53 protein-coding genes, 1 tRNA gene and 1 pseudogene (2 of these 55 only partly in view) are annotated in these 55,917 nt (G+C 69.5%); 19 read left to right on the forward strand and 36 right to left on the reverse strand.

From position 1 onward, the window contains the following. Positions 1-394 carry the 5' portion of a FadR/GntR family transcriptional regulator gene (locus ACGFNU_RS14565; protein ID WP_392593662.1) on the reverse strand. It extends 299 nt beyond the left edge of the window, so only the first 394 of its 693 coding nucleotides appear in the window; its start codon is at positions 392-394; its stop codon lies off the left edge, out of view. A 200-nt stretch (positions 395-594) separates the two neighbouring features. Between ACGFNU_RS14565 and ACGFNU_RS14570 the strand changes: the two genes are divergently transcribed. The 4 genes from ACGFNU_RS14570 to ACGFNU_RS14585 are packed head-to-tail and all read left to right on the forward strand — an operon-like array spanning position 595 to position 4,731. Continuing rightward, positions 595-1,899: an enolase C-terminal domain-like protein gene (locus ACGFNU_RS14570; RefSeq protein ID WP_392593664.1), complete on the forward strand. Its 1,305-nt coding sequence runs from the start codon at positions 595-597 to the stop codon at positions 1,897-1,899. Positions 1,900-1,955: 56 nt separating this feature from the next. Then, the gene (locus ACGFNU_RS14575) at positions 1,956-2,990 is read left to right on the forward strand and encodes an ABC transporter permease (RefSeq protein ID WP_392593666.1); all 1,035 of its coding nucleotides are present in this window, start codon (positions 1,956-1,958) and stop codon (positions 2,988-2,990) included. Next, positions 2,987-3,742 (forward strand): ATP-binding cassette domain-containing protein, encoded by a 756-nt coding sequence (locus tag ACGFNU_RS14580; protein ID WP_392593668.1) that lies wholly within the window; start codon positions 2,987-2,989, stop codon positions 3,740-3,742. Before ACGFNU_RS14575 ends, ACGFNU_RS14580 begins: the two co-directional genes overlap by 4 nt. A gap of 44 nt (positions 3,743-3,786) precedes the next feature. Next, on the forward strand, positions 3,787-4,731 hold the full coding sequence (locus ACGFNU_RS14585; protein ID WP_392593670.1) for a sugar ABC transporter substrate-binding protein: 945 nt from the start codon (positions 3,787-3,789) through the stop codon (positions 4,729-4,731). Positions 4,732-4,802: 71 nt separating this feature from the next. Here the strand turns inward: ACGFNU_RS14585 and ACGFNU_RS14590 are convergent, their stop codons facing one another. The 4 genes from ACGFNU_RS14590 to ACGFNU_RS14605 all read right to left on the reverse strand — a co-directional run bounded on the left by ACGFNU_RS14590 (position 4,803) and on the right by ACGFNU_RS14605 (position 9,058). Beyond that, entirely contained in the window at positions 4,803-5,993 is a 1,191-nt protein-coding gene (locus ACGFNU_RS14590; RefSeq protein ID WP_392593672.1) for a mandelate racemase/muconate lactonizing enzyme family protein, read from the reverse strand. A gap of 2 nt (positions 5,994-5,995) precedes the next feature. Next, positions 5,996-6,826 (reverse strand): carbohydrate ABC transporter permease, encoded by an 831-nt coding sequence (locus ACGFNU_RS14595; RefSeq protein WP_392593674.1) that lies wholly within the window; start codon positions 6,824-6,826, stop codon positions 5,996-5,998. Next, positions 6,823-7,695 (reverse strand): carbohydrate ABC transporter permease, encoded by an 873-nt coding sequence (locus ACGFNU_RS14600; protein WP_392593676.1) that lies wholly within the window; start codon positions 7,693-7,695, stop codon positions 6,823-6,825. The genes ACGFNU_RS14595 and ACGFNU_RS14600 overlap by 4 nt, the downstream gene beginning before the upstream one ends. An 85-nt stretch (positions 7,696-7,780) precedes the next feature. After that, positions 7,781-9,058, reverse strand: a complete 1,278-nt coding sequence (locus ACGFNU_RS14605; protein ID WP_392593678.1) for an ABC transporter substrate-binding protein — start codon at positions 9,056-9,058, stop codon at positions 7,781-7,783. A gap of 120 nt (positions 9,059-9,178) precedes the next feature. Here ACGFNU_RS14605 and ACGFNU_RS14610 point away from each other — a divergent pair, with 120 nt between their 5' ends. The 3 genes from ACGFNU_RS14610 to ACGFNU_RS14620 all read left to right on the forward strand — a co-directional run bounded on the left by ACGFNU_RS14610 (position 9,179) and on the right by ACGFNU_RS14620 (position 13,540). After that, entirely contained in the window at positions 9,179-9,940 is a 762-nt protein-coding gene (locus ACGFNU_RS14610) for a FadR/GntR family transcriptional regulator (RefSeq protein ID WP_392593680.1), read from the forward strand. Between the two features lie 649 nt (positions 9,941-10,589). Next, positions 10,590-12,182: an AMP-binding protein gene (locus tag ACGFNU_RS14615; protein WP_392593682.1), complete on the forward strand. Its 1,593-nt coding sequence runs from the start codon at positions 10,590-10,592 to the stop codon at positions 12,180-12,182. Further along, positions 12,179-13,540 carry an MFS transporter gene (locus tag ACGFNU_RS14620; RefSeq protein ID WP_392593684.1) on the forward strand — a complete coding sequence of 454 codons (1,362 nt, stop codon included), beginning with the start codon at positions 12,179-12,181 and terminating at the stop codon, positions 13,538-13,540. The genes ACGFNU_RS14615 and ACGFNU_RS14620 overlap by 4 nt, the downstream gene beginning before the upstream one ends. Before the next feature lie 89 nt (positions 13,541-13,629). On the opposite strand, the gene ACGFNU_RS14625 is transcribed toward ACGFNU_RS14620, so the two are convergent. From ACGFNU_RS14625 to ACGFNU_RS14655, 7 genes and pseudogenes are all read right to left on the reverse strand, one after another. Next, positions 13,630-13,947 (reverse strand): hypothetical protein, encoded by a 318-nt coding sequence (locus tag ACGFNU_RS14625; protein WP_392593685.1) that lies wholly within the window; start codon positions 13,945-13,947, stop codon positions 13,630-13,632. Next, a complete protein-coding gene (locus ACGFNU_RS14630; RefSeq protein ID WP_392593687.1) occupies positions 13,944-14,711 on the reverse strand; it encodes an SDR family NAD(P)-dependent oxidoreductase in 768 nt (255 codons plus the stop codon). Before ACGFNU_RS14630 ends, ACGFNU_RS14625 begins: the two co-directional genes overlap by 4 nt. 2 nt (positions 14,712-14,713) lie before the next feature. Next, entirely contained in the window at positions 14,714-15,643 is a 930-nt protein-coding gene (locus tag ACGFNU_RS14635; RefSeq protein ID WP_392593688.1) for a sulfotransferase, read from the reverse strand. After that, positions 15,640-16,533, reverse strand: a complete 894-nt coding sequence (locus tag ACGFNU_RS14640; protein WP_392593690.1) for a family 3 encapsulin nanocompartment shell protein — start codon at positions 16,531-16,533, stop codon at positions 15,640-15,642. Before ACGFNU_RS14640 ends, ACGFNU_RS14635 begins: the two co-directional genes overlap by 4 nt. A 90-nt stretch (positions 16,534-16,623) precedes the next feature. Next, a complete protein-coding gene (locus ACGFNU_RS14645) occupies positions 16,624-17,874 on the reverse strand; it encodes a DegT/DnrJ/EryC1/StrS family aminotransferase (protein WP_392593692.1) in 1,251 nt (416 codons plus the stop codon). Positions 17,875-18,060: 186 nt separating this feature from the next. Further along, positions 18,061-19,269, reverse strand: a complete 1,209-nt coding sequence (locus ACGFNU_RS14650; protein WP_392593694.1) for a PucR family transcriptional regulator — start codon at positions 19,267-19,269, stop codon at positions 18,061-18,063. Between the two features lie 120 nt (positions 19,270-19,389). Continuing rightward, positions 19,390-19,650: pseudogene (locus ACGFNU_RS14655) on the reverse strand (pyruvate kinase alpha/beta domain-containing protein); the annotation flags it as partial. A gap of 8 nt (positions 19,651-19,658) precedes the next feature. Here ACGFNU_RS14655 and ACGFNU_RS14660 point away from each other — a divergent pair. Beyond that, positions 19,659-19,925, forward strand: a complete 267-nt coding sequence (locus tag ACGFNU_RS14660) for a hypothetical protein (protein WP_392593696.1) — start codon at positions 19,659-19,661, stop codon at positions 19,923-19,925. A 119-nt stretch (positions 19,926-20,044) separates the two neighbouring features. Here the strand turns inward: ACGFNU_RS14660 and ACGFNU_RS14665 are convergent, their stop codons facing one another. Further along, positions 20,045-20,434 (reverse strand): hypothetical protein, encoded by a 390-nt coding sequence (locus ACGFNU_RS14665; protein ID WP_392593698.1) that lies wholly within the window; start codon positions 20,432-20,434, stop codon positions 20,045-20,047. A 414-nt stretch (positions 20,435-20,848) separates the two neighbouring features. Here ACGFNU_RS14665 and ACGFNU_RS14670 point away from each other — a divergent pair, with 414 nt between their 5' ends. Continuing rightward, positions 20,849-21,028 carry a hypothetical protein gene (locus ACGFNU_RS14670; RefSeq protein ID WP_392593699.1) on the forward strand — a complete coding sequence of 60 codons (180 nt, stop codon included), beginning with the start codon at positions 20,849-20,851 and terminating at the stop codon, positions 21,026-21,028. 800 nt (positions 21,029-21,828) lie between these two features. Here the strand turns inward: ACGFNU_RS14670 and ACGFNU_RS14675 are convergent. Together ACGFNU_RS14675 and ACGFNU_RS14680 are read right to left on the reverse strand one after the other, a co-directional pair. Then, positions 21,829-22,164 (reverse strand): hypothetical protein, encoded by a 336-nt coding sequence (locus ACGFNU_RS14675; RefSeq protein WP_392593701.1) that lies wholly within the window; start codon positions 22,162-22,164, stop codon positions 21,829-21,831. A gap of 526 nt (positions 22,165-22,690) precedes the next feature. Next, positions 22,691-23,704, reverse strand: coding sequence for a sigma-70 family RNA polymerase sigma factor (locus tag ACGFNU_RS14680; protein WP_392593703.1), 1,014 nt, complete (start codon positions 23,702-23,704; stop codon positions 22,691-22,693). Between the two features lie 154 nt (positions 23,705-23,858). On the opposite strand from ACGFNU_RS14680, the gene ACGFNU_RS14685 reads away from it, so the two are divergent. After that, the gene (locus ACGFNU_RS14685) at positions 23,859-24,581 is read left to right on the forward strand and encodes an SDR family NAD(P)-dependent oxidoreductase (protein ID WP_392593705.1); all 723 of its coding nucleotides are present in this window, start codon (positions 23,859-23,861) and stop codon (positions 24,579-24,581) included. Between the two features lie 15 nt (positions 24,582-24,596). Continuing rightward, on the forward strand, positions 24,597-25,184 hold the full coding sequence (locus tag ACGFNU_RS14690; protein WP_392593707.1) for an SDR family NAD(P)-dependent oxidoreductase: 588 nt from the start codon (positions 24,597-24,599) through the stop codon (positions 25,182-25,184). A 290-nt stretch (positions 25,185-25,474) separates the two neighbouring features. On the opposite strand, the gene ACGFNU_RS14695 is transcribed toward ACGFNU_RS14690, so the two are convergent. From ACGFNU_RS14695 to ACGFNU_RS14715, 5 genes are all read right to left on the reverse strand, one after another. Continuing rightward, a complete protein-coding gene (locus ACGFNU_RS14695) occupies positions 25,475-26,815 on the reverse strand; it encodes a hypothetical protein (RefSeq protein WP_392593709.1) in 1,341 nt (446 codons plus the stop codon). A gap of 217 nt (positions 26,816-27,032) precedes the next feature. Beyond that, entirely contained in the window at positions 27,033-27,380 is a 348-nt protein-coding gene (locus ACGFNU_RS14700) for a hypothetical protein (protein ID WP_392593710.1), read from the reverse strand. 45 nt (positions 27,381-27,425) lie between these two features. After that, positions 27,426-27,671, reverse strand: coding sequence for a nuclear transport factor 2 family protein (locus ACGFNU_RS14705; RefSeq protein WP_392593712.1), 246 nt, complete (start codon positions 27,669-27,671; stop codon positions 27,426-27,428). Positions 27,672-27,962: 291 nt separating this feature from the next. Beyond that, positions 27,963-28,187 (reverse strand): hypothetical protein, encoded by a 225-nt coding sequence (locus tag ACGFNU_RS14710; protein WP_392593714.1) that lies wholly within the window; start codon positions 28,185-28,187, stop codon positions 27,963-27,965. A 12-nt stretch (positions 28,188-28,199) separates the two neighbouring features. Then, positions 28,200-28,769: a hypothetical protein gene (locus ACGFNU_RS14715; RefSeq protein ID WP_392593716.1), complete on the reverse strand. Its 570-nt coding sequence runs from the start codon at positions 28,767-28,769 to the stop codon at positions 28,200-28,202. Positions 28,770-29,344: 575 nt separating this feature from the next. On the opposite strand from ACGFNU_RS14715, the gene ACGFNU_RS14720 reads away from it, so the two are divergent. From ACGFNU_RS14720 to ACGFNU_RS14730, 3 genes are all read left to right on the forward strand, one after another. Next, complete coding sequence (locus tag ACGFNU_RS14720) at positions 29,345-30,373, forward strand: 3-oxoacyl-ACP synthase III family protein (protein ID WP_392593718.1); 1,029 nt, start codon at positions 29,345-29,347, stop codon at positions 30,371-30,373. 191 nt (positions 30,374-30,564) lie between these two features. Further along, positions 30,565-31,344, forward strand: a complete 780-nt coding sequence (locus ACGFNU_RS14725; RefSeq protein WP_392593719.1) for an enoyl-CoA hydratase/isomerase family protein — start codon at positions 30,565-30,567, stop codon at positions 31,342-31,344. Between the two features lie 176 nt (positions 31,345-31,520). After that, entirely contained in the window at positions 31,521-31,892 is a 372-nt protein-coding gene (locus ACGFNU_RS14730) for a transposase domain-containing protein (RefSeq protein ID WP_392593721.1), read from the forward strand. On the opposite strand, the gene ACGFNU_RS14735 is transcribed toward ACGFNU_RS14730, so the two are convergent. From ACGFNU_RS14735 to ACGFNU_RS14745, 3 genes are all read right to left on the reverse strand, one after another. After that, positions 31,882-32,937, reverse strand: a complete 1,056-nt coding sequence (locus ACGFNU_RS14735) for a hypothetical protein (protein ID WP_392593723.1) — start codon at positions 32,935-32,937, stop codon at positions 31,882-31,884. The genes ACGFNU_RS14730 and ACGFNU_RS14735 overlap by 11 nt on opposite strands. Before the next feature lie 94 nt (positions 32,938-33,031). After that, complete coding sequence (locus tag ACGFNU_RS14740; RefSeq protein ID WP_392593725.1) at positions 33,032-34,633, reverse strand: hypothetical protein; 1,602 nt, start codon at positions 34,631-34,633, stop codon at positions 33,032-33,034. 478 nt (positions 34,634-35,111) lie between these two features. Beyond that, positions 35,112-36,674, reverse strand: coding sequence for a flavin monoamine oxidase family protein (locus ACGFNU_RS14745; protein ID WP_392593727.1), 1,563 nt, complete (start codon positions 36,672-36,674; stop codon positions 35,112-35,114). Here ACGFNU_RS14745 and ACGFNU_RS14750 point away from each other — a divergent pair. Further along, positions 36,625-37,227, forward strand: a complete 603-nt coding sequence (locus ACGFNU_RS14750) for a TetR/AcrR family transcriptional regulator (protein ID WP_392593729.1) — start codon at positions 36,625-36,627, stop codon at positions 37,225-37,227. The genes ACGFNU_RS14745 and ACGFNU_RS14750 overlap by 50 nt on opposite strands. Before the next feature lie 586 nt (positions 37,228-37,813). Here the strand turns inward: ACGFNU_RS14750 and ACGFNU_RS14755 are convergent. The 3 genes from ACGFNU_RS14755 to ACGFNU_RS14765 all read right to left on the reverse strand — a co-directional run bounded on the left by ACGFNU_RS14755 (position 37,814) and on the right by ACGFNU_RS14765 (position 40,330). Next, positions 37,814-38,947, reverse strand: a complete 1,134-nt coding sequence (locus tag ACGFNU_RS14755) for an epoxide hydrolase family protein (protein ID WP_392593730.1) — start codon at positions 38,945-38,947, stop codon at positions 37,814-37,816. Between the two features lie 850 nt (positions 38,948-39,797). Beyond that, positions 39,798-39,869 (reverse strand) — tRNA-Val (locus ACGFNU_RS14760). A gap of 47 nt (positions 39,870-39,916) precedes the next feature. Then, positions 39,917-40,330: a PGPGW domain-containing protein gene (locus ACGFNU_RS14765; protein WP_392593732.1), complete on the reverse strand. Its 414-nt coding sequence runs from the start codon at positions 40,328-40,330 to the stop codon at positions 39,917-39,919. Positions 40,331-40,602: 272 nt separating this feature from the next. Here ACGFNU_RS14765 and ACGFNU_RS14770 point away from each other — a divergent pair, with 272 nt between their 5' ends. Next, the gene (locus tag ACGFNU_RS14770) at positions 40,603-41,016 is read left to right on the forward strand and encodes an SsgA family sporulation/cell division regulator (protein WP_392593734.1); all 414 of its coding nucleotides are present in this window, start codon (positions 40,603-40,605) and stop codon (positions 41,014-41,016) included. On the opposite strand, the gene sthA is transcribed toward ACGFNU_RS14770, so the two are convergent. Continuing rightward, entirely contained in the window at positions 41,017-42,420 is a 1,404-nt protein-coding gene (gene sthA / locus ACGFNU_RS14775) for a Si-specific NAD(P)(+) transhydrogenase (RefSeq protein WP_392593736.1), read from the reverse strand. It lies immediately after the preceding gene. A gap of 373 nt (positions 42,421-42,793) precedes the next feature. Further along, on the reverse strand, positions 42,794-43,411 hold the full coding sequence (locus ACGFNU_RS14780; protein WP_392593738.1) for a TetR/AcrR family transcriptional regulator: 618 nt from the start codon (positions 43,409-43,411) through the stop codon (positions 42,794-42,796). A 113-nt stretch (positions 43,412-43,524) separates the two neighbouring features. Here ACGFNU_RS14780 and ACGFNU_RS14785 point away from each other — a divergent pair, with 113 nt between their 5' ends. From ACGFNU_RS14785 to ppgK, 3 genes are all read left to right on the forward strand, one after another. Beyond that, complete coding sequence (locus ACGFNU_RS14785; protein WP_392593740.1) at positions 43,525-44,265, forward strand: SDR family NAD(P)-dependent oxidoreductase; 741 nt, start codon at positions 43,525-43,527, stop codon at positions 44,263-44,265. Next, the gene (locus ACGFNU_RS14790; protein ID WP_392593742.1) at positions 44,262-44,585 is read left to right on the forward strand and encodes a DMT family transporter; all 324 of its coding nucleotides are present in this window, start codon (positions 44,262-44,264) and stop codon (positions 44,583-44,585) included. The genes ACGFNU_RS14785 and ACGFNU_RS14790 overlap by 4 nt, the downstream gene beginning before the upstream one ends. Positions 44,586-44,653: 68 nt before the next feature. Beyond that, on the forward strand, positions 44,654-45,430 hold the full coding sequence (gene ppgK / locus ACGFNU_RS14795; protein WP_392594903.1) for a polyphosphate--glucose phosphotransferase: 777 nt from the start codon (positions 44,654-44,656) through the stop codon (positions 45,428-45,430). A gap of 195 nt (positions 45,431-45,625) precedes the next feature. Here the strand turns inward: ppgK and ACGFNU_RS14800 are convergent, their stop codons facing one another. The 8 genes from ACGFNU_RS14800 to ACGFNU_RS14835 all read right to left on the reverse strand — a co-directional run. Next, on the reverse strand, positions 45,626-48,424 hold the full coding sequence (locus ACGFNU_RS14800) for an alpha-mannosidase (protein WP_392593744.1): 2,799 nt from the start codon (positions 48,422-48,424) through the stop codon (positions 45,626-45,628). Beyond that, positions 48,415-49,650, reverse strand: coding sequence for a CehA/McbA family metallohydrolase (locus ACGFNU_RS14805; RefSeq protein WP_392593745.1), 1,236 nt, complete (start codon positions 49,648-49,650; stop codon positions 48,415-48,417). Before ACGFNU_RS14805 ends, ACGFNU_RS14800 begins: the two co-directional genes overlap by 10 nt. Before the next feature lie 229 nt (positions 49,651-49,879). Beyond that, a complete protein-coding gene (locus ACGFNU_RS14810) occupies positions 49,880-50,974 on the reverse strand; it encodes an ABC transporter ATP-binding protein (RefSeq protein ID WP_392593747.1) in 1,095 nt (364 codons plus the stop codon). Next, positions 50,974-51,798, reverse strand: coding sequence for a carbohydrate ABC transporter permease (locus ACGFNU_RS14815; RefSeq protein WP_392593749.1), 825 nt, complete (start codon positions 51,796-51,798; stop codon positions 50,974-50,976). The genes ACGFNU_RS14810 and ACGFNU_RS14815 overlap by 1 nt, the downstream gene beginning before the upstream one ends. 14 nt (positions 51,799-51,812) lie before the next feature. Next, positions 51,813-52,796, reverse strand: a complete 984-nt coding sequence (locus ACGFNU_RS14820; RefSeq protein ID WP_392593751.1) for a carbohydrate ABC transporter permease — start codon at positions 52,794-52,796, stop codon at positions 51,813-51,815. Beyond that, positions 52,768-54,291, reverse strand: a complete 1,524-nt coding sequence (locus tag ACGFNU_RS14825) for an extracellular solute-binding protein (RefSeq protein WP_392593753.1) — start codon at positions 54,289-54,291, stop codon at positions 52,768-52,770. The genes ACGFNU_RS14820 and ACGFNU_RS14825 overlap by 29 nt, the downstream gene beginning before the upstream one ends. An 84-nt stretch (positions 54,292-54,375) precedes the next feature. Beyond that, positions 54,376-55,215, reverse strand: a complete 840-nt coding sequence (locus ACGFNU_RS14830) for an aminotransferase class IV (protein WP_392593755.1) — start codon at positions 55,213-55,215, stop codon at positions 54,376-54,378. Then, positions 55,178-55,917: the 3' portion of a chorismate-binding protein gene (locus ACGFNU_RS14835; protein WP_392593756.1), read on the reverse strand. Its footprint extends 274 nt past the window's final position; the window shows 740 of its 1,014 coding nt (coding positions 275-1,014); its start codon lies off the right edge, out of view — the gene reads right to left on this strand; the stop codon is at positions 55,178-55,180. Before ACGFNU_RS14835 ends, ACGFNU_RS14830 begins: the two co-directional genes overlap by 38 nt.

Consider the following 55,917-nt stretch of genomic DNA (forward strand, 5'->3'; position numbering starts at 1 on the left):
CGCGGGCCTCCCGCATCGCCTCCAGGTGCAGCGCCACCTCGGCGAGCTCGGCGGGCGAGATCCGGGTGGCCGCCAGCCCGGTGGCGACCGGCTCGAACAGCCTGCGCACCTCGGTCAGCTCCAGCAACGTGTGCCCGTGCAGCAGTTCGACCGCTGACGCGAGGCCCTCCAGCAGCAGCCCCGGCTCCAGGCTCGTGACATAGGTGCCGTCACCCCGGCGGATCTCCAGGACCCGGGCGACGACCAGCACCCGGACCGCCTCGCGCATGAGATTGCGCGACAGCCCCAGCTCCATGGCCAGTTGCTGCTCGGGCGGAAGCTTCGACCCGGGCATCAGCTCGCCGGTGGCGATCATCTCTCGGATGCGGGCGATCGCCTTGTCCGTCAGCGACATCATTCCCCCTTCCGGCCTGGAAGCCTAGCAAGCATCCCATGTCCAGAAAGGGAATCCCACCAAAAGGACCGGGGATCATCCAACGGGACTCCCGTTACCTGCGGCTTTATGATTTCTCTTCGCCACCCTCTGGACAGGAGGGTAAACGAATCGCAAAATCAATCCCATGTCGCTGTGACGTACACCACGGGAGCGATGGCATGGTTGAACTCATCAGCGCGGTGGAGGCGACCGATGTCCGGTTCCCGACCTCGCGCGAGCTCGACGGCTCGGACGCGATGAACCCCGAGCCCGACTACTCGGCGGCGTACGTGACGATCCGGACCAGCGCCGAGGAGACCGGCCATGGGCTGGCGTTCACCGTCGGCCGGGGCAACGACGTCGAGGTGGCCGCCGTACGCGCCATCGCCCCGCTCGTCGTGGGGCTGCCCGTCGAGAAGGTGCTGGCCGATCCAGGCGGCTTCTCCAGGCGGCTGACCGGGGACAGCCAGCTGCGCTGGCTCGGGCCGGACAAGGGCGCCATCCACATGGCCGCCGCAGCCATCATCAACGCCGCCTGGGACCTCCACGGCCGCCGCACCGGCAAACCGGTGTGGCGACTGCTCGCTGAGCTCTCTCCCGACGACCTCGCCGACCTCGTCGACTTCCGCTACCTCCAGGACGTCCTGACCCGCGACGAGGCAGTGGACATTCTGCGTTCCGCCCAGCCGGGCCGGGCCGAACGCACCGCGCACCTGCTCGAGCACGGCTACCCGGCGTACACCAGCACTCCGGGCTGGCTGGGCTACTCCGACGACAAGCTCGTACGGCTCGCCCAGCGCGCGGTGGCCGACGGATTCACCCAGATCAAACTCAAGGTCGGTGCCGATCGGTCCGCCGACGTCCACCGGATGAGGCTGGCCCGCGAGGCGGTCGGCCCGGACATCCGCATCGCGGCCGACGCCAATCAGGCCTGGGGCGTGCCGCAGGCGATCGAGTGGATGGAACGGCTCGCGCCGTACGACCCGTACTGGATCGAGGAACCGACCTCACCCGACGACATCCTCGGCCATGCCGCGATCCGGCGGGCGGTGGCCCCGATCAAGGTGGCCACCGGTGAGCACGCCAGCAACCAGGTGATGTTCAAGCAGTTCCTGCAGGCCGGCGCCATCGACATCCTGCAACTCGACGCCACCCGGACGGCCGGGGTCACCGAGAACGTCGCGATCCTCCTGCTCGCCGCCAAGTTCGGCGTCCCGGTCTGCCCGCACGCGGGCGGTGTGGGGCTCTGCGAGATGGTCCAGCACCTGGCCCTGTTCGACTATGTCGCGGTCAGCGGTTCGCAGGAGAACCGGGCGATCGAGTACATCGACCATCTGCACGAGGAGTTCACCGCCCCCGTGCTGATCCGCGACGGCCGCTACCGCGCACCGGCCGCTCCCGGTATCGGCGCGGAACTCCGCCCGGAGTCCGTCCTCGAGCATCGCTTCCCGGACGGCTCGGCCTGGCAGGCGGCGATCGCATGACGCCCACCCCGCGGCGCCGGCCGATGACGGCCGGACATGAGCAAGGAGCGAAGCCGATGACGCCGATCGACAAGACGCTGAGACGGGCGCTCCAGGCAAGGCCGCTCGGGCGCTTCGACGGGCCCCAGCTGGCCCTGACCGCCATCCGGGTCGGCCCTGGCCTCATGCTCCTGGCCGTGGTGATCGTGGCCGCCTCGTTGTCCCCGGTCTTCCTGACCCCTCGCAACATCGGCAACGTACTGAGCCAGTCGGCCGTGATCGCCGTGTTGGCGCTGGCGCAGCTCCTCGTCATCATCACCCGCGGCATCGACCTCTCGGTCGGCTCGACGCTCGCGCTGTCGGCCGTCGTGGGCGCCCTGGTCTTCTCATCGACCGGCTCGGGACCGCTGGTGGTGGCGGTCATGCTGGCGACCGGCGCGCTCGTCGGCGCCGTCAACGGGACGGTCTACGTCTGGGGCAGACTGCCGCACCCGTTCATCGTCACACTGGCGATGCTGAGCGTCGCGCGCGGCCTGGCTCTCTGGCTCTCCGGTGGCCAGCCGCTCCAGGGAATGCCCGGCGTCGTGCAGAAGGTCGGCGGCGGCTCCATCGGCTGGTTCCCCTACTCCGGGTTCCTCGTGGCAGGGCTGGCCTTGCTGGTGCTGCTGCTCACGACCCGCCTGGTCTGGGGTCGCTGGATCTACGCGGTCGGCGGCGATCCGGAGGGCGCACGCCGCGCGGCCGTCCCGGTCAAGGGCGTGCTGATCTCGGTCTACGTCTTCAGTGGGCTGGCCGCCGGGATCGGCGCGGTGATCACCTCGGGACGCCTCAACGGAGGCTCGCCCACGTTCGGCGAACTGGCCGAACTCGACACGATCGCCGCCGTGGTCATCGGAGGCGCCAGTTTCCTCGGCGGGCGGGGCGGCGTCGCCAACGCCCTCGTCGGAGCGCTGATGATCGGCGTGATCAGGAACGGCATGAACCTGCTGAACGTGGACGCCTTCCTGCAGCCCATCGTCATCGGCGTGGTCATCGTGCTCGCGGTCGAGCTGGACGTCGTACGCGGCCGGTTCGAGCAGCGGCTGCGAGTGATGAAGGCGGCACAGGCATGACGGCCACCCCGGCCCTCGCCGTCACCGGGGCCACCAAGCGCTTCGGAGCCGTACTCGCCCTCGACGACGTCGATCTGGCCGTCCACCGCGGCGAGGTGCTCGCGCTCCTCGGCGACAACGGCGCAGGCAAGTCGACGCTCATCTCCTGCCTGAGCGGCGCCCATCGCCTCGACGCCGGCACCATCCGGATGGACGGCGAGCGAGTCGAGATCGGCTCGCCGGCCACGGCCCGCGCCCACGGCATCGAGACCGTTTACCAGGACCTGGCCCTCTTCGACAATCTCGACCCGGTCGCCAATTTCTACGCCGGCCGCGAGATCGCCGGCCCACGGTGGCTGCCCCGCGGGCTGCGGTTCATGCGACGCGGCGCGATGGCCGGTGTGACCGACGACCTGCTGAGCCGGCTCCAGGTCGGCATCCCCGACGCCCGGGCGTCCGTCGGGCTGATGTCCGGTGGTCAGCGCCAGGCGATCGCCGTCGCCCGGGCCGCGGCGTTCGCCTCCCGCGTGGTCATCCTCGACGAGCCCACCGCGGCGCTCGGCGTGCGCGAGTCCCGCAGTGTGCTCGATCTCATCAAGCGGCTCCGCGACGAGGGCCGCGCCATCATCGTCATCTCCCACGCGATGGATCACGTCATCGAGATCGCCGATCGCGCCGCCGTGATGCGCCGGGGCCGCAAGGTCGGCGAGGTGGTGCCGCACGCGGACAGCCGCCAGCGGATCGTCTCGCTCATCGTCGGAGGTGATGCCTGAGATTTCCGGCCACCCGTCCCACCATGATCAAAGGACCACCAGCCATGCGACGTCCCTCAAAACTAGCGATTCCGGCGCTGGCCCTTGCGCTGGCGTCCTCTCTCACCGCGTGCTCCGACGACTCCGGGTCCGGTGGCGGCGGCTCCGTGCTCAAGGTCGGCCTGATCACCAAGTTCCCGGTGGACTTCTACGACACCATGGTCGACGCCGTGAAGAAGTACGACGCCGCCCACTCCGACGTCGAGGTCGTGTACGGCCAGGGCAAGAACGGCACCGACGACGAGGGCGAGATCGCCCTCATCGAGAACATGATCACCCAGGGTGTGAAGGCCATCGCCATCACGCCGACCAGTCCCAACGTCAAGAACGCGCTGGACAAGGCCGTGGCGGCCGGCATCAAGGTCGTGCTGGTCGACAACGACATTCCCGGCTGGAACGGCAAGTCCTCGCTCGTCGCCACCGACAACCTGGCGGGCGGCAAGCTCGCGGGCACCTGGCTCGCGGGCAGGCTCCCGGCCGGCTCGAAGATCGGCATCCTCCAGGGCCGTCTCGGGAACCCCTCGCTCGACGACCGGGTCAAGGGCCTCAAGGAGACGCTCGGATCCAAGGCCACCGTGGTCGCGGAGCCGGCCACCGACTGCGACCAGACCAAGGGGCTCAACGCCGCCCAGGACATCCTCGCCGCGCACCCCGACGTGGCGGCGATCTACGGCGCCTGCGGGCCGCCGATCATCGGCGCGCTGCAGGCCGTCAAGGCGGCCGGCAAGAGGCCGGGCCAGATCGTCGTGGTCGGGTTCGACGCCGCACCCGACGAACTCACCGCCATCAAGGCAGGCGACGAGGCCGGCTCGGTGGCCCAGTTCCCCGCCAAGATGGGCTCGCTCGGTATCGAGACGGCCGTCGCCGCCGCCCGCGGGCAGACCGTCAAACCCAGCGTGGACACCGGCACCACCATGGTCACCAAGAGCAACGCCGCCCAGTTCTCCTGACCACGCTCGTCCCGGGCACGCGTGCCGCGTGCCCGGGAAGTCACGTCGAGTCCGGCGCCACCAGGCACGCGTCAGTTGCGGCTTTCCATGATGGGCGGCACGATGCCGTTGGCCTGCGGCAGCAGACGGTGCCCCGCGCGTTCGGGCCGGACGTTGGGCCCGTGGAACACGCGCGTCTGCGGCCGGCGCGCGCCCGCGCCCGCCCCCGCGATCGCGTCCTCGTCGATCTGGATGCCCAGACCCGGCGAGTCGCCGAGTACGAAGGCGCCGTCCTCGACGTGCTGGTCGACGGTCATGCCGACCGGGGGGTGCAGGTCCTGCAGCTCACTGGCGATGTGGTTCGGCACTGACGTCGCGGCGTGCAGCAGCGGGACGGGAACGTTGCCGACAGGGCTCACGGGCAGCTCATGGGCGTGGGCCAGCGCGGCGACCCGCAGAAAGTGGGTCACGCCCCAGACCGCCGCCGTCTGGACGATGTCCAGGGCGCCGGCGGCCAGCAGCGGGCGGTACTGCTCCAGCCCCGTGAGGTTCTCGCCGCTGGCGATCGAGGCCTTGATCCCCCGTCCGACGATGGCCAGCCCCTCGGCGTCCCAGCGCCGCACCGGCTCCTCGATCCACGTGAGATCGATGGCGCGCTCCAGCTCGCGCACGTGCCGGACGGCCTGTTTCCGGGTCCAGGACTCGTTGGCGTCGAGCATCAGCGCCGGGCGCGCCCCCTTGCCGGCCCGGGTCAGCACGTCGCGGACCAGCGTCAACCGGCGCAAGTCCCGTTCCACGTCCAGGCCGCCCTTGAGCTTGGCCGCGCGCAGGCCGTGGTCGGCATAGCCCTGGTAGACCGCGACCAGCTCCTCGTCGGCCAGATCGATGTCGAGTCCCGACGCGTACGCGGGTACCCTCCGGTCGCCTCCGCCGAGGAGCCGCCAGAGGGGCTCCCCCGCCGCCTTCGCCTTGATGTCCCAGAGGGCGGTGTCGAGCGCGCCGATCGTCCCGAAGACGATGCCCGCGTGCCCGGCCTTGAAGGTCTGCCGCAACATGCGGTCGTAGAGGGCCGTCACGCAGCGGGGGTCCTCGCCGGCGATCGCGGCGAAGATGGACTCCAGCTCGACGTGCGGGCCCAGCCCGACTCCCGTGATCCCCTCGTCGGTGTCCACCAGGACGATCGGCACCGCGGTGACCCCGTCGGCGAAGACACCGTTGGCGTCGCCGACCGACCGGGACCATTCCTGGACGGTCGCCAGCGTACGAAATCCGGTGATCCGCATGGTCAGCCTTTCGTGGAACCGGCGGTGATCGCGTCGGCGATCTGGCGTTGGAAGATGAGGTAGATCGCCAGCACGGGCACCGCGGCGATCAGCACCCCGGCGGAGAAGATCGGGATGTCGCTGGAGTACTGCCCGCGCAGCGCGGTGACGCCGACCATGAGGGTGCGGTGCTCCGGGGACGGCATCACCAGCAGGGCGATGAGCACGTCGTTCCAGCAGAAGAGGGCGTCCAGGATGCCGACGGACAGCAGGGCCGGCCGGCCCAGCGGCAGCATGATCCGGCGGTAGACGCCGTAGAAGGTGGTGCCGTCGATCCGCGCGGCGTCCACGATCTCGCGGGGGATGCCGGTGTAGAAGCTCGCCATCAGGTAGATCGTGAAGGGCAGGAACTGCGCGACGTAGGCGAGGATCAGCCCGGGATAGGTGTCGATCAGTCCGGTGTCCGCCAGGACGCGGGCCATCGGCACCATGATCACCTGGAACGGTATGAACAGCGCCGCGAGGCAGCCCAGGAACATCGCCCGCGAGCCGCGGAACCGCAGATGGCTCAGCGCGAAACCGGCCATCGAGCCGACCAGCAGGAGCAGCGCCACGGTGGTCCCCACGATGACGAGCGAGTTGACGAAGTAGCGCGCCATGCCCGCGCTCTCCCACGCGCCGGCCACGTTGTCCCAGCGCAGGGAGGTGGCCAGGGAGAACCGGTCGAGGATGTAGTCGCGCCGGGTCTTCATGGCGACGTTGGCGGTGAACACCAGCGGATAGATCGTCGCCACCGCGAGGACCGCCATCGGCGCGGCGATCAGCCACCGCGTCGCCCGGATCCGGCGTGTCATGTCCGCCTGCCCAGCCTGCGCAGCAGCCCGATCTGCGCCAGGCCCATGACCATCATGATCATGAAGAGCACCGTCGAGGCGGCCGCGGCCAGCGCGGGCCGGCTCATCTGCCCCTGCTGGATCCAGATGTAGTACTCCGGCAGGTAGGTCGACGCGCCCGGGCCGCCGTTGGTCATGACGTAGAGCAGGCCGAACATCGAGGTCAGCATTCCGATCATGGTGGTGACGAACACGAACTGGATGGTCCGGGTCAGGCTGGGAATGATCACATGCCAGATCACCTGCACCAGGGAGGCTCCGTCCACCTTGGCCGCGTCCAGAAGCTCGGAGTCCAGGGTCGCGAACCCGGCCAGGAAGACCACCAGCGCCATCCCGAACGTCGCCCAGACATGGATTCCGACGACGGTGAACATGGCGACCTTCGGATCACCGAGCCAGTCCACCGGGCCGAGCCCGAACCGGCCGAGGAGGCCGTTGAACGGTCCGTCGGAGGCCAGCACCAGATTGAAGATCGAACCCACGATCACCGGGGAGAGCACCGCGGGAAAGAAGTACACGCTCCGGTAGAAGCGATGGCCGGGCACCCGCAGGAAGATGAACATCGCCAGCAGACCGGGAATCGCCACCGCGATCGGAAGCGACAGTGCCAGCAGCCCGACGTTGCGCAGAGCTTTCTGGAAGACGGGGTCGTCCAGCAGGGTGGTGTAGTTGTCCAAGCCGACCGGGGTGCCGTCGCGGTCCCCGTCGCCCGTCAGCGAGAAGTTGACGCCGAGCAGCAACGGCCACAGCCGGAAGACCAGGAGGATCAGAACGGCCGGAAGCACCAGCAGATACGGGGCGAGCCGCTCCCCCCGCAGCCCGCCCCGCACCCGGCGGATCCGAGTCGCCCGGGAGGGGCCGGCCCGCCCGGCCTGAACCGGGCGGACCGACTGCGGGCTTTCCACCGGCACGGGATCAACCCGCCTTGTCGGAGGCCGCGATCTTCGCCACCGCGGCGTCCACACTGATCGATCCCGACAGCAGCTGCTGGGACATCCGGCCCATGACGTCCTGGGTCTTGGCGGACAGCGCCACGTGCAGAGCCGGCTTGCCGGCCGGGATCTGAGCGCTGATCGCGGCCGCGGCGGGACCGCCGCCGACGATCTTTATTGACGTGTCAGCGGGGATCGATCCCGCGTCGGCGGAATACGCTCGCAACGCGTCGGCGCTGGTCAGAGAGTTGACCATGGCGGCTGCGAGGGCGGGGTTCTTCGTCCACTTCGCGACTCCGTACCCCACCCCGCCGTCGTAGGCGAGGCTCGGGACGGCGCCGGGGGTGACGACCGGCGCCAGCATCTCGCCCAGGTTGTCGGCGCCCAGCAGCGGGTTCATCTCGTGCCAGCCGCCGACATCCGACATCAGGCCGATCATGTTCGCGGACTTCCCGCCCTCGAACTTGATGAAGGCGTCCATGAAGAGGCCGGTGGAGTTGGGGCCCGAGGTGTTCAGGCCCTGGTCGTTGACCTGCTTCCAGAGCGAGAAGATCTTCTTCACGTTCGGGCTGTTCCAGTCCCGCTCGCCCGCGATCCACTTGTCGTACTCGCCGGGCGTGAGGATGCCGGAGCCCATGCCCGACATCCAGAACTGGATGCCGTAGCCCTCCTTGTTCCCCTGGGAGAAGCAGGGCACGCCGGCCGACTTCTTGATCGCGGCGCAGGCACCGAGCATCGCGTCCCAGGTGGTGGCCGGCTTGGCCGGATCGAGCCCCGCCTTCTGGTAGATCTTCTTGTTGTAGTAGATCGGGTGGCCCTGGAGCGTGATCGGCGCCGCGTAGATCTTGCCGCCCTTGGTGAACGCGTCCCAGCCCGCCAGCCGCGTCTTGTCCTGGGCGACGTACTGGTCCAACGGGAGCAGCGCGCCGACCCGGTCGCGCAGCTGGCCGCCGCCGTTGAAGAGCATCACGTCGGGGCCCTTGCCCGCCTGGATGGCCGCGCCGAGCAGCGTGTAGTACTGCTCGAACGGCTGGGCGACGAACTGTACGGTCGCGCCCGGGTTCTTCTTGACGAAGTCGGCCTTCGCCTTCGCGACGAACGCCGCCGCGTTCTTGTCGCTGGACTTCCAGTCCCAGACCACCAGCGTGCTGCCCCCCGAGGCTTTGGCACTGGACGAGGCCTTCGTTCCTCCGGCACTTCCACATCCCGCCAGGACCAGCACCGCCACCAGGGCGGCTGGCCAGAGTGCTCCCTGTTTCATCCATCGCTCGCTTCTCGAGGGGGTGGGATGGGCGCCCGTCAGATCCCGGTAAACGTAAGTCGTATGATGTCTGATGTCAACGTTTCCCCCATATACTTACGCGCGAGTCACGGAGGGGAAATGACCACATCGGAGCGACCGGCCGCACCGCCTCCGGCGTGGGCCCGGCGACCGGCCAACCTCGCCAGCGCGCTCGCGGTGGAGCTGGTGCAGCGCATCGTTCGCGGAGAACACCCCCCGGGCACGGCGCTACCCGCCGAGCCCGCCCTCTGCGAGACGTACTCCGTGAGCCGGACGACCGTCCGCGAAGCGGTGAAAATGCTGCAGGAGAAGGGGCTGGTGCAGGTCCGCCAGGGCGCCGGCACCATGGTGACGCCGGCGACGATGTGGAACATGCTGGACGAACTCGTCCTCGCCGCGAGCGTCGCCGAGGACGAGAGCGTCGCCATCCTCGACGACCTCGTCATCACCCGGCGCCTGCTGGAGGCCGACATGGCCAACGTCGCCGCCCGCATGGCCGAACCGGACGTCATCGATCGGCTGCGCGCACTCGTCGATCGGATGGACGAGCTGGTGGACGATCACATCTCCTACGCCGAGCACGACCGGGCCTTCCACGATGTGATCATGCAGACCTCCGGCAACCGTCTCGCGCGTGCCGTGGTCCGCGCGCTGGAGAGCCAGGTCGTCAACACGGCCCGGTACATGGGCGACCCCGACCCCGCGCAATGCGTCGCGTCCAACCGCGGCCATCGCCGCATCTACGAGCGCATCGCCGCCCACGACCCCGACGGCGCGGCCGACGCCGTCTTCACCCACATCACCGAAGCCTGGCTGGTCCGCCGCCCCGGCCCCGGAGATCCCGTGCGCCTTCAGCGTTAGGCGATCTCGGGCCCGCGCCCGTTCAGGTCCAGGTGGTGCTCCGTTCGGCGCGTACGCCACCGAGCAGCACCGGCACCACGCTGATCTTGACCAAGTAACTCCAGTTCTTGTCTGAGACACAGGCAGAGCCGAGATGTACTGCCCAGACAGGTTGGGCGGCGGTGATGGTCGTTAATACCAGCAGCGCGACGGGGGCTGGGCCCGCCGCGCGGCCGCGGCCTCACCCAGCATGACGTGGGAGAGGTTGCGCTGATGTCGAGGCTGCCGGTGGGCGCCCACTCCACATTCCCCCAGCTCGGGCGTCGCATCTCCCGATCAGCCCTGGCGGTGAAGCAGCCACCACCCAGCGCTCCGGAGGGGTCGCCCCGGGACGTCGAGCAGCATCGCGCCCACGCGCCCACGACGTTCCTGCATGCGACCAGCCGAGCTGGCTGAACTTCAGGCATGACCTGTGACAAGGGCCGACTTGACCAGCCATTTTGCCGCAACACTTCGTCCAGGGCCCGCCCCACTCGGGGTTGTGCGGCACGACCACTGTCCGCTGCGCGCCTGAGCCACCAGCAAGCATTCGGACGGCGCGTTAGTGTCGTGGGTCATAGGTGAGAAACAGCCCCATCGCTCACAAAGCGCCTGGCTGGAGGGAAGCCTTATGGCCGACTGGTCCCACGAGTACCGGCGGCACGGCTGGTGGCGGGAGGAGACCTTCCTCGACGACCTGCGCCGGCATGCCCGCGAACGACCCGCGGCGACGGCGCTCATCGGCCATCGGGCCGACGGCGCCCTCGACCTTGTCAGCTATGCCGACCTGCTCGCCGACACCGACCGCTACGCCGCGAGGCTGCTCGACATCGGGGTCGAACCCGGTGACGTCATCGCCGTCCAGCTCCCCGACTGGTATGAGCTCGTCCCGCTCGCTCTGGCCTGCGCCCGGGTGGGAGCGAGGTTCTGCCCGCTCATGCCGATCTACCGGCAGTACGAGCTGGCGCACATCCTCGCGCTGACCGAGGCGAAGGTCTGCGTCACCATGGCGGAGTGGGACGGCGACAGGCTGGCCGAGATCGTGGCCGGGCTGGACCTGCCGCATCTGGAGCACGTCCTCGTCGCCGGAGAGCCTCGCCCGGCCGAGACCGCCTCGCTCGACGACTTCCTCGAAGAGCACAGCGACACGACCCCCACGTCCGAGGTCGAACTCGCGCCGGACGACCCGTATCTCATCCTTTTCACCTCGGGAACGACGGGCGAGCCGAAGGGAGTGCTGCACAGCCAGAACACCCTGTACGCCGCCGCACGCGGATTCACCGACGCGATGGGCCTCGACGACGGGCTGGTCATGGAGGTCGCCCACGTCAACACGCACATGTCCGGGTTCGCGATGGGCCTGATGGTCCCGTTGCTGCTCGGGGGCACCGCGGTCTTCCAGGAGAGGTGGGACGGAGGGGTCGCTCTCGACCTCGCCCAGGAGCATGGCCTCACGCTCTTCTACGGCGCCGCGCCCTTCCTGACGGACGTGCTGGACGGCCAGCGCGAACGCCCCCGCGACCTGCGGAGCCTGCGCTGGGTGGTGACCGGATCGGCCCAGGTCCCGCCGCACATCGTGGACGAGGTCCAGGACGTCTTCGGCCTGCCGACCTACTCGTTGTGGGGCATGACGGAGAACGGCCCGGTCACGGTCACCCGGCCCGACGACCCGCCCGACTGGGGCGCGCACAGCGACGGGCGGCCGATCGAAGGCATGGAGCTGCGGGTCGATTCCCTGAAGGGTCGCGACGACGGCGCGGGCCGGCTCTGGGTGCGGGGAGCCGCCCAATGCCTGGGCTACTTCCGGCGGGACGAACTGTACGAGGCGGAGCTGGACGCCGACGGCTGGTTCGACACCGGGGACCTCGCCCGCGACGACGGCCGCGGCGGCATCCGCATCGCGGGCCGCGCCAAGGACATCATCATGTACAAGAGCCTCAACGTGCCCGTCACCGAGGTGGAGGCCGTCCTGGGACGGCATCCGAAGGTGCGTGAGGTCGCGGTCGTCGGCATCACTCACCCCGAAGTGCTCGAAGAGGTGTGCGCCGTGGTGCTTACGACCGGCGAGCCGCTCACGCTCGAGGAGCTGCACGAGCACATGCGGGCCTCCGGCATGAACGACTGGTTCTGGCCCCGGCGCCTGGAGATCGTCGAACGCATGCCGAAGACCGTCACCGGCAAGATCCGCAAGGTGGAACTGCGGCAGCGGTACGGCGGCGGATGAGCTCGCGGCGATCGCCGGCGATCGCGGCGGTCTGCGCCGGGGTGTTCCTCGGGGCGATCGACGTCCATCTGGTGAACGTGGCGTTCCCGCAGATGCTGAGGGATTTCCCCGGCACGGACCTCGCCGGGCTCTCCTGGGTCTTCACCGGCTACACGATCGCCTTCACCGCCGCGCTCCTCCCGGCGGGCGGCCTGGCCGACCGCTTCGGCCGCCGCCGCGTGTACCTGGCCGGGCTCACCGTCTTCGTGGCCGCGTCGGCCGGTTGCGCGATCGCCCCCTCTCCCGGAGTGCTGATCGCCGCGCGCCTCGTGCAGGGCGCGGGCGGCGGAGTGATCACCCCGCTGGCGCTCGCCTTGATCCTGCACTGGTTCACCGAGGAACGTCGCGGCACCGGCATCGGCCTCTGGAGCGCGACCCAGTCCGTCGCCATCGCCGCGGGTCCCACCCTCGGCGGCATCCTCGTCACGACCTGGGACTGGCGCACCATCTTCTGGCTGCACCTGCCCGTCGGCACGGCGGCCATCGCGTTCGGCCTCGCCACGCTCCCACCCGACCCCCAGAACAGCGATCCGGCGCTCCCCGACCTCCCCGGCCTGGGGCTCCTGGCAGCCGCGATCGGCCTCCCTTCCCTGGCGATCGCGCAAGGCCGGGCCTGGGGCCTCACGGACATCCGCACCGCGCTGGCCATGGCCGCCGGACTGGCCGCGGGCTGCCTCTTCTTCCGCCGCTCGATCCGGCATCCGGCCCCGCTGGTCGACCTCGACGTCCTGCGCGTGACCCGGCGGCCCAACGCGGCGATGTTCGTGCTGGGCCTGGTGATCTTCGCATTCCCGGTGGCTGCCGTGCTCTTCCTGACCGGCGTCTGGGGCTACAGCGAAGCACGCGCCGGTCTCGCCATCACCCCCGCGCCCGCCGTCCAGGTACTGGTGGCTCCGCTGGCAGGCCGCCTGATGCATCGAGTCGGCCACCGCGCGATGGCCCTCGGCGGCGCGGCCCTCCTCGGCGCGAGCGTCGTCCTCCCCGCCCTCGCCGCAGACCAAGCCCCCGCCTATCCCCAAGTCCTCCTGCCGGCATTGCTCGTCGCCGGAGCAGGCACCGCCGTACTCATGACCGCGTTGAGTGGTGCCGCGCTAGCGGACGTACCGCCCTCGCGCCTGGCCACCGGGACGGCCCTCTCGGTCACCTCACGAGCCTGCGGCGCGGTACTCGGCCTCTCCGCCCTGGCCGCCTTCCTAGCCGGAGCCCCGCGCGATTCCCTGAACGCCTACCAAACCGTCTGGTGGGCCATGGCCGTCCTTTGCCTCACCCTCCTGACCTCCTCCCTCCGTCTCCCCTTCCGCGCAAGTACCAGGGCTTGAGCGACAACCACTCGGCAAGTGGCGTCAGGGAGCCGTCAAGGGCGGAGTCACCGCCATCCATCGCGGCGATGCGGGCGGGCTCGTCGGGGTCAGTGGCGCGGGGCCCGCACGGGTCCGGTGTGCGGGCGGGCGGCGGGACGGTCGGCGAGGTGGCCGGCGAAGGCGGCGGCGATGACGAGGCGGACGTCGCCGCGCTGGGCCAGCCGTCCGGCGTAGGGGCGGCTGAGCAGCGCGGCGACGGCCGAGATCCCGAACGCGGTGCCGACGGCGAGGGCGGATCCGCCGAGTTCGGTGGTGATGAGCCGCGGCAGGACCGGGACGGCGGCGCCGAACGCGGTGAACGTGAGCAGCACGGCCGCGCACAGTCCGGCGAAGGCGCCCGTCCAAGGGTGGACGGTTCCGGTCACGGGATCCCTTCGTTGGCACCGCCGTCCACCAGTTGCACGGTGCCGGTGATGAAGCGCGCGTGCTCGGAGGCGAGGAAGGCGGCCACGGCGGCGAAGTCGTCCGCGTCGCCCACCCGGCCGAGAGGGATCCCCTTGGCGATCTCGGCGACGGCGGCGCCGGGGTCGGTGAACTGCCGTTCCAGCGCGGGCGTGCGGTGGTACCCGGGCGCCAGCACGTTCACGGTGATGTCGCCGGGGCCGAGCTCGTGCACCAGCGACTTGGCGAAGCCGACGAGTCCGGGCCGCGTCGCGTTCGACAGGCCGTACTTCGGGATGGGCCGCCGCACGGTCTCCGAGGCGACCATGAGGATCCGCCCCCACCCGGCGGCGCGCAGGTGTGGCAGCGCGGCCAGCACGAGCGCGACGTGCGGGATGAACGCGGTGTCGAGCGCGGTCCGGTAGTCGGCGGGCGCGAACGCGTCGACCGGGCCGGGGCGAGGCCCGGCGCCGTTGGTGACGACGACGTGCAACGCGCCCGCGTCCTGGACGGTCTCGGCGATCCAGGCCTCCGGTGCGCCGTCGTCGGTCAGATCGAGGGCACGGCTCCACACCCGGCCCGGCCCGGCCGCGCCGACCTCGCGCGCGGCGTCGGCGAGCCGGCCGGGGTCGCGGCCGCAGATCGCCACGTCGGCGCCCTCGGCGGCGAGCCGGCGGGCGACGGCGCGGCCGAGCCCGCTGCCGCCGCCGGCCACCAGGGCGACCTTTCCGGTGAGTCCGAGGTCCATGGTCACCTTCCCGTGGGGGCCGGGAGCAGCGGGTAGCGGTACCGGCCCAGCAGCGGCGCGGCGAGCACCGTGCCGGTGAGTGCCTCCCCGCGCGGCAGGCCCCGGATCCACTTGTCGTCCGGCCGGATCGCGACCTCGCCGCGCTGGAGACGGTCGGGGTTGCCGGTGACGGTGTGGTTCTCGCCGAGCGTCGCCACGCCGCCGGCGGTCACCGGAGGCGTGCCGGGCAGGCCCGCCCAGCGGCCGAGCGCGGCGAGGGCGCGGGCGGGCTCGGCGACGAAGTCCTCGTAGCGGAGCCTGCGGTACCGGCCGGGGAAGGCCGCGCCGATCCATTCGGACGCGATGTTGAAGCCGGTCCAGTAGGCGGTGCTGCGGCGGACGTCCATGGCCGGGATGTAGGCCTTGGCGCGCCGCCACGAGTACGCCGTGGCACGCGGGTCGCGGACGAGGTGCAGCGCGTACGCGTCGATCCCGTCCAGCCCGAACAGCGCGGCGGCCTCGGCGGGGAACTTGGAGCTGTCCACCAGGACGTCGGCGCCGAGCACGTCGGCGGCCGTCTCGTACAACGAGGTCATCGCGGCGAGGGTTTCCCGCACGTCGGCGTCCTGGACCGGCCGCCCCCGCGCCTCGGCGAGCCGGCGCCGCGTATGCCGGGTGCGCAGGTGGGCCTGATGACGTCGCTGGCGGTCGGCGGCGACCTCGCGCAGCTCGGTCTCGTCGGCGGCCGTGAGAGAGAGGACCTTGCCCCACATCTGGCAGGCGCGCAGGTCCTCACCGCAGCCGCAGGTGGGGTTGGTGCCGGTGCCGAGCACGCCGTTGGACCACAGGTAGGACAATTCCCCGACGTGGGCCACGCGCGGCAGCTCGCCGAGGATGTTGCCGAGCAGCGTGCTGCCCGACCGGCACCAGCCGGTGATGTAGAGCACCTTCACCGGAGGGCCTCCCCCAGGTCGGCGAGCACCAGGTGCTGGGGCAGGTGGACGGCCAGCCCGACCCGGCAGTACGCCTCGACGGTGTCGGGTCCGCCGTCGCCGCGCCGCAGCACCAGCCGGGACCGGGCCGGGTCGAGCAGCGTGGCGACGGCGCGGAAGTCGCCGAACAGCGCCTGGTGCCGATCGATCATGCGGGTGCGGGACACCCGGACGCCGACGGCGTTGAGGTGGGCGAGGCGGCCGTCCAGCGCGAGCCGCCAGTAGACGTCCGGGTGCACGACGACGCCGTCGCAGGACCCGCCGGTCTCCTCGACCAGCGCGGCGGCCCACGCCACGTCGTCGGCCAGGCGCCCGCGTCCCCGTGCGGTCCGGCGGCCGCGCACGTTGAGCAGCCCGGGAACGGCCCCGTCGGCGCTGCCGTGCAGCAGCACCTCGTTCTCCGCGGTGCAGAGCCGCACGACCACGCGGCGGTCGACGTGGGCGGCGAAGAGGTCGGGATGCCCGGTCAGCCCCTCGGGGAGCGCCACGGCGACGCGCACCTCGGTCACCCCGGCGTGCTCCAGCCGCGGTTCGAACGCCGACTCGGGGCTGGAGGCGTACGAGACGCCGGACCGCGACGGAGTGTCGGACCGGACGGGCTCGGTGACGTGCCAGGCCTGGTCCTCCCCGGCGAGGTCGCGGCTGCCCAGCAGATGCCGGACCGTGTAGCGGGGACGAGCGGTGAAGAAGGGGAAGGTCGTCGTCAGGGTGAGGGGCAGGTCGAGTTCGACCACGGGAGCGTCCGGCCGCGCGGCGGCGAGGGCGGCTGCCAGTTCACGGCCGGGAGAGGGGGCGGCCGGGTCCGCGGTCATCGGCGGGGCGACGGTCTGGGCGACGGTCGGCACGGGCATGCGGTCTCCTTCGGGCGGCTTCAGGCGGCGCGGGCTTCAAGGCGCGCGGACTTCAAGCGAGCGCGCGGGCTTCAAGCGAGCGCGCGGGCTTCAAGCGAGCGCGGACAGCACCTTGCGGACGGCGGTCACGAGGTCGTCGCAGTCGTCCAGGCCGAGGTTGGCCGACAGCGGGATGTCGATGGCCTCCCCCACGTATCTGGTGGTCTGCGGCAGCGCCGCACGGGCGGCGTCCGCGTCCGGGCCGAGCAGGAAGCGCCAGTTCCAGAAGGAGCGCACGTTCTTGTCACCGCGGTCGCCGAGCGCCCGCGCGTCCACGCCCTCGGCGCACAACGCCCGCGCGAACCACGCGCACTGCTCGGGCGTCGCGCCCTCCAGGCGGAAGACCAGGGCCTCACCGAGATAGGCGCCGGACGCCACCGGCCGGCGCAGCGCGATGCCGTCCACGCCGTCCAGGCGTTCGGCGACGTGTCCGTAGTTGCGCTGGTGCAGCGCGAGCCGCCGCGGGAGCCTGTCGAGGAGCGCGCCGGCGAGCGCGGCCCGGATCTCGTCCATCCGGAACGAGAAAATCGGGTAGGCGAGGTCGTCGACGGCGGGCGGTTCGCCCTCGAAGTGGCGGTTCATACGGTTCTCGTACGCGCCGCTGTAGACGACGGCGCGGGCGTGCGCCTCCTCGTCGTCGGTGAGCAGGAAGCCGCCCTCGCCGGTGTTCAGTGATTTGTCGGACTGCGTGCTGAAGGCCCCGAAGCGGCCGAACGTGCCAAGGTGCCGGTCGCCGATGCGCGCGCCCAGCGCCGGCACGGCGTCCTCGATGACGGGCACTCCCCACTCGCCGGCCAGGTCGCAGATCGCGGGCATGTCGCTGGCGAATCCGCGCATGTGCACGACGACGACGGCCTTGGCGCCCTCGCTGAGCACCCGCTTGAGGTCGTCGAGATCCAGGTGCAGGTCGGCGTCGCACTCCACCAGCACCGGCCGGTGCCCGGCCAGCAGGATCGCGCTCGGTGTGGCGGCGAAGGTGAACGCGGGACAGGCGACCGGGGAGCCCGGCTCCAGCCCGCAGGCCAGCAGGCCCAGCGCGATGGCCGTCGTGCCGCTGCTGCACGCCAGCGCGTGGGCGGTTCCGAAGTAACGGGAGAGACGGCGTTCGAACCGGCCGGTACAGGTGTCGGGATAGGGCCGGTGGTCGTATCGGAAGTACAGGCGGGAACGGACGGCCTCGGTCACGGCCGCCTCGTCCTCCGCGCTGATGAAGACGTCGCCCTTGTCGTAGGTGGGCCACGGTCCGGTCCGGACCGGAGACCCTCCCTCGACGGCGAGTCGTGCCTCCTGACTGGTGAACACGGTAGGTCCTCCACTCGTCGGCGCACGCCGGGCGGCCACTGATCGGCGGCCCGTCACCCGGGTGGCAGCGCCGAGCGTATGTAGAGGATGTCCACCCCAAGACGACTGGAACGTTCGCAGATTGACGGAATTATCAGGATTTGTTTCGACACTTGACTGATCCGCACTCGTTCCGTCGCGGCGCGTTCACAGACCGGGGTCGTCGTCGCCCAATTCGGCCGAATAGAGGCCGGCCGAATAGAGCAGGATGCCCCGGACGCTCGTCGGCGAGATACCGGCGAGCGCCTCGACCCGGCTCAGCCGGTAGTCGAGAGTCGAGCGGTGGATGCCCAGTGAACGGGCCGTGCGCCCACGATCGAGGTCGCTGCGGTAGAGCGTGCGCAGCGTCTCCCACAACTGCTCGTGGGAACGCACCACGGCGAGCCGCGACTCCAGCCGGTGACGCAGGTCGCCGCGTCCCGCCAAGGCGACGCCGACGGCCGCGTCGGTCAGGAACGCGACCTGGTCATGCTCCCCGAGACTCGTCAGCAGTCCGCCGATCCCGATGGCCTCCTCGATCGCGGCCTTGGCGTCGCCCGAGGTCACTGCCGCCAGTCCGGCCACGAACCCGCGGCCGTAGGCGGCGTGACAGGCCGCGACCAGCCGGATGGCGGCGTTGCGGACCGCGGGACGGCTCTCGGGGTCCTCGTCGTGCGGCGCGGGCAGCAGCGCGATCAGCCACTCCCGGTCCGGGGACGCGGCGCACATCCCGCCCGCCGGAAGCTGGCCGAGCACCCCCGGAGGCACCGCCCCGAACCGCACGGGCTCGGCGTCCGTTTCATCCGGCGGCACGACCGGCGAGAGCGCGGCGAGCACGCACGAACCGGGCATGTCGGTGCCCGCCACCCGCGCCACGCTGGCAACGTCGCCGCCGTTCCACAGCGTGGTCACGACCAGGTCGGCCACGGTACGGCCGCCGGCCCTGCCCATCTCGTCGATGTAGGCGCGGCGGAGCATGGTGGTGACGTGCGGCAGGATCTGCGCGGCCCCCGCGCAGACGCCGAGCAGGTCCTGCGCCGCACGCGGTCTTGCCACGTTCCAAAGATGGCGGAACAGGACTGTGAGCACGATCTGGCAGCAGTGTTCGAGTTCCTGCAGCGGGACCCAGTCGCGGGCGCACCGGCGGGCGACGTCCACGACCCGCCTGCGGTCGTGGCCGGAGGGTTCACCGGCGACCGCCACCTCCAGGAGGCGGCGCACCAGTTCGGGGACGATCTCCTCCCACTCGTAGCGGGAGCCGGCGGAATGCAGGGAGGAGGCCAGCACGGGCGCGGCGTCGGCGGCGACAGCCCGGACGAGGTGATCGAGGTCGAGATCGGGATCGAGGGCAACGGGCGGTACGGGAGACTTCGGCACGGGAACTCCACGAATGGCACGCGTCCTGGTGCGTGAAGGGCCACCTTGCGATTCCCGCGCCCGTCCCGTCCATGCACGCAGCGCGACAGCCGTACCGCACGCAGCGAACACGCCAGGTGATCAGATCAACGCGCCGGGTGGCCGGAACCGGTCATCCCCAGGTGGCCGCCAGTCGCGGATGGCGATGGCGTCGCCGATGCGGTGGACGCGGAGCACGTTGGTCGAGCCGGCGGTGCCGGGGGGCGAGCCGGCCACGATCACCACGCGATCGCCCTTCTGGACCTGCCCCAGCAGACCCTGCTCGACCTGGCGGACCATGTCGTCGGTGTGGTGGGCGTGCGGGACGATGAACGTCTCGGTGCCCCACACGTGGGCGAGCTGCCGAGGTCTTGGGCGCCGTCACCACCGCGGCGGCGGCGCATCTGCTCGCGGCACGGCCGGTGGAGGACGTCGACGAGGGCCTGGCGCGGACCGAGGACGGGCGGGCCTGGTGCGCTGAACAGCCGTACACCGTCCCGCCCGCCACCGAAGACGCGCTTGGCCGCGTCCTGTACGCGGTGCTGGGCGTGATCGGCCGCTATCTGAACCGTCCCGAGGTCAGCCTGAGCCTGGGCGAGTGGTTCGTCGCGGCGGCAAACGCCGAGCGCATCCCTTAAGCGACGCGGCTGCGATGCGGCAGGCCGCCCTGTGCTGCTTTCCGGGCGAGGACTCGGGCGGGGCAAAAGACGGTCGCCGTCCGGTTCGAGCAGTGCTGTCCTGACCGTCCGTCCGTGGCTCAATGTCTCTGGGGCCACACCAAATAGCATTCGATGTCATCGGTGATGAAGTACCTTGCCCTCTCCTCCACCAATCCTGTCTTGCAGTGGATATGCGCCTGCGGCGCATGCCTCTCGGCGATGATCTTGTTGGTGAAGTGGCCATACGGCGTTCCGTGCTGGGCGTCGCAATTGGCCGCGTGGATCTGGGTGAAAGGCATATCGGGAGTTCTGAGGGTCATGAGGTCGTCGCAGACATAGTCGGGGGATGGAGGGGAGGACGCATCGGCGTGTGCGGCGGTGCGTATGGCGGCCCCGGCGTGGGGTCCGATGAACAGCATTGCGGCGGGTGTGGCGGTGGCCGAGACAGCCAGCAGCGCGGTGGCCACCACGCGGGAAACGCCAGACATGCGGGGAGAACGGGGCATGATCGGTCCTCTCTCACGGGAGTGATGGAAACAGCCCACACTGAATACAGCAGACACCGAAAGTGTCTGTGTAGTTACACTGTGGAGTTGGTCGCGTCAGCCCAACTCCGCCTACGATGCGGTCCGTCCGGTTGCAGGTCGATCACCTTCATCGGGCGGTGTCCCCCAAGGCGACCGTCCACTTCGCCACGTATGAGCGGCTCAGGCCCGCGCCTGGAAGGTAGGACGAACTGACGCCTGTTTAGCGCAGGGCAGCAGGGCCGCCGCTGGCTACGCTGGACGCATGAGCAGCGACGACACCACTGTCCACACCTCTCCCAAATCCAACTCCACTCCCCGCCGTTGATGCCCTCGCCGGCGAAGACTCCCTCACCGCCGCGGCGCGAAGCGCCCATCATGGGCGCGGTTCCGGCCGGGGACCTGCCGACCGTATGGGAGATGGACCGCGAGGCCCGCGCCGGCCGCGAGGTCCCCCGGCGCGAGCGCGAGTCGATCCGCTCGTATCAGTACGCCGTAGGCGTCGAGGCGTGCTTGCTGTGGCTGTCGGCCCAGTACGAGGACGATCCACCCTGGTGACCGCGCCCCGAGACACGGAAAGGCACGGGCACTCGCTGCGTGCCCGGGCCTTTCTCTGAATGGCGCCCTAGTGCCAATCGCCGGAAATCCAACGAACCCGGTTCTGGCCTGGAGTGGCAGGCTCGTCCCCGACCCGGAGCAATAGCCACCTCCACTGTAGGTGCGGCATTGCGGATCGGCGGATTGTACGGGGCTCGCGGGCATCAGGACCGTTGCACCGGCACTCAGTCCGTAAAGCATTCAGGCCCGCGCCGCCCTGCAGACCCGCGCGCATGGACAGCAGACCCTTGCCGACGCTCTGACCGCAGCGTCGAGCAGCTGCGGGAGGTGCACCAGGCCCGCAACCTGTGACACAAGGCCACCGAGGCCGACCGCATCGCGGCGATGCGTGCGCGCTGCGAACCGACCTGAATCTGAGCTTCCAGGTAGGCGGCGGCTGCTTCCTCCAACGCCTTGTAGGCGGCGGACGCCCAACGCGACTACGCCCAGGGCGACGGAGCTCCTGACACCGACGGCCTCACCCTGGACAACCTCACCCAAGGCACTCTGAAGTCCTACGTCGGGATGGCCAATGGGCTCTACCCCCCGCCCCGGCGTCCCTGGCACCGAACTGTGGTGGCGCGGCCCCGGCGACAACGGCACCCGCGAAGTCCTTGGCCGCGTCGCTCCGCCACCACATGGATGGCCAATGGCAACGCCGGCGCGTTGGAGGCCCTGCGGGACTCGATCGTTCTCGCCCTGGAGGTCGAGGGCCCTGCCGGAGCCCAGATCCGTACGTCTTTGGACGAGGCGGTGGCCTACTACGCGCGCTGCACTACTCCGCATCGCCGCCCGGCCTCTTGGCCGCCGAGGTGCATCAGGTCCGGCACCTGGTGAACGGGATGCTCACACAGCAGCTCGGTGAAGACGTCCGCCGCGAACTGCGCCGACTCGCTGGATGGCTGTCCGCGCTCGTCGGAAGTCTCGCATTCCACCTGGACGACGTCGCCGCCGCCGCCAGAGTGCATATGCAAACCGCTGGCAGGCTCGCCGACGCGACCGGTGAGGCATGGCTGAGCTGCTGGACGCTGGGCGCCCGCGCAATGATCGCCCACCACCAGGATGACCACCAGCTCGCCGTCGAGCTCGGTGAGCACGCGCGTACGACCTGGCCGACACGCCGCTGCGGCGCGCGCAGATGGCCGCGTGGGCGCTACTGCGGCCGCCGCAGCGCTCAAGCGCGGTGACGTTGCCCCGATTGCCGCGCAGACGCAGGACGCGATGGCCGCCGCCGCCAGCGGGCCCGTCGGCAGATACCCGACCCGGGATCGGCACCTGCTGGCCGAGCAGGCTGTAGGAGGAGGTGCGGGACTGCTAGGGACCTCCACGCCGGGCCGGTACCGCCGCTGGCCAGCCGCATCATCAAGGTCGCCAACGCCTACGACGATCACAATCAGGGAGCCGCCGCGCTCGAGCAACTACGCCTCGACTCGTCCGACGAATACGACCCGACCGTCGTTGAGCCCCTCAGCCGCATCGTCGCGCGCTGACCTTCGAAGACCCGCGAGCACCGGCTGCCTCACTGAACATGACTCTCGCTGATATGTCCGGTGCGTTGTGGACCGCGAGCAATGGTCGACCTTTCACATTTCTCGTCTGGGATGCGGGCTGAAAGCAAGGCGGTCAGTCGCAGGGAAGGGACCGCGGGAGCCCGAACCACGGAAGGACGCTGTTGTCGAAACGGGTCACGGCGCTGATCCGATCGCCGGCCAAGGTGAGGACCACGAGCCCCGTCCCACGCCGGATGCCATCGCTGCCCGAGCGCAGATAGGTACCGAATGCCGGTTGGCCGTTCGCGCGCGTAGGCACCAGGTGGTACTTCCGGTTGGCGCTCATGAGCGCGGCGTAGAACCCGGCGACGGCGTCGCGGCCGAGGTACTCGAGCGGCATCGGCGGCATGGAGATGCGAGCGTCGCCGGTGAGCAGGCCGACCAGGGCGTCGACGTCGCCGGATTCGTAGGCACGGGCGAACTTCGCCACGAGTGCCTCTTCGGCCGGCGAAACGGGCGCAGGTGGTGAATCGTCCATCCCGCTCGGCGGGATTCGCCGGTGCAGCGTGGCGCGTGCCCGTTTGAGCGCGCTGTTGACCGAATCGACGGAGGAGTCGAGCATGTCGGCGACCTCGGCCGCCGGGTAGCCGAGCACCTCGCGCAGGATCAGGACGGCACGTTGGCGTGCCGGCAGGAGCTGCAGCGCGGTGACGAACGCCAGCGAGATGGACTCCTTCTGTTCATAGCGTGCTTCCGGTCCGAGCGGCGCGGCGATCGCACCGTCGAGGAGAGCGTCAGGGTAGGGCTCCAGCCACACGACTTCGCCGAGCCGGCTCGGCTCCGGCGGTTCGATCTTGGGCACATCCCACTCCTTCGCCGGGCGACGGCCGGCCGAGCGAATCGCGTTGAGGCACTGGTTCGTGGCGATCCGGTACAGCCAGGTGCGGATCGAGGCACGCTCCTCGAACCGGTCGAGTGCCCGCCACGCCGCGAGCAGCGTGTCTTGCAGAGCGTCCTCGGCGTCCTGGAACGAGCCGAGCAGCCGGTAGCAATGCATGTGCAGCTCCCGGCGATGTGGCTGGGTCAGCTGCCGGAACGCCTCGCCATCGCCGGCCCGCGCCCTCGCGATCAGCTCGCTCGCTGTCACGTCTCATCACCCCACCTGGTGTCCGTTCTTGCCGGCCCTTCTCCGGTTCTGACACCGGGCCGGCCGAGAACTGGGCGCTCCACGCCCGCCCAGTTCCTCCACAGCGTGGCGTCTGCACCATCGACAGCTCGATTCCACCTCATGAGGAGCACACATGACATTCACGGACAAGACAGTCCTGGTCACCGGAGCCAACCGCGGCATCGGAAGGGCGCTGGTCGAGGAGGCGCTGAGCAGGGGCGCCCAGCGGGTCTACGCCGGCACACGGCAGGCCCTGAATCCTACGGATGAGCGCGTCACCCCCCTGGTCCTCGACCTGACGGATGCCGCCCAGATCAACCTCGCCGCCCAGACCGTTGATTCGCTCGACGTCCTGATCAACAACGCGGGCGTCTACGGCTATGAGGACCTGGCCGATCGAGCCGCCCTCGAACATCATCTCGCGGTCAACCTCTTCGGCCCCTACGCCGTCACGCAGGCCTTCCTGCCCCGGCTCATCGAATCACAAGGCGCGATCGTCAACGTGCTGTCATTGGCTGCGGTGGCCGCCCTGCCCATCAGTCCCGCGTATTCGATCTCCAAGGCGGCCGCCTTCTCGTGGACGCAGTCGCTGCGTGCCACTCTCGCCGGCCAGAACGTGCACGTCCACGCCGTACTGCCCGGTCCCGTGGACACCGACATGGTGCGCGACCTCGAGATCCCGAAGACCTCACCACAGTCGGTAGCCGCAGCCATCCTCGACGCGCTGGACAAGGGAGAGGACGAGATCTTCCCCGATCCCTTCTCACAGGCACTCGCCGATGGCTGGAACAGCGGGGCGGTCAAGGCGCTCGAACGTCAGAACGCGGCGCTCGTCGACGACGCCCAGAACCAGTAGCGGAAGGGCATACCAATGAGTACAAGTCTGCTGCTCCAGGACAAGACGGCCGTGATCTACGGAGCCGGCGGCGCCATCGGTCACGCCGTCGCCAGAACATTCGCACGCGAAGGCACCCGCCTCTTTCTCACAGGGCGCACCCTGTCGAAGGCGGAGGTACCGGCCAAGGAGATCGTCGCCGACGGCGGAGTGCCCGAGGCCGCGCAGGCCAACGCGCTCGACGAGAACGCCGTGGCCGAGCACCTCGACACGGTGATCGAGAAGGCGGGCGGCGTCGACATCTCGTTCAACGCCGTCGGGCTCCGCAACACCACGCTGCAGGGCGTTCCGCTCGTCGATCTGGGCGTCGAGGAGTTCATGCGACCCGTCACCGAGCACGTGCGCGCGCGTAAGAGCGTGCTGGACACCAGCACCGTGTGCCGGGCACGAGGGCGCGGATCGGGCCGACCACGACCGCCGCTCGCCGAGCTCGATCCAGCCGACCCGCGGTTCCTACAGCCAGCGCACGGTGTGAACGGCTGCCCCATCTGCAGGCGCAAGTGCACCCAGTCCAAGAGTGACCGGGCGCACGTGCCCGCACCGCGTACCTCGCGCGACTGGTAGCACGCGATATTCGAACCAATGGGGCTCATCGTGTTGACGGGTCCACCATGCGGGCGCAAGTCGACCTGAGCCCAAGGGCAACGCCAAGCCGAGCGACACCGTGGTGGACCTCGATGCCTTGGCCGCCGCGCTCGCCTCGCCGGCCACCGATCCCTGCCGGCCCCGGCCGGGCTGAGCGCGTCCCGGCGAACCAGGCCTATGCATGGACACGATGAACTCACTGCTATGACCTGTTCGGCGCCACCGCCGCTGGCGCTGAATGACCGATTAGTTGGACGAGTTTGTCCAGGTCACGGGCGGGACGGCTGTACGACCAGCGGGGGTGGCCTGTAGTTGATGAAGGCGGAGCCGTCGAGCGACAGGGCGGCGGCCGCTTTGTTCAGCGATCGTGCTGTGGTGGCGTGCCAGTGGCCGGTCCGGACCCGCTTTTCGACGGACTGGAGGGAAGCCACGTATTCCGCGGCCGTGAAATTGCAGTGGCCGACTCGGTTCACGTAGGCCTGGCGCAGGAGAGCCGATCGCCTGGCGTTGCGCACGGCGGCGGCGTACTCGTTCTCCTGCTCGACCGGGACGAGCTGGTCGGCGATGGTGTGGATGGACAGGGCCGGGACCTTCAGCCGGCCGGTGGGTTGCGAGGTCCGGGTCATCCACGCCAGCGGCTGGGGCTCGACCTGCTTGGCGGCCGCGGCGGTGAGCCGGGACAGGTCGCCCTTCAGGCTCAGTCCCGCTTCGCGGTAGAGAGCCTTGATCTGCTTGAGGTTGGCCGACGACCGCAGGAGCCGGGAGTAGTTCAGACCCTTGTTCCAGGCGTTGTCGCCGCCGGCCGCAAGGTTGATCCAGTAGCGCGCGCCGAAGGTGAAGTTGAGAACTCCCGAGGCGAACCATTGGTACTGCTGGAGTTGCTGGGCCGTGTAGTCGTTCGGACCCGGCGGTGCTGCCCCGGATGACCAGGCGGGCAAGTTGTGCAGCGCGGCGATGAGGGCGTTGCGGGCACGCCCAGCGGGTGTGGCCTGGGCACCCGTCACGGCCTGGGTGAGCTTGGCTGCGGCACTCGATGCTTCGCCTGGGCTGGTGTAGTTGGTGAGCTTGATGTTCTGACCCGGCGCGAGCAGGGTGGCCACTGCGTGCCCGGCGTTGAGCTGGTAGTTGGTGAGGTCGACGCCGCCCGCCACGATGCCGCAGGTGTTGAGCGCCCCGTTGACCGCGCCGGTTTCGGCGAGCTTGGCGCTGACCAGGCCGCCCATGGACTGGCCCAGCGCGAAGGTGAGGCGGGGACGTCCGATGATCGCTGAAAGGGCGTCGACGGTTCCGATCTGGTCTCGTACGGCACTGTCCAGGGCCCACAGCGAGCCCGGAGCGTAGGACGAACCCGCCAGCGCATAGCCTCGGGCGAGCAACGCCTCACCGACGGCCGCGCTGGGCCGGTTCTGCGCGACCAGAGGGCCGAACCCATGGCTGAAAAGGACGAGCCGTCCGTTCCATCTGGCCGGCACATCCGCCACCCAGCTGGACCCGTCGGGCAGCGTGCCTGTGTAGTGGGCAGTCGCGTCGGAGGCCTGGACGACGCCCGGAGTCAGTGCCGCAGTTGCCGCGATGGCAGCGGCCATCATCGCTCGCCATAGCCGTGGCATGGACGGATCCTTTCCGGCCACAAGCGATGCCCCCGGAAACCTCATGGCCCATGCATGAGCGGACGCCGCCGAAGCTAGACAAAATCCTGATGACAGTCAATAGACTGCCCAACTTGCCTCCTCGCACAGTCGCAGGAAGCCGCCCAGATGACATGGATGACCACCCCCGCGCCTGTGGCGCCGCCGCACTCACCCGGGCTCCACCGAACCGCACTGGTCAACCCCCTCGACCGGTGGGGGTGCTGTCGATCCCGCGGAAGGAGACCGCATGGGTGGCATGGAAGACGCCGGGAATCGCATTGTCCTCCGCGGTCGTCAGGCCACCGCCGACGTGTTGTGCCCGGTCGATGGGCAGTACCTTCAGCCCCGCACGGCACAGGCAGGCCCGCGTGATGGGCCAGTTGTGCCCTGCCCCGATGATGACGCCGTCGTACTCCTCGAGAAACCCCATTGAACTTACCTTCCTGGCGGTGCCGAGCTGAAAATCCAATACGGCGCGAAAGGACGACACCTGAAGCTCCTGGCAGGGGCGGTTGTTCTGTTCCGCATCTACCAGGAGCTTCACTCGACCTCGGCCCCCGCAACCAGGCTGACCAGCCCGCCGATCGGATCAGGCCGTGTAGACCGGTGTGAGGTCGAAGAAAACGCGGCAGTCCGTGATCAGGCCATCGTCGCGGATGCGCAAGATCGACACCGCTGGGACGGTGACGTTCTTGTCATCGAGACGGCGGAAGGTCACTTCTGTCTCAGCGATGGTGTCGGCGCCGTCGCGCCAGTCATTGACGATCCGGTGCCGCAGGCCGCCGATGGTGGAAAAGAACCCCGTGATTCCCGCTGTGATGGCCTCGCGGCCCACCAGCGGCTGAGGTCCACAGATCCCCTTGGTTGGCGACCAGAGTCTCAAGATTGCCGCCCGCCAACCGCCGCTGGGAGGCGGGTCCGCGCAGCAGCTCGGCAAGCAGCGATTGGAGGCGGGCGCCATGGTGGGTCCCCGTGCCCGGCCTGGCCACGGTGAGGGAGTCCCACTCCCACGCAACGGTCGAGTGCAGTGGCAAGGGTTCGGGTGGTCTCTTGTGCCATCGCATGGTTGATGATCCACGCTGGACGACCAGGCAGGCCAACCGATTCCAGTGGAAGCAGTTCCTCGTCAGGGAGCCGGAGGGGCGGTTGCGGTCGGGAGGAGGCCATGGGTGGCCGGCCACGCCTGGATGTCGGCGAGCGCGAACGTCGGGGTATTCAGCTGCGTCGAGCCGACGGGCTCGGGGAAGTCGTGGTGGCATCGTCGCCAGTTGCCGACGGCGGCGCGGCCGACGCCGGCGAGCCTCGCGATTTCGGCGAGGTTGATCGGGTCGGGCTGCGTGTGATCGATCATCGGGCTGCCTCATCAACGGTCGCGGCCTTCAGCCGCGGCTTGTGGAAGGTCTCGGCGACGTGGCCGTTCTTGGTGCGGCAATGCGTGCCTGCCACGGCGCTGCAGGTGGTGCACGGCTCCTGCTTGGCCCGGGGATTGGATCGCGGCGTGGCGTGCCCGCGCTAGCCGGTCGGCGGCTCGTTTGGAGACCCAGTCGTCGATGCCGGGAAGGTCTTTGATCCCGTCCAGGTAGGAGATGCCGGGCTCGTTGTTGCGCCAGGGTTCCTCGTCCTCGCGCGCGAGCATCAGGATCTGCCGCATGGACAAGACCGTGGACAGTCGTTTGCCCCAGGTCGCGGGGTCTTCGCCGTATGCGCGGCTGCCCCAGGGTTCGCGGTTGTGCATCGACAGGAACGGCTTGAGCGGCCGGTCGTCGGTGATGATCTGGTCGGTCTCGGCGACGTCGTTGCTGAGGCGGGCGAGCTCGTCGCCGAACAAGGCCGGGCGCGCACACACGTTGTCGCCGAGTTCGACCGGTACGCCGGGGCGTTCGGCGGCGATCGCCAGCTGCCGCAGCCAAGTCGCTGCGGCGTTCAGGTGCACGGCTAGCTCGTCCAGGCCGATTCGCTGGCCGTTTGAACAGGTATTTCACATCGGGGCCGTCAGGAATCGTCGAACTCACCGGTTCGCCCTCCACATCAACGACGGCCGCCCAGGTCGGCCGTTCGGCTTGCGTCGCAAGGTCGGGGTTCGGAGGGTTACCGGAAGGACACCCGCGCCAGTACCGCGCACATCTCGCCCTTGGGAAGGTCGGGCGCCGCCGGGCCGTACAGGAACACGTGCTGGACCTGGTCGAGGAGCTCCCACCAGTCCTCGGGCAGCCGTACGAGCTCTCCGGCTTTCCAGAACGCGATGTCGTCATCGCCGTAAGGCGGGTCTTCTCGGTGAGCTGCGGCGTCAACCTGCCGCGATGCGGCGTCGCGACTCGGTCAGGTAACCGATGCCGCTGATGGCCATATGATAATTGATGCCATTGGTGTTCAAGCAGTCAATAGGCCGCGAGTGACCTTCTCTTGCGCCGCCCATCTGGATATGGCTGGCGTGATTAGCGCGAGAAGAGTCGCATTAGTTGCAGCGTGCACAGGCATTCATGGTGGCGATGCGGGTATGGGTAAGAAATGGTCAACGCACGCATCACCGGAATAGGGTCGGGGCTGCCGGAGTTCGTCCTTTCCAACAGCGATCTTGTGAAGTGGCACGGGCATCGCGACCCGCAGTGGATCGAGGAACGTTTCGGCATCCGTGAGCGCCGCTCCTGCTATGACGTCCTTCGCGGCGAGCACGTCACCGACGAGCACCTGTTGTGCGTGGACGCCGGCAAGGAGGCTCTCGAGGAGGCCGGCCTGACCGCCGACCGGCTCGACGCCTTGGTGCTCCTGACCAATTCGCCCATGCACGTGGTGTTCCCAGACCCCGCCTGCCGGCTGCACGATGCCCTTGGCATGACCGAACGGGCGCAGGCACTCACTGTCACCGCCGGCTGTGCGGGGACGCTCAACGGGCTCCTCATGGCCCATGCCTACATCAGCAGCGAGCTGGCCTCGTCGGTACTGGTGGTGACCGCCTCTTCCGCGCTTTCCGCCTACGCACAGCCGCACCTGCGTGAACGCATGTGGCTGTTCGCCTCGATCTTCGGTGACGGGGCGTCCGCGCTCGTCGTTCAAGCGGGCCGAGACGACGACACGGGTCTGTGTCCGCCGTTCCAGTGGGGAACCGACGCTGAGAACGACGTCGCCCACACCAGGTTCGGCGGCTCCGCTGAACCGGTTACACCGGCCAATGCCGACGAAGCGGCCTGGGACCACCCGGAGTTCGACTTCCGAAAGGTCCCCGGCAACCTCGACAGCGTATTCACACGCCTGTACGAGGAGGCCCGCGACGCACCGCTGCTCGACGGCGGCCCGCCGGACTGGGTGCTGTTCAACATGAGCAACGGCCCCACACAGCGGCGCTGGCTTCAGGAGCAGGGTATCCCGGCCGAACGAAGTCATTTCAATATCGAGAGCGTCGGCAACTGCGGTGCCGCTTCTCTCGGCCTGCTCCTGCACGACTTCATTCGCGAACGCCACCCCCAGCCCGGAGACCTCGCGCTTTTGATGAGTGTCGGCACCGGCCTCCAGTACGCGTCGGCGTTCTACCGATTCTGACCGCCCCTCACATCGATAGCGCCACATCGATTTTGCCGGGCGAATGTTCCGCCAATTGCTGATAGGAGCCTCTATGCAATGCCGGAACACGAACGCCACCACCGCGTGCCCCCAGGCCCCGGCGAGGTCTCCCTGCCGGCGGCCCTCTCCGCCAATCAGCTGGCCGCATTGGCCACCGAAAGGGATCGTCCATGACCGTGATCATGAACGTGCGCGACGGCATCGCCGACATCCAGCTGGCCAGGCCCGACAAACGCAACGCGATGACCCGCCAGATGTACCGCCGGCTCGGAGAGTCGTTCATCAGTGTCCGGGACGATCCGCACGTTCGCGTCGCTCTGATTCGAGGGTCCACACCCGACGCTTTTTGCGCGGGAGCCGATCTGGAAGATGTCGCACCCGACCTGATTGACGGACATCACGACGTCTCCGCTTGGGATGACGCCCATCTGAAACACGTCGACCTGTTCAAACCCGTCATCGCGGCGGTCGACGGCTACTGCCTGGGCGGCGGCTTCGAAATCCTCCTCGCCACTGACATCCGCATCGCCGCCCGAACCGCGCAATTCGGCCTGCCTGAGCCGAAGGTGGGAATGGTCCCGGCCGGTGGCTCCCTGGCCAAGCTCGTGCGGCAGATCCCCTACGCCCATGCCATGAACCTTCTGCTGACGGGCCGCCGCATCGACGCCGCCGAAGCTCTGTCCATCGGCCTGGTCAGCGAGGTCGTCGAGCCCTCAGACCTGCTGCCCACCGCACGCGACATGGCCGCCGCCCTGACCCGGCTCAGCCAGCGTTCGCTCGAGGTGATCAAGGAAGCCGTCCTGCGCTTGAGTGATCTCCCGCAGTCCGCCGCGTTGCACGCCGAGGCGCTCTACGGACAGAAGGCCTTTACCAGTCCAGAGGCGGCTGAAGGCGTGGCAGCGTTCAGGCAGGGCCGCGCGCCCCGATTCCCCGGCACTGAAGAGGGTTAACCGCAATGCCGGGTAGTTAAGGTCCGGGCTGGGGTGTCAAGGGATCTTGTGGTGTTGTCCGGGCGTGCAGAACGGAGATCCAGTAGAACGGGTGATCTCTCACAACCATCGGTTTTCAGACTGGATCTCCGTTGGCTGCTCAGTCTGCCAGGTCGGGCCTGGCTTGGGCTATCGATGTGTTCACCTCGACGGTGCGGGCGGCGGCGGGGGTGTTCGCGCCGGGTCATCTGGGTGAGTTGACGTGGTGGCTGCCGTTCGAGCTGGTGGATGCGGTGCCGGCCGAGACCGGGGCGGCCGAGCGCAGGCTGCGGCGGTTGCCGTCGCGTGTCGGGGTGTACTTCGTGCTGGCGCTGGTGGCCTGCGCGCCCGCTGAAGCCGCAACGGCCGTGCGCACGCGCCGGGACGTGTCGAGACGGTGGCCGGGCAGTTCCGGGCGGCGTGGACTCGCGCCCGAGACCTCCTGCGGACTTCTCGACGCCCCTGTCGCGCCACTGCGGGAGGCGGTGCGGGCGGGTCCACCGCGACCGCCGCCGGCCGCTACTGCATGAGCTCGGTGTGCGGGTGGGTCGGCTCCACCGGGCAGACGTAGAGCTGCTGGGATTGGCCGCTGGCGATCTGGACGCCTGCCAGGTTCCAGTCATAGGGGTATGCGGAATCCCAGTGCGCAACTTCCGCCTGGTCCTGGTAGGGGATCCAGCCACGGCTGTCGCCGTCCCACTCGAAGCTATCGATGGTCAGCAGCGGATTCATCCTGGCGCCGCAGGCGGGGCAGGATTGGGGAACCGGATCGGTGAATCCCCACGTCGGCCAGCCGCCGACCTTCCAACCGGGAGCGGTGGCCAGCTCGCCGACGTAGAACTGCCGCGGCTCGGCATCCCCCAGATCGACGCCCGCCTCCCGCCAGAGGTCCCAGTCGGCGATCAGCTCTCGCAGCTCCCCGCTCAGATCCAACTCGTGGGGATACTCGGTGACCTGCTCCGGGGCGACGATGCACGGATTGGGCACGTAGTTGTCAGACTCCACCTCGGCCGGCTCGGGCGGCGCGTCGAGCACCTCGGCGACCGATTCGGCGGATCGCCAGAACACCGCGGTCTTGGGCATGGCGACGTCATGGTCGAAGGGGCACCACAGCACCTGCAGCAGATCCATGCCCGCGGGCACGGGCAGATCGGGCACGTCGCGCGCGTACAGCTGCGCGACCGGCAGCATCGCCACCGACTCCTTCCAGGGCGGGACGAGCGGCGTTGTCCTTCTCAGCCACGGCGTCCTGGAATCGGAGGAATAGGTGCTGGAGAGGAGCTTCTGCTCTTGCGCGGTCAGGCTCCTGCCGCGCGCGTTGACGCGGATCCGTCGATGCAGCCGCACCCGCTCCAGCGCATCGGTCGGGTTCGCCACCGTGTCGAAGGGGTGCAGCTGGTCGCAGTGCGGCCATGGCTCGGCGGCCGGCCACAGCAGCGGCCCACCGACCGAACTGTCATGGACGGTCGGTGCACCAAGACGGGGATGCAACCGCGTCGCCGTACGCGCCAATGGCCCGAGCTGCGGAAGGACGCCTGCGACGTCGACCGGCCGTGAGGGCGTGGTGCGGATCATGTCGACTCCTGGTGGGATCGGATCGTTCGAACGGCGGTGCCGGCCGTAGGCCGCACCACCGGCGGTGCGTCGCTCGGCCTGCCGCCTTCATCCCTCAACGGACGCGCAATCTGAGGGTCTTCGACGCGGCGATGACGGTGTCCTCGTCGAGGAACTGCTGGTAGGAGACCTTCGCCTCGCCGTAGTAGGCGGCCGTGTAACCCTGTTCGATGCCGAAGGTGAAATCCATCGGCTCCCCGGGCGCCGAAACGGGTCGCCAGTCCACGAATTTGGTGTTGCCGGCAACCCACTCCACCTGAACGACGTGGTCCACCGCCATGCCCGGATCTGCCGGGATCCGCACGGTGATCCCCTCGATGGCGTCGGTGTCCAGGAGGCCGTCGACGGCGTCCACAACGATGGGCGCGGCCAAGGCGGCGGACTCGTCGGAGTCTTCGGCATGCGCCGGGACCGCGTAAGGGTCCACAAGGTGAAGGCCGCTGTCGCGAAGGGCGGCGCAGAGGGCTCGGACCTCCTTCAAGAACGCCGGATAGTCCTCGCCGAACGTGCTCACGCCGGCCGACACCGATTCGACAGCCGCCGTGAGCGCGTGCGGTCCGCCTGCGTGCAAGACGGCGGGCAGCGCCATGTGAGGCTGCGATATCCGCGCCGGCGCTGAGCGTCCCGGACCGGTGAACACGGTGACGGCTTCGGTTTGGCTTCCCTTGACCGGAGCCTGCGCCGGCTCGTGCCGCGGCGGCGGCACCGCCTCGCCGACCGTCCGGTCCGGGACGTGCGGGTCGGCGAGCAGAGCCCGCGCCGCGCCGGCCCGGTCGTCGAAGGGGAAGGGCAGCGCCCGCCCCTGCGCGAGTGCGGCCAGCGCAGGGGCGACCCAGGCGAGGTCGGCAAGACCGGCCTCGGTCGCAGCGCTGCGAGCCGCGAACTCGGCGATCCTGCGCTGCACACCGGGGCCTGCCGCGTCCAGCCCGTGCACAAGATCGGCGTCATAACGCACCAGGGACAGCGCTTGCGGCACCGCCCGCAAGGTGGCGGTCGGCAACCGGCCTCCCCACTCCAGCCGCTCGGCCGCACGGATCTCTTCGAGGTAGGCGCGCTTGCGCCCGGCGCGGGCCGGCTCTTCGACCGCGGCGGGAGCCACCTCGGCAGGCTCGGCCTCGATCCTCGCGACCGCCCTGCGCCGGCGCGAAACATTCGGCACGGGGCGGTGAAAGGAGGACGCCAACCCGGAAATCCGCCGCACCACCCGATCCTTTTCGGGTGGTGCGGGCCAGAACTGGAGCAGGTAGCGGTCGATCTGCGGCCCGTCCCCACGTGTGTCCTGCAGCCGTCCCTCGTCCATCATCCGGACGCAGTAGCGCACCCGATAGTCGGTCGGCGCGAGCTGCACATCCCAGATGCTCTGCTCGCCGCACAACTGCAGGCGGGCGTCCGCGCTCTGCGGCCGGAAGGACACCTCCACAATGTCCTCCCACGCCCAGTCCACCTCCGGCGTACGCTCAAGGACCTCCACGGCGAAACCCACCTCGCCCGTGCGAAGCCCGGTGCGCAGCCACAGGAAACCCGGAACGGCGGCTCCGCACAGCCCGGACGTCTGCCCCGCGAAAGCATCTTCCAGATCCGGTACGTCCTGAACGCCGCTGGTGACGTACAACCGCCCGTCGCGGACCCGCACCTGACCATCGACCGAACTGCGCATCAACACCCCCACATCGCCTGCCGCGCAACCCTAACCACAGAGACCGACAATCCCCGTCCCTACGGGCACCCAGTCCAGGCGGATCACGTTCCCTTCGACGTCCTGCACCACGAGGCAGGATTCGACCTCCCCATCTGCCGACAACAGCTCCACGCGCACCACGCCGAGCAAGATCAACCGAGCGCCCTCGGTTTGGCAGCTCAGCCGAGCGCTCTATGCCCCCAAGCCCGCTACCGAACACAGAGCTGCTTAACGGGTCGTCGCCGTCCCGGGTCTGCACAGGTGCCATCACGTGCACACGACTTCGAGATTCCGTGCAGCGGACTTCGGAAACCGACAGCCAGCCGGGACGGCGCGCCAGGTCGCGCTGTTCCGTAAAGGTGTTCCGGAACTTGTCCCGGGGAAAAGAGGGACATACGGAACACTTGATCGCGTGACCGGGACCCAGCGGGGTTGGGGTCTTCGTTTAGAGGCTCAGCTAGAGGCTCAGCGTCAGGCGGGGCTGTTGCAGGAGTCGTTTGGCTTCTCGCAGGCCGCTGAGCCAGGCTCCGTCGACGACGGCGAAGTTGGTGTGGGTGGCCTCGCCGGCGAACAGGACGCGCCCGTGGGGTGCCTGCAACGCGGTGAGGTCGGCCGTGAACTCTTTGCTGGTGCTGTCGCGGGCGATGCTGGAGTAGCAACCGCGTATGTAGGGGTCGATGGCCCAGGAGGTGGCGACCGCCGCCTTCGGTTCGGGAGCCTTGCCGCCGACGGCTTGGTCGATGATCGACCGGACCTGCGCGATCCGATCCTGTTCGGGGAGTCCGGCGACGTTGGCGGCCGGTGAGCCCGGGCTCAGCGCAACCATGACCGGACGCTGGTACCAGGCGGACATGTCGAGGATCAGCGGCCAGGCTCGCCCGGGGTCGGCGACGATGATGTGGTGGGGTTTGCCGTCGGGCCATAGTGGGCGGGGGTAGCTGAGCGCGACTTTCTCGAAGGATCCGAAGCCCATCCGGCTGATCGCCGTGGCCTTGGCGGCGGGCAGGGCGGGCTCGAAGGCGATGGTGCTGCTCTTGAGAACCCCGAGCGGCACGGTGAGCAGGACGTGGCTGGCCTGTAGTTCGCCGCGGCCATGAACGATGGTGACGCCGCCGGCGTGCTGGTGGATCTGCTGCACCGGCGTGTGTGTCTGCAGATCGAGCCCGGTGGCCAGGGATTGGATCAGGGATCCGTACCCGCCCTGGGGCAACTTGTCGTGTTCCTCGGCGCCCTGGCTCAGGAATCCCGCGAAGTTTGCTAGGCCGAGATGGTTGGTGTCGGCGCCGTCGTACAGGCTGAGCAGGGCCTCCACTGTGACCGCCGCCTGCCGGGGGCCGCCGTCGGCGAGGCCGTCGATTACCTCCTGCAGGGAGATGCGGTTGCCCTGCCGGCGGGCCAGGCGCGGAAGGCCGTCGGCGAGCCGGTTCATCAGGTCGGCGATCTCGTCGCTCAGCGCCGGGTCGGGAAACCGGCCGGTGGCGCGGTTGAGCACCTCCGCTGTGCCCACCAGTTGGGTGATGCCCGCGGGCAGCAGTGGCGTCGCGAGGTGGGACAAGACTGGCAGCAGTGGTGAGCCGTCGCCGTTGTGCACCCACGCCGCGCCGAGGTCGACCGGCACACCGTCCAGGTCAACGGTGTGCAGTCGCCCGCCGACTCGGTCGCGGGCCTCCAGGACGGTGACAGCGACGCCCGCCTGGTGAAGAGCCTGGGCGGCGACCAGCCCGGCGATTCCCGCGCCGATGACGACCACCTTGGTGACCGTGCCCGCAGCCGCGGCGGGCACCTGGGAGGTGCCGTCGTCCAAGGCCAGGCGCCGCCGCCCAGGGCCGGCCGTCGGCTCTCGCACCGAGCATCCGGCGGCCAGTCCCAGTCCTGCCGCGGCCACAGCGGCCGCCGGCAGCGTCCGACGTCCGAGCTGCCCACCCCGACATTTGTTCGTCATCATGATGATGAACGTATACTCGTGGCTCGTGGAAGCCGAGCCTGATGTGCACAGCCGCCGCCGCGGACGTCCCGACATGGCCGCGACCCGACGGCAGCAGATCGTGAGTGCATTCCTCGCCTTGATCGGAAAACGGGGGTTGGCGTCGGTGAGCCTGGACGATGTCGCGGCCGCCTCGGGGGTGCAGCGTTCGGTCATCCGCCACTACATGGGCAACCGGACACAGCTCGTGCACGAGGCCGCCGCGACCCTCATCGACAGCTATACCGGCCTGATCAAAACCGCGATCGGTGAACAGCCGAGCGCGCGGCAGATCATCGGCTACCTCTTCAGCCGGGAATGGGGGTCAGAGGATGACCTCGATCGCGCCTTCGACGAGCTTTTCCATGAGGCCGCGCGCGACCCCGCTCTCCGCGACCGGCTGCATGACGCCTACGCCCTGCTGACCGACGCGCTCGCCCAAGCCATCCGGCACGACCGTCCCGCAACGCCGGCCGCGTCGGCCGAGCAGATCGCTTACCAGATCGTCTGCCTGGCCGAGCACAACACGACCATGCAACGCTTGGGATTCCCTGCCGAGCAGGCTGCGGCGGCACAAGCCCTCGCCTATCGGCTCGCGACCGAGGGATGACAGCGCGGCGGCCGGGCGACCCGCCAACCTGGCGAAGCGCCGGCGTCAGCAATCCGCCGCCTCCCAGCAGCTCGCCCTGTATGCGGCGACCGCAACAGCGTCGCCCGCCCTCGGGCGCCCTGCAGAACTATCTGACGTTCTGCTGCTGACCGACGTCGCGGAGGCGGTGTCACCGGTTCGCCGATCTTGACCCCAAGCGCCCCCCACCAACCACCCGCCTGATCGAATACGACACGGCACCGGCTCCGCCCCACAAGCCGCAGTCGTTGCGCCTGCGCCGCGTGACACTCTCGACGGGCCAGACCGAGGCTGAGCGTCGGAGTTGAGGTGCCGGTCCCGCGCAGCGAGGGGCAGAACACCCCGGCCGCTGACACGAATCAGGATTCGTCCTGGTCCCGAATTCGGCGGAGCATCTCCTGACGGTCCTTGGAATGCTGCTCAAGCTGTCGCAGAGTCTCACGTCGGCGGTCGATCTCACTGCCGGGGGGTTGCGGTCCCTGCGGGATCGGGGGCCGACGGCGACCGGTTGGTCGATCGCTTCAGCGCATCGGCAGAGAGAGTCAAGTCCTCTGGCGGGTTTGGGTGTTCACCGATGTGGACGGAAGAACTCGGTGAGGTCGTGCGCGAGGAGTTCGGGTTCTTCGTGGGCGGCGAAGTGTCCGCCACGCGGCATGCGGGTGTATCTCGTGACGTTGTATGTGCGCTCAGCCCAGCTGCGAGGTGGGTGGGAGAGGTCGGCCGGGAACAGGGCGAGGGCCGTGGGCACGTTCACCCGCTCCACCCTCCTGGTCAGCCGCTGGCCGGTTTCGTAGTAAGGCCGGAAGGAGGTCGAAATGCTGCGGGTGAACCAGTAGAGCGACGCCTGCGTCAGGAGGAAGTCGTCACTGAACCGGGACGACAGGTCACCACCGCAATCGCTCCACGCACGGTACTTCTCCAGGATCCAGGCGAGCAGCCCCGCCGGCGAGTCGGCCAGACCATAGCTCAACGTGAGCGGGCGAGTGCTCTGCTCGTGCAGGTAGCCGCCCTCTTCGGAGGACCACTGCGCGACGGAATCGAGGTACTGCTGTTCCTCTGCTGTGACACTGGCCGTGTCGTAGGTGACCGGGCTGGCGATCGCCATCAGATGTATGCCCACCACGGCCTCGGGGTGAGCCTCGCCGAGCCGGGAGGTGATGCCGGCACCCAGGTCGCTTCCGTGCGCCGCGTAGCGCTCGAAGCCGAGTTCGTCGTGCATGAGCCGGTGCCAGATCTGGTGTGTCTGCGGCGGCTCGGTGAGCGAGGGCCGCTGAGGGGAGAAGGCGAATCCGGGCAGCGAGGGGACGATGACGGTGAAGGCGTCGGTGGCGTCTCCCCCGTACCGCGACGGTGTGGCCAGCCGACGGGCGAGGGTGGTCAGTTCGAGGAAGGAGCTGGGCCACCCGTTGGTCAGGACGATCGGCAGGGCGCCGGGGTGTTCGCCGTCGAAGCGCAGGTAGTGGACGGGAGTTCCGTCGATGTCGGCGAGGTAGGACGGCAGGGCGTTGATGGCGGCTTCGTGGACACGCCAGTCGTAGCCGGAGGCCCAGTAGGTGACCAGGCGCCGCAGTTCGCCGGAGTCGGTGCCCGCCTCCCAGCCGGTGACGGGCCACGGGGTCGGCCAGCGGGTGTTGCGCAGTCGCGAGCGCAGCTCGTTCAGCTCCACCTCGGGGACGGTGATCACGGTCTCATGGCGGGTCATGGAAGTCTCCAAGGTTTCGTTCTCACAGGGCAGCGATACGTGCCCGCGTGCAGCAACGTGCGGAGCTGGAGAAGCCGGGAGGCCCACGTCGGCCCGGCTTCCCCAGACCAGCCAAGACCGCGTAAGCCGCCCTCGCACCGGCCGCCACCTCCCGCGCTGTGGGCGCTGTCGGGACGACTGCGGGCTGGTCACGATCCCTGCCCGCCGACTGGGCCGAGCGTCTGGTCGACCGCGCCCCGCGTCCTTTCGCGTGACTCCGGCGCGGTCGTGAGCAGAGCATGCATGATCATTCCCTCCAGCAGAGCGTCCACACAGGCAGCGCTGGCGGGACGCGGCCGGTGCTGGCCGACGCCACCGTATGGCCGAGAACGCCGTTACGGCCCGCCTGGCCGTACGCGGTGCCCGGTGAGCCGTGGGCGCCGCCGCGCGGCCGCGGCGCCACCCGGCATGATCGGGGCGAGGTGGCGCTGATGTCGTGGCTGCCGGTGGTGGCGGGGGTGACGCCGCATGGGCTGCGGCACGGGCATCAGATTTGGATGGTCGAGGATCACATCGCCAAGGTGCTGCGGTTGGGACACACGCTGACCGCGATCCAGGATCTGTACACCCACAGCTCGGAGCCGATGCGCATCGAACTGTTGGAGGCGTTGCAGCGGCGGTGGGAACAGCCTCTCGACCAGCGCCTTGGGTTGTCGCCGCGGTCGCCGGTGCCGGTGTTGGACCGGCTGCTGGCCGAGCGACAGCGAGAGATGGCGAAGATCGTCTCCCAAACGGCTCCCACAAACGGGCAAAACGACCGAGAGCCGCGATCTCTGGGAGAGAATCACGGCTCTGAGCTGTGGAAAGGAGGTGGGCGATACTGGGTTCGAACCAGTGACCTCTTCGGTGTGAACGAAGCGCTCTCCCACTGAGCTAATCGCCCCGGCCTTGCGACGGAAACTCTAGCGCATCTTGGGGGGTGCTTTCACATCAGCGCCAGGGGGTCCAGTCTTCGATGTTCCAGGGGAGATGGAAGCTGTAGACCACCAGGTAGGCGATGACCGCGGCGCCGGTCAGGAGGCCGCCTATGACGGCGAGGATCGTGTTGCGGCGCTTCTTGCGGGGGTCTAGGGCCTTCTCCTTGGCCTTCTCGGCGGCCTGTTTGGCGTGATGGAGGGCGCGCTGGGCCCAGGCGAACTCGGTGGCCAGGATCGCCAGGCCCACGATGATGCCGAGGATGCCCGGGCCGGGGGCGACCATCATGACGAGGCCGCCGATGAGGACCGTCGCGCCTACGGTGAAGACGCCGATCCGCCAGGTGGTGTTGAGGAGCCGGTTACGGCGGATGAACTCGCGGAACCGGGGGAAGACGCCCAGTTCGTCCTTTTCATGGTTTATTGCCACGCTTTTACTCTATGCCAGAAGGTGGCCGCATCGGGCCGCCGGGTCGTTTCGGGCAACCAATCGCATGGTCCCGATCGTCACACATGAAGGGGCCGACTGCGGGGGAAGGTGGTCCGATTGATCCGCTTTTGCCCAGGTCAGCGCACGTGAGATAGATCACACAGGGCCCCCGAGACGGAATGTTCCCACATCTTGTCTCAGTTACGCGTCATAGATCGCGGGGACATCCGTGAGAGGGAGTACACGCCCGTCCGACGTCCGAAGGAATGGCCATGAACAGCAGCACCACCGTCTCAGCGGAGCTGGGCCTCCGTCTCGTCGTCCCTGACCGCACGACCGTTCCCCTGCTCGCGGGGCTGGAGTACGCGGCGGACGACCCGTACGCCATCCGGATGGCGTTCTATGTCGGCAATGACGAGCCGGTGGAGTGGATCTTCGCTCGTGAGCTGCTGACCGTCGGCATCGTGCGCAGGGTCGGGGACGGGGACGTGGAAGTGTGGCCCACCGGGGAGGACACCACGTTGAACATCGCGCTATCGTCGCCGTTCGGCAACGCGCTGTTCGAGGTGCCGCTGTCGCCGCTGGCGGACTTCCTCCACCGGACCTACCAGGTCGTGTCGGCCGGGCAGGAGTCGGAGTTCGTCGACATGGACGCCGAGCTCGAGAATCTGCTGTGGCCCTCTTGATCACTCGCTGAGGCGGGCGATCTGGCGCATCTTGTTCATCGCGTCGAGGGCGGCCACCTTGTAGGACTCGGCGAGGGTCGGGTAGTTGAAGACGGCGTTGACCAGGTAATCGACTGTGCCGCCACAGCCCATCACGGTCTGGCCGATGTGGACGAGTTCGGTGGCTCCCGTACCGAAGACGTGAACGCCCAGGAGAGAACGGTCTTCTGAGGAGACCAGGAGTTTGAGCATTCCGTAGGAGTCCCCGATGATCTGGCCGCGGGCAAGTTCGCGGTACCGGGAGACCCCTACCTCGAACGGCACTTTGGCCTCGGTGAGCTCGTCCTCGGTGCGCCCCACGAAACTGATCTCGGGGATCGTGTAGATCCCGATCGGCTGGAGCTCGTGCATGCCCGTGACGGGTTCCTCGCAGGCGTGGTGGGCGGCCAGGCGGCCCTGTTCCATGGACGTCGCGGCCAGGGACGGGAAGCCGATCACGTCGCCCACGGCGTAGATGTGGGGTACTTCGGTGGCGTAGTTCGCGTCCACCTTGATCCGGCCGCGGCGGTCGGCGGCGAGCCCGGCGGCCTCGAGGTTGAGCTCGTCGGTCATGCCCTGGCGCCCCGCGGAGTACATGACGGTGTCGGCGGGGATGCGCTTGCCGCTCTCGAGGATGGTGATCGCCCCGCCGTTGCGGCGTTCGACGGACGACACGCTCTCCCTGAAGCGGAACGTGACGGCGAGGTCGCGCAGGTGGTATTTGAGCGCCTCGACCACTTCGAGATCGGCGAACTCCAGCATGCGGTCGCGGCGCTCGACCACGGTCACCTTGGTGCCGAGGGCCGCGAACATCGACGCGTACTCGATCCCGATCACCCCGGCGCCGACCACCACCATGGTCTCGGGGATCCGCTCCATGTTGATGATGCCGTCGGAATCGATGATCGTACGGTCGTCGAACGCCACGGTGTCGGGGCGGGCGGGCTTGGTCCCGGTCGCGATGACGATCTTGCCGGCGGTGACCTTCAGATCCCGGTCCTGGCCGTTGCCGACGCCGATGGTGTGCGGGTCGAGGAAGTGGCCGGTGCCGGCGAGGACGGTGACGTGGTTGCGCGCCAGCTGGCTGCGGATCACGTCGATCTCGCGGCCGATGACGTGCTGGGTGCGCATGCCCAGGTCGGCGACCGTGATGTCCTCCTTGACCCGGTAGCTCTGGCCGTACAGCTCGCGCTGGCTGAGCCCGGTCAGGTAGAGGACGGCCTCGCGGAGGGTCTTCGAGGGGATCGTGCCGGTGTTGATGCACACCCCGCCGATCATGTTGCGCCGGTCGACGATGGCGACCCGCCGGCCGAGTTTCGCCGCGGCGATGGCGGCGCGCTGCCCGCCGGGGCCCGACCCGAGGACGAGGATGTCGAAGTCGTTCACGCCCCCAGTCTGGCCGCGCACGGGCCCCGGCATAAGGCCTATGAGGGAAGCAATGCCCGTCTTGCCGATCACCGGCGCAAGTGAGCCTCCATCCTGTTCGTACGGAACCCCAGGGAACTGGTCGCCATCCCCAGGGGCTGGGGTGCTCAGCTCAGGGGCCGGTCGCTACCCCAAGGGGGGCCTGGGCGCGCAGCTAAGGGGGCCGATCGCTACCCCAGAGGACTGGTCGCTTAGTTCAAGGGGACTGGTCGCTCCCCCGGGGGATTGGTCGCTCCTCCAAGGGGCTGGTCGCTCCCCCCAGGGAGGCCGGTCGCTCCCCCAGGGGCATGGTCGCTTCCCCAGGGGGCTGGTTGCTCCGCCAGGGGCTGGTTGCTTAGGTCAGGCCCGCTATCAGGTCGTTCAGGCCTGCTTTTATGCGTGCCAGGCTCAGGTCGCGGCGGTGGCGCTGGTAGCGGAAGAGGTTGGCGGCCAGGGGCGCCAGGAGGGCGTCCGCGAGGTACGCGGCGTCGGCGTCGGGGCGGATCTCGCCGATCAGCATTTCCAGGTGCATCTGGTAGAGCCCGTACGAACCGTCGTTGAAGCGGGCGTACGAGGAGTCCATCTCGGCTGCCAGCAGAAGGTCGGACTGTTCCTCGGTGCGGTCTGCCAGGGCGTGCAGGAACGCCCGTACGCGTTCCACCGGATCTCCTCCTCCGGGCCCCAGCGGCGGTGAGCCGGTCAGGAAACTCGCCTGGAACTCCCGCTCGCGGTCGTCGATCACGGCGTACACCAGGCCGGCGCGGTCGTGGAAGCGGCGGTAGACCGTGCCGACGCCGACGCCGGCCGCCCGCGCCACCTCGTCCATGGACAGCGCCTCGACGCCGCGCGTCGCGATCACCTCGGCCGCCGCGGCGAGGATCTTGCGGCGGTTCTGGGCCGCGTCGGCACGTTCGGCCGGCGGTCCGCCCGCGATCGGCAGCGCGCGCCGTGGCGGGCCGGTCTCGTCGGTCACCGTTCCAGGTTATCGATCCGGAGAAGCCTCCGCTTTTGTTTGCCATACGGAGAAGTCTCCGGTTAGCCTCGAACCAAGAAGTGGAAGTTCCTCCGGTTAGAGGTGTGACTGCCATGAACGAACTCGCGGGCAAGGCGGCTTTGGTGACCGGTGGCAGCAGGGGCATCGGTGCAGCCATCGCGTTGCGGCTGGCGCGGAACGGGGCGGACGTGGCGCTCACCTACGTCCGGTCAGAGGATCGTGCGGCAGCCGTCGTGCGGCAGATCGAGCGGCTGGGGCGGTGTGGGCTCGCGATCGCGGCCGACGCCGCGGATCCAGTGGCGGTCAGAGCCGCGGTCGACCGCGCGGCGCGTGGGCTGGGCAGGCTCGACATCCTGGTCAACAACGCCGGGATCGCGCCCTACGGGCCGTTGGCGGACGTCACGGCCGAGGAGATCGACAAGACCCTGGCGATCCACGTTCGAGCAGCGTACGTCGCGTCCCAGGCTGCGGCGCGGCACCTGCCGGAGGGCGGACGGATCATCAGCATCGGGAGCAGCCTCGCCGAACGGGTGACCTCTCCCGGCTGGACGTTGTACGCGATGAGCAAGTCGGCCCTCATCGGCCTCACCAAGGGGCTGGCCCGGGATCTCGGACCGGACGGGATCACCGCCAACCTCGTCCATCCCGGCTCCACCGACACCGAGATGAACCCGGCCGACTCCCCCGAGGCCGAGGCCGAACGGGCGTTCACCGCGCTGGGCCGTTATGCGGACCCGGACGACATCGCCGCCACGGTGGCGCACCTCGCCGGGCCCGCGGGCGCCTACCTCACGGGCTCGGCGATCACCGTCGATGGAGGGGTCACCGCGTGAAGGCCGCCTGGATCCTGCTGATCGTCGCGGCCCTCCTGGAGCTGGTCTGGGCCACCGCGCTCAAGCAGTCGAACGGCCTCGCGCGCCTCTGGCCGGCCGTGATCGGCCTGGCGGTGGCCCTGCTCAGCGTTCTCGTGCTGTCGGTGGCGCTGCGCGACCTGCCGGTGGGGACGGCGTACGCGGTGTGGGTCGGGCTCGGCTCCCTCGGCGTCGCGATCACGGGCATCCTCGTCCTCGGCGAGAGCGCCTCCCCCGCCCGCGTCGCCTGCCTCCTGCTGATTCTCGCCGGCGTGATCGGCCTTAAGGTCGTCGAGAGCTGATCATGGACGGGGCCGGGGCTCAGGCTTTCTTTAACCTGGCTCAGGACGGGCACGGGTAGGACATGAGCATGGAGATGCTGGGCATCGACATCGGCGGGTCGGGAATCAAGGGCGCCCCCGTCGATCTCTTCACGGGCGAGTTCGCCCAGGAACGGCTGCGCGTCGCGACTCCCCAGCCGGCCGAGCCCGAGCCGATCGCCGAGGTCGTCGCGCAGATCGTGGACCACTTCGGCTGGACCGGCCCGGTCGGCGCGACGTTCCCCGGCGTGGTGATGGACGGCGTCACCAGGTCGGCCGCGAACGTGGCCAAGAGCTGGATCGGGCTGGACGCCGCGAAGCTCTTCAGGAAGGCCACCGGCTGCCCTGTCACGCTGCTGAACGACGCGGACGCCGCCGGGATCGCGGAGATGAGCCACGGCGCCGGCAAGGGCAAGAAGGGCACGGTGGTCATGCTGACGCTCGGTACCGGGATCGGAAGCGCCCTGTTCATCGATGGCGTGCTGGTCCCGAACACCGAGTTCGGCCATCTGGAGCTCGACGGACACGACGCCGAGTCGAGGGCCTCCGCCAAGGCCCGGGAGGACCACGATCTCAGCTGGGAGAAGTGGGCCAAGCGTCTCAGCGACTACATGTCCCATCTGGAGGCCCTGATCTCGCCCTCTCTGATCATCGTGGGGGGCGGCGTCAGCAAGAAGGCCGACCGGTTCGTGCCGCTGATCCAGGACGTCCGGGCCCCCATCGTGCCGGCGACCCTGCTCAATACCGCCGGGATCGTCGGCGCGGCGATGGCCGCCGCCGTCGCGGCGGGCGCCACGAACGGCCGTGACCTCACCCGGACGGCCTGACCCAGCCGAACCGGACGGCCTGCCCTGACAGACGGCTCGACTCGAAGCCGGACAGCTCGAACCCGGACGGCCTGGACCGAACCCGGTTGGCCCGACCCCGCCGAAGCCGGACGGCCCGACTCAATGGACGGCCCGGCCTGAAGGCAGACCGACCCGAACTCGGACGGGTCGTCCCGAACCCGGACGGCCTGCCGGCTAGGGGCGTGGGAGGCGTATGGCGGCGATCTCCCAGGGACGCATCGGCCTGGTGACACCGCCGCTGATCGTCGCCGTCGTGGCAACGGGATGCTCGGCGATCAGGCGAACTTCGAGTTCGCCGTCGCGTTCCCGCAGGCTGCTCATCACCACGCCCTCGCCCGTCACCTCGATCCCCGGGCGGGCGGGCGGCAACGGTGTGCTGGACGCTCCGTAGCCCGCAGCCGCCAGAAGACCGTGCCGGTACGACTCCGCAGCCGCCAGCACCGATGGGCCCGGCCTGTCTCCCGCGCCGCTCACGCCGTTCCCGCCGCCCACGTCGTCTGCGTCGTTCACGCCATTCGCGCTGCCTGCGCTGCCTGCGCCGCCCGGGCCGTTCATGCCGTCTCCGCGGTTTCCGCCATCCGCACTGTTTGCGCTGTACGGCATGATTGCTAGCTCTACTTTGCGTTCTCCCCGGCACTGGGCTTGCGGGGTCGGCAGTTGAGGGCCGGCGGGCTGGTCGCGGTTGGCGTTGTGGTGGCGGGAGAGGTAGCCGACCGAGCGCACGAGCGTCAGCGCCAGTTCCCGGCCATCGCCGGTCACCTCGTACTCGGTGACGTGCTCCAGCAAGGCCGCGAGCCCGCCCGCCGCCACGAACGCCGATGCCGGGAACGTCGGCAACGGCGCCTCGCCGCAGCCTCCTTCCGCCGTCAGGCCCCGCTCGACGATCGCGAACTGTCCCTCCGCGAACGAGGACGAGGCCTGGCGCGGCAAGGGCAGATGCAGCCTGACCCGGTGGTCCTCGCAGCGGTTGTCAAACGACACGGTCAGGCGTACGTAGGGCTCCCCGGTCCGCAACTCGACCCGCATCGTGACGGTTACGGGCTCCTCCGCTTCCGAACGCGCGTCGTCCGCGAGGTCGCCCTTCGCCGGCCAGCGATACGTTCGCAGGACGTCGAACGCGGCGACCAGCGGTCCCGCCGTGACAGCCCGTACCTGCACAGAATCGGGTGTGTCGACGAGCCGGTCGAGGCGCGGCGGCGCGTAGTTGTAGGTGTCGCCGAGGTCGCCGCCCTCCATCACGCGCCCGAGCCCCTCCACGACCAGGCCTTCCGCCGAACGGACCGAGAACGTGCCGTCGCCGGCGATCTGGACGCGCAGGAGCCCGTTGTCCAGGACGTCGTCCCCTTCAGCCCGGACCGGCCGCTCGACCGTCGGCGTCCCAGAAATCGGGCGGACGGAGAGAACGCCCAGCGGCGGCGCCTCCACCAGGGCGGCGACCGTGCGGCGCGGGTCGGCGATCGTGACCACGCGCCACTCCCCCTCGGCGTCCCGCACGGCCTCCCGCACGTCGGCGATGTCGAAGGGCGTGTCGGCGCGCTGCGTGACGTGGAAGGTCAACGTCCGATCCGACACGGTCCAGTCGCGGATGTCCTGGCCGAACAACGAGCGCCCGAACACCCGGTTGAGCACCATCGGCAGGTCGGACGCGGCGTGAACGGCGTCGTCCAGCGTCGTGGCGGCGACGTCGAGCGTCTGCGTGGGATACGTGCGTCCCGTGGCGTCCTCCAGCACGATCTCGCCCTCGGCCGCGACGTCCAGGACGACGAATCCGGCGCGGCGTGCCGGGGTCGGGTTGAAGACGAGGTGGCCGCCGAAGGGCACCGTGGCCGCGAGCCCGGCGGTCACCAGATCGCAGACCGCCCGGCCGAGCTGCTCGGCCTCGGCCATGCGGGCCGCGACCTGTTCGGCCGTCTCGTCGCTGCCGCAGCCGGTCACCGAGTCGTGGCAGCTCACCTCGATCAGCCGGGTCCAGGCCATGTCGAGGAAGCTCGCGGCGCTGCCGTCCCACCAGAGCGCGTCGAGCGGCTCGGCGTAACGTTCGACCAGGCGTTCGGCGCGGCTCATGGCCTGCTTGAGGTGCGCGCGCGCCGAGATGACGCCCGGCAGGATGTTGGCGCGGGCATGGGAACGCAGCTCGCCGCGGACGCGGGGCAGCCCCTCGGTCGAGGTGTCCTGCGTCGCCATGTACCCGGCGAGGGTGTCCAGCCTCGCGCCGCCGCCGAGGCCGTCGATCTGGTCGGCGAGATCGCTGGCGGGGGCGGTGTGGTCCGAGCCGTACATGGCCAGCAGCGGGCCGCCCTCGGGACGCCAGGCGCGCATGCGTTCGGTGAAGTCGGCCACGCGGCCCGGCAGGAGTTCGATCCCGGCTTCCCTGCCGTCGCCGTACTGCCCCGCCTCCTCGAACATGCTGGCCGCGTTGCCGTATCCGCCCTCGGGCAGGTATTCGGTGCGAATGGCCGTTCCGTCTGGGGACTCCCAGGCAAACGTGTGTGTCCGTACAGCAGAAGGAACGCCCCGCCAGACACACGCGTGCTCGATCCCAGCAAGCCGCAGGATCTGCGGGGTTTGCGCGCAGTGGCCAAACTGATCGGGCAGATAGCCGACTCGCATTGCGGCGCCGAGTTCTTCCGCCCGCCGCAGGCCTAGCTCAAGGTTGCGGACGATGTTCTCGCCAGAGCACAGAAACTCGTCGTGCAGGATCTGCCAGGGCCCCACAGCCAGGCGCCCCTCCCGGACGAGCGCCGCGACGCGTTCACGACGTTCCGGCCGGATCTCCAGGTAGTCGTCGACCGCCGCCATCTGGCCGTCCAGGGTGAAGTGCTGGCGCGGGTCGGCCTCCATGCGGTCGATGACCTCGTCCAGCAACGCGACCAGCCTCAGCCGGAAACGCTGGAACGGCAGGTACCACTCACGGTCCCAGTGGGTGTGCGGGACGACGACGATCGAGGTCTCGGTGGCCTGGGTCATCCGCATAGCGCGATCACCTCGTTCTCGTGGGATTCAAGGCGGTGCATGCCGTCGGCCCGGGCGGGCATCCGGACGTGGTCTCCGCGTACGGCGCGGCGGCGGCCGTCGGGGTCGATGAGCACGGTGCCGTCGGCACCGAGGGCGATCAGGTCGTCTTCCACCCGGAGCACCATCGGCACGCCTGAGCCCGTATCCGAGCCCGCGTCCGGTCCGATCGTCACGGCCGTGCGGCCCGCGGCGAGCGCGCCCAGCACGTCGTCGCCCTCTGCCAGCACCCACGTCGTCGGCTCGCCGAGCGATTTGTGCTGGGCCGGATCGTGGTAGTCGCTGCCGCCGAGGGGGACGACGTCCGGACGCCAGAGCGACGCCCACGACAGCGGGGCTCCCCAGCGCCGGTCCCACCAGGACGAGTGCCAGATCTCGACATGCCGGGGGCGGGCCTCCGGCGACAGGTCACGCCGCCAGGCGCAGTCACCACTGAGCGGATGGTTGATGGAGATCACGCCGCCGTGCCGCTGGGCGAACGCGACCCACTCGTCGGACGGCTGGCGGAAGTCCACCCATCCCGTGTCGCCGAAGACGTTGGCGTGCCCGAGGTCGGTGGTGACCTCCTGGCCGGGGACGAGGATGATCCCGGCGCGGACCCCGACGGCCGCCAGCTCGGGGTGGTGGCTGACGGTGTTGTGGTCGGTGACGGCGAGGAAGTCGAGGCCGCGTTCGACCGCGCGGCAGGCGAGCTCGGGAACGGTGAGCGTGCCGTCGCTGTGCACGGTGTGGGAGTGGAGATCCCCGGCCAGCCAGCGCATCCCTGCGGGAGCGGGCAGATCCCGGATGGGCGCGCGAGCGGGTATCGGCGGCCACGCTGTCTCGGCCGGTGCAGGTGGACGGGACGTCGAGGTGACGATGGTGACCTCGTACGGGACGCCGTCCGGCGGGATCCGGTGCAGGCCCAGCCATACGTGCCAGGTCCCCGGTTCCAGCTCGCCGGGCAGATATCCGGGCGTGGCCCAATCCGGCGCGATCGTGAACTCTCGTCTGGCTCCGCCGGACCAGCCACGGAAGCCGTCCGGGCCGTGACAGCCCAGGTCGATGACGCCGCCTTCGAACGAGAGCCGTACGGTGACCGACGCCGTGCCCCGCCCGACCTCGAAGGGCAGCTCACGCAATCCGAGTTCGAGCCTGTCCTCCAGCGTCCACCGTCCGCGATGCACCGTGGTCGTCCCCGCGCTCACCACACCCCCACCGTCACGCGCCTGCCTTGGCCTAGTCGCACTTCGCCCCGGGGTGCTGCGTTCCGTCCTACTTCGGCCCGCCGCACCTCGGCCCGCCGCGCTCCGCCCCGTCGCGCTCCGCCCCGTCGCGCTCCGCCCCGTCGCGGTTCGCCCCGTCGCGCCTCGCCCCGTCGCGCTTCATGCCGTCGTGCTTCGTCCCGTCGCGACTTCGCGCTGTCGCGTCCGTCCGTCATGCGGCCACCGTCACGTCGTTTCCGTTCACCAGGTCTCCGTCGCTGTAGAGAAGGGCGCGCCCCGCTCGGGGCACGGCCCAGCCTTGCTCGTCCGGGCCGGGCTCGTCGCCCTCGCCGACGAGCGCGTGGATCGTGACTCCCTCGACGTCCAGTGTGACCAACGAGGAGCTGCCGAGATTCTCGACGACCTCGACCCGGCCGCCGAACGCGCCGTCGACCGGGGTCGCCGAGTAGTCCAGATAGTCGGGCCGCACTCCGTACACGACGGCCTGCCCGTCCTCGACGAGCCCGCGCGTCTCGTCCGGCAGCGGCAGCAGCGTGCCCGCGGCCTCGACGTGCTCGCCTCGCACCCGCGCGTCGACGAGGTTCATCGGGGTCGAGCCGATGAACGAGGCGACGAAGAGGTTCGCCGGGCGCCTGAAGACTTCGGCCGGGGTGCCGATCTGGCGGATCCGGCCATTCTGCATGACCGCGATCCGGTCGGCCATGGCGAGTGCCTCGGCCTGGTCGTGCGTGACGAAAACGGTGGTGACGCCCAGTTCTCGTTGCAGCTTCTTGAGGAACGTACGGGCTTCCAGGCGTAGTCGCGCGTCGAGGTTGGACAACGGCTCGTCCAGAAGGAACGCCTGCGGGCGCGCGACCATCGCACGCGCCAGCGCGACCCGCTGTTGCTGGCCACCTGAAAGGTGCCTGGGGCGTCGTTCCAGGAGTTCGTCCAAGCCGAGCTCGGCGGCCACCTCTGCGGCGGCCGTGTGCCGCTCGTTCTTGCCGATCTTCTTGATGCGCAGCGGGTAGGCGATGTTGTCGGTGACGGACATATGCGGAAAGAGCGCGTAGTCCTGGAAGACCATGCCGACGTCGCGGCGTCCGGGCGGCAGCCGCGTCACGTCCGTCTCGCCGATCCGCACGGAACCAGCGGTCGCGGTCTCCAGCCCGGCCACGGTCCGCAGCAGCGTCGTCTTGCCGCACCCGGACGGGCCGAGCAGCGCGAAGAACTCGCCGTCCGCGATGTCCAGGTCGAGGGCGTTGAGGGCCCACACGTCGTCGTCCGCGTAGACCTTGGTCAGGCCGCGCAGGATGATGCCCGCCATCAGCGCTTGATCCCTCCGTGGAAACGGAACCCGTACCGGCGGCTCACGAACAGGTACATGCCCACGACCGGCAGGGAGTACAGCAGCGAGAACGTCGAGATCAGGGCGAGATCGGGCTGCCCGCCCTCGGTGTAGAAGGTGTACATGATCACTGAGGCCGGGGCCTTGTCCGGGTCGCGCAGCAGCAGGAACGGCATGAGGAAGTCGCCCCAGACCTGCGCCACCGTCCACACCGTGACGGTGGCGAGGCCGGGGCGGATCACCGGGACGACGACGTGCCGGAGCGTCTGCAGCGGCGTGGCGCCGAAGACGCGCGCCGCCTCCTCGTAGGACGTGGGCGTGGCGTCGGTGAAGTCCTTGAGCACGAAGATGGCCGCCGGGAGCAGCCCGCCCGTCAGCACGAGGATCACGCCGAGATGCGAGTCGATCAGGTTGAGGTTGAACGCCAGCAGGAAGATCGGCACCATCGCGGCCGTGCCGGTGATGATCGACGACAGCAGGAGCAGGACGTAGAGCAGCACGTCGCGGCCCGGGATGCGCACCCGGCTGAGCGCGTACGCGGCGAGCGCGGCGCACGTGACCACCAGGGCCGCCGCGCCGGCCGCGAGGATGACCGAGTTGCGCAGCGAGGCGAGCGCGTACGGGTTGTCCAGCAGCACCTGGAAGTTGTGCAGGGTGAAGTCGGGCAGCGACGCGGAGATCTGGGGCTCGGAGTCGAACGGCGCGAACGCCAGCCACAGCAGCGGCAGGGAGAAGAAGCCCAGCACCACGGAGATGAACGTGGCGAGCCCGATCCGCCTCAGCATCTCGCGCACGCTGCTCATGTCGTGCATGCTCTTCACGTCGCCACCCGCGCTTTCCGCTCCCCCTGCGCTCTGCGTTCGCGGAGGGCGCGCAGGTAGAGCAGCGCGATCACCAGATTGATGAGGATCATCACGAGCGAGATCGCGGCGCCGAAGCCGAGCCGCCCGTCGCCGAGGGCCGTCCGGTAGACGTACACCGACATGATCTCCGACTCCCCGTTCGGCCCGCCCGCGGTGATGAGGAACGGCGTGAAGTCGTTGAACGTCCAGAGGCTGACGAGCAGCAGGCTGGTCAGGATGTGGCCGCGGATGCGCGGGAGGACGACGTCGCGCAGCGTCTGGAACGTGGACGCGCCGGCCAGCCGCGCGGTCTCCAGATGCGACGGCGGAACGTTCCCGAGCGCGGCGCTGTAGAGCATCATCGAGAACGCGGTGCCTCGCCAGATGTTGAAGACGACGACGCACGCCATCGGATGGTCGAGCAGCCACGCGGTGCCGGGCGTGCCGAGCAGCGCGTTCAGGGTGCCCGAGTCGCGGTCGAGCAGGGTGATCCAGAGGAACGCGATCACCGAGCCGGGCAGGATCCAGGCGAGCAGGATCACCGCCTCGACCAACCGCCGCAGCGGCCCCGACCGGTCGCGCATGACCCACGCCACCGAGAAGCCCAGCACCGTCTGCCCGATGACAGCCGAGCCGACGACGAACTGCAGCGTCAGCCACAGCGAGCGGTGGAACTCCTCGTCGCCCAGCACCGCCGTGTAGTTGCCTGTCCCGACGAACTGGGGGTCGCTCGCCGCGATCCCGGTGAGGCGATAGTCGGTGACCCCCAGGTAGAGCGTCCAAAGGGCCGGAAAGACGAGAAAGACCGCGACCAGGACCATTGCCGGCGCGACGAACGCGGCGGCACGGCGGGTGCCGAGCCCCGCCGCGTCGTCGCTCGCCTTGCGGAACGGCGCCGCGCCGCCTGGCGGGACGGCAGCGGCGGTCAGCTCAGCCGGTGGAGACGTTGGCGGCGCCACCGACGATTCCCTCCAGCTTCTTGCCGTACTGCGCGGCCGCCTCATCGGGGCTCTTGCCGGAGACGACGCTCGCCGTGGCCTCCTGGAGCGCGGTCGAGACCTGCGGATAGGCCGCCAGGCCAGGCCGGTACGCGGTGATCGGCAGGACCTTCTCGGCGAGGTAGGACAGGAAGGCGTCGCCCTTGAGGATCTCGGCGTTCACGTCCGTGCGCGAGGTGATCTCGGGCGTGCCGGCGGTACGGGCCTTGTGCATCTCCGGCGAGTTCATGAAGGTCAGCAGGTCGAGCGCCTGCTGCGGGTACTTGGTGTTGGGGTTGACGACGGTGACGGCGCCGCCCGACATGCTGGTGAACGACTGGGCGCGGATGCCCTTGCCCGGGGTGATCGCGGGGAACATGGCGTACCCGACGGCCTGGTCGCGGTCCGCCATCTTGGCGATCCCGGTCTTGGGGTTGATCACGTCCCGCCAGAAGTAGTCGCCCTCGGCCAGGATGCCGATCTTGCCCGCGGCGAACGCGGCGAACGACTTGTCGCGGCCCTTGGCCTCCTGCTGGAGCTTCGGGTCTCCGAGTCCCTGCCCATAGATCTTGGAGTAGAGGCCGAGGACGTTCTTGACCGCCGTTCCGCCGCCGGTCCACTTGCCGCCGGAGTAGATCTCGGCGCCGGCCCCGGCGAGCAGCGGCAGGACGCCCTGCATCGCGGTGGCCTCGCCCATCGCGGTGCCCGCGTTCAGCTGGACGGGGACGACGCCGGGCAGCTTCTTCAGGGCCTGGCCGGCGGTGAGGATCTCGTCCCAGCTCTTGGGCTGCCAGTTCGCGGGCAGGCCGGCGCGGGCGAAGAGACGCTTGTTGAAGAACAGCACCCGCCCGTCCGTGCTGGCCGGGATCCCGTACCGCTTGCCTTCGAACGTGGCCAGGCCCTGCACGGCCTTGGGGATCTGCGTCCAGCCGTCCCAGGTCTCGGCGCGGGGGCCCGCCACGCTGCCGAGCGGCGCGATGTAGCCGGCCTGGGAGAACTCGCCGACCCAGATGCCGTCCATGTCGAAGACGTCGGCGCCCGACTTGGATTTGAGGTCGAGCGCGATCTTGGTCTTGTAGGGCTCGTCGTCGACGCCGTAGCCGCGGAAGGTCACCTTCGCGGTGACGCCCTTGGCCTTCTGCGCGGCGACGAAACGCGGGATCACCGTCTTGGTGATCCATTCCGCCTCTTCGGTGTTCTTGCCGCCCTCGATGGCGTTGCGGCTGATCACCAGGCTGAAGCTCTTGGCCTTGGCGTTGCGGTCGGGATCGGTGGAGGAGGAACCGCCGCCGCAGCCCGCGACGGACGCGCCCGCCATGAGGAGCGCGGCCGTCGCGGCGAGGCGGCGCCGGGAGCCGGAAACAGGCCGTCGGGAGCCGGAAAGGATCTCTCGGGAGCCGAGGAGCCGTCGGGAGCCGGAGGGGAATCGTCGGGGGCCGGAGGGGGACCGTCGGGAGCGGGAGGAATAGAAGTCCACGGTGACCTCCTTTGAGCGTCACCGTTAACGTGAACGAAGAAAGCGATCACGTAAAGACCCCGCCGGGTCACGGCTTGTTCAAGATCACGGATCCATGAGCTCGGCGCTGCGAGCGGCGAAGACCTCCATCGCCTTGCTGGTGATGGGCCCGGGGGCGACGGGCAGCATGGTGCCGTCGACGGAGTGGATGGGCTGCACGTCCCGGGTCGTGGAGACGAGGAACGCCTCCTCGACCTGGTAGAGCTGCTCCAGCGGGAGGTCCTCCTCGTCGGCGCCGAACCACTCCAGGACCAGCGCGCGGGTCACCCCGGCCAGGCAGCCGGCGGTCAGCGGCGGCGTGATGAGCCGGCCGCCCTTGACGACGAAGATGTTGCTGCCGGTGCCCTCGGACAGGTTGCCCGCGAGGTTGCCGAAGATCGCCTCGCCGCCGCCGCGCTCCTTGGCGTAGGCGAGCGCGAGCGCGTTGTCGGCGTACGACGTCGTCTTGAGCCCGTTCAGCGCGCCGCGCTCGTTGCGCGGCCACGGCACCACGGTGACGTCCGTGGTCGCCGGGAACGGCTTCTGCTCGGCGACGATGATCGAGGTCGTGGTGCCCTCGGTCCCCCGGTCGGAGCCGAGGGGGCCGGGGCCGCTGGTGTAGGTGATGCGGATCCGCGCCAGCGGCCATCGGGGCGCCGCGGCGAGCACCTCCAGGGTGCCCTGGGCCAGCGCGTCATGGTCCGGCTCGGGGAGCCCCAGGCCCGCCGCGGAGCGGGCCAGCCGCTGCAGGTGCCGGGTGAGGGCGAACGGCTCGCCGTTCGCCGCCTTGACGGTCTCGAAGATCCCGTCGCCGACGAGCATGCCGTGGTCGAACACCGACACCTTCGCCTGCTCGGGGTCGAGCAGTTCACCGTTGAGCCAGATCTTGCCCTGCCCGGTCGTCACCGGAAGCCACCTCCAATAGCCGAGCCGCCTTGAGCTCGGTCTCATGCCATTCGCGAAGCGGGTCGGACCCCCAGGTGATGCCGGCGCCGGCGCCGAACCGCAGCAGGCCGTCCGCCGCCCAGAAGGTGCGGATGCCGACCGCGAGCGCGGCGCGCCGGGAGTCCGCGTCCACCCAGCCGATGGCCCCACAGTACGGGCCGCGCGGCACCGGTTCGAGCTCATCCAGCAAGGTCAGCGCGCTGGACTTGGGGGCACCGGTCACCGAGCCCGGCGGAAACGTCGCCCCCAGCAGCTCGGACCAGCCGTTCGGCGGCGCCAGGCGGGCCCGGACGGTCGAAACGAGATGGACCAGGCCCGGTGCCTCCTCCGGCACGCACAGGCCCGGAACGGTCACCGATCCGATCTCCGCGACCCGGCCCAGATCGTTGCGGACGAGGTCCACGATCATCACGTTCTCGGCGCGGTCCTTGGGCAGCAGCTCCGCCGCCGTCCGCGCCGTCCCCTTGATCGGCCCGGACTCGATCACCTCCCCCGCTCGCGAGAGGTAGAGCTCCGGCGAAGCGCTGGCGATCTCCAGCCCCGGCAGCCGCAGCGTCATCGCGTACGCGGCCGGATGCCGCCGCGCGAGCCGCCGCCCCAGCCCCGCGATGTCGGCGCCCTCGGGCATCGTCGCCGACAGGATCCGGCACAGGTTGGCCTGGT

Origin of the sequence: Spirillospora sp. NPDC048911 (genome assembly GCF_043198015.1) — a bacterium.
Classification (GTDB): domain Bacteria; phylum Actinomycetota; class Actinomycetes; order Streptosporangiales; family Streptosporangiaceae; genus Spirillospora.

Excerpts from the sequence above, each read along its gene's own strand:
- ACGFNU_RS14570 (WP_392593664.1), top strand. The coding sequence starts at position 595 with ATGGTTGAACTCATCAGCGCGGTGGAGGCGACCGATGTCCGGTTCCCG.
- ACGFNU_RS14575 (WP_392593666.1), top strand. The coding sequence starts at position 1,956 with ATGACGCCGATCGACAAGACGCTGAGACGGGCGCTCCAGGCAAGGCCG.
- ACGFNU_RS14580 (WP_392593668.1), top strand. The coding sequence starts at position 2,987 with ATGACGGCCACCCCGGCCCTCGCCGTCACCGGGGCCACCAAGCGCTTC.
- ACGFNU_RS14585 (WP_392593670.1), top strand. The coding sequence starts at position 3,787 with ATGCGACGTCCCTCAAAACTAGCGATTCCGGCGCTGGCCCTTGCGCTG.
- ACGFNU_RS14590 (WP_392593672.1), bottom strand. The coding sequence starts at position 5,993 with ATGCGGATCACCGGATTTCGTACGCTGGCGACCGTCCAGGAATGGTCC.
- ACGFNU_RS14595 (WP_392593674.1), bottom strand. The coding sequence starts at position 6,826 with ATGACACGCCGGATCCGGGCGACGCGGTGGCTGATCGCCGCGCCGATG.
- ACGFNU_RS14605 (WP_392593678.1), bottom strand. The coding sequence starts at position 9,058 with ATGAAACAGGGAGCACTCTGGCCAGCCGCCCTGGTGGCGGTGCTGGTC.
- ACGFNU_RS14610 (WP_392593680.1), top strand. The coding sequence starts at position 9,179 with ATGACCACATCGGAGCGACCGGCCGCACCGCCTCCGGCGTGGGCCCGG.
- ACGFNU_RS14615 (WP_392593682.1), top strand. The coding sequence starts at position 10,590 with ATGGCCGACTGGTCCCACGAGTACCGGCGGCACGGCTGGTGGCGGGAG.
- ACGFNU_RS14620 (WP_392593684.1), top strand. The coding sequence starts at position 12,179 with ATGAGCTCGCGGCGATCGCCGGCGATCGCGGCGGTCTGCGCCGGGGTG.
- ACGFNU_RS14630 (WP_392593687.1), bottom strand. The coding sequence starts at position 14,711 with ATGGACCTCGGACTCACCGGAAAGGTCGCCCTGGTGGCCGGCGGCGGC.
- ACGFNU_RS14640 (WP_392593690.1), bottom strand. The coding sequence starts at position 16,533 with ATGCCCGTGCCGACCGTCGCCCAGACCGTCGCCCCGCCGATGACCGCG.
- ACGFNU_RS14665 (WP_392593698.1), bottom strand. The coding sequence starts at position 20,434 with ATGTCTGGCGTTTCCCGCGTGGTGGCCACCGCGCTGCTGGCTGTCTCG.
- ACGFNU_RS14670 (WP_392593699.1), top strand. The coding sequence starts at position 20,849 with ATGGGCGCGGTTCCGGCCGGGGACCTGCCGACCGTATGGGAGATGGAC.
- ACGFNU_RS14685 (WP_392593705.1), top strand. The coding sequence starts at position 23,859 with ATGACATTCACGGACAAGACAGTCCTGGTCACCGGAGCCAACCGCGGC.
- ACGFNU_RS14690 (WP_392593707.1), top strand. The coding sequence starts at position 24,597 with ATGAGTACAAGTCTGCTGCTCCAGGACAAGACGGCCGTGATCTACGGA.
- ACGFNU_RS14695 (WP_392593709.1), bottom strand. The coding sequence starts at position 26,815 with ATGCCACGGCTATGGCGAGCGATGATGGCCGCTGCCATCGCGGCAACT.
- ACGFNU_RS14710 (WP_392593714.1), bottom strand. The coding sequence starts at position 28,187 with ATGATCGATCACACGCAGCCCGACCCGATCAACCTCGCCGAAATCGCG.
- ACGFNU_RS14720 (WP_392593718.1), top strand. The coding sequence starts at position 29,345 with ATGGTCAACGCACGCATCACCGGAATAGGGTCGGGGCTGCCGGAGTTC.
- ACGFNU_RS14725 (WP_392593719.1), top strand. The coding sequence starts at position 30,565 with ATGACCGTGATCATGAACGTGCGCGACGGCATCGCCGACATCCAGCTG.
- ACGFNU_RS14735 (WP_392593723.1), bottom strand. The coding sequence starts at position 32,937 with ATGATCCGCACCACGCCCTCACGGCCGGTCGACGTCGCAGGCGTCCTT.
- ACGFNU_RS14740 (WP_392593725.1), bottom strand. The coding sequence starts at position 34,633 with ATGCGCAGTTCGGTCGATGGTCAGGTGCGGGTCCGCGACGGGCGGTTG.
- ACGFNU_RS14745 (WP_392593727.1), bottom strand. The coding sequence starts at position 36,674 with ATGTCGGGACGTCCGCGGCGGCGGCTGTGCACATCAGGCTCGGCTTCC.
- ACGFNU_RS14755 (WP_392593730.1), bottom strand. The coding sequence starts at position 38,947 with ATGACCCGCCATGAGACCGTGATCACCGTCCCCGAGGTGGAGCTGAAC.
- ACGFNU_RS14770 (WP_392593734.1), top strand. The coding sequence starts at position 40,603 with ATGAACAGCAGCACCACCGTCTCAGCGGAGCTGGGCCTCCGTCTCGTC.
- ACGFNU_RS14785 (WP_392593740.1), top strand. The coding sequence starts at position 43,525 with ATGAACGAACTCGCGGGCAAGGCGGCTTTGGTGACCGGTGGCAGCAGG.
- ppgK (WP_392594903.1), top strand. The coding sequence starts at position 44,654 with ATGGAGATGCTGGGCATCGACATCGGCGGGTCGGGAATCAAGGGCGCC.
- ACGFNU_RS14800 (WP_392593744.1), bottom strand. The coding sequence starts at position 48,424 with ATGCGGATGACCCAGGCCACCGAGACCTCGATCGTCGTCGTCCCGCAC.
- ACGFNU_RS14810 (WP_392593747.1), bottom strand. The coding sequence starts at position 50,974 with ATGGCGGGCATCATCCTGCGCGGCCTGACCAAGGTCTACGCGGACGAC.
- ACGFNU_RS14815 (WP_392593749.1), bottom strand. The coding sequence starts at position 51,798 with ATGAGCAGCGTGCGCGAGATGCTGAGGCGGATCGGGCTCGCCACGTTC.